51 protein-coding genes (2 of these 51 only partly in view) are annotated in these 57,056 nt (G+C 62.6%); 20 read left to right on the top strand and 31 right to left on the bottom strand.

Annotation, left to right across the window (positions count from 1 at the left end):
- Window positions 1–911, top strand: partial view of an L-idonate 5-dehydrogenase gene (locus BQ8794_RS34130; protein ID WP_077384114.1) — the 3' portion only. It extends 139 nt beyond the left edge of the window; only the last 911 of its 1,050 coding nucleotides appear in the window; its start codon lies off the left edge, out of view; it ends in the stop codon at window positions 909–911.
- A 47-nt stretch (window positions 912–958) separates the two neighbouring features.
- On the opposite strand, the gene BQ8794_RS34125 is transcribed toward BQ8794_RS34130, so the two are convergent.
- Window positions 959–3,562 (bottom strand): TRAP transporter permease, encoded by a 2,604-nt coding sequence (locus tag BQ8794_RS34125; RefSeq protein WP_077384113.1) that lies wholly within the window; start codon window positions 3,560–3,562, stop codon window positions 959–961.
- A 70-nt stretch (window positions 3,563–3,632) separates the two neighbouring features.
- Window positions 3,633–4,616 (bottom strand): TAXI family TRAP transporter solute-binding subunit, encoded by a 984-nt coding sequence (locus BQ8794_RS34120; RefSeq protein WP_077384112.1) that lies wholly within the window; start codon window positions 4,614–4,616, stop codon window positions 3,633–3,635.
- A gap of 117 nt (window positions 4,617–4,733) precedes the next feature.
- Here BQ8794_RS34120 and BQ8794_RS34115 point away from each other — a divergent pair, with 117 nt between their 5' ends.
- Complete coding sequence (locus BQ8794_RS34115) at window positions 4,734–5,606, top strand: MurR/RpiR family transcriptional regulator (protein ID WP_167378943.1); 873 nt, start codon at window positions 4,734–4,736, stop codon at window positions 5,604–5,606.
- A gap of 10 nt (window positions 5,607–5,616) precedes the next feature.
- On the opposite strand, the gene BQ8794_RS34110 is transcribed toward BQ8794_RS34115, so the two are convergent.
- A complete protein-coding gene (locus BQ8794_RS34110; protein ID WP_077384110.1) occupies window positions 5,617–6,939 on the bottom strand; it encodes an aspartate aminotransferase family protein in 1,323 nt (440 codons plus the stop codon).
- 95 nt (window positions 6,940–7,034) lie between these two features.
- Here BQ8794_RS34110 and BQ8794_RS34105 point away from each other — a divergent pair, with 95 nt between their 5' ends.
- Together BQ8794_RS34105 and BQ8794_RS35380 are read left to right on the top strand one after the other, a co-directional pair.
- Complete coding sequence (locus tag BQ8794_RS34105; RefSeq protein ID WP_077384109.1) at window positions 7,035–7,892, top strand: beta-keto acid cleavage family enzyme; 858 nt, start codon at window positions 7,035–7,037, stop codon at window positions 7,890–7,892.
- A gap of 259 nt (window positions 7,893–8,151) precedes the next feature.
- The gene (locus BQ8794_RS35380) at window positions 8,152–8,427 is read left to right on the top strand and encodes a hypothetical protein (protein ID WP_167378942.1); all 276 of its coding nucleotides are present in this window, start codon (window positions 8,152–8,154) and stop codon (window positions 8,425–8,427) included.
- A 77-nt stretch (window positions 8,428–8,504) separates the two neighbouring features.
- On the opposite strand, the gene BQ8794_RS34095 is transcribed toward BQ8794_RS35380, so the two are convergent.
- Window positions 8,505–9,191 (bottom strand): N5-glutamine methyltransferase family protein, encoded by a 687-nt coding sequence (locus tag BQ8794_RS34095; protein WP_077384168.1) that lies wholly within the window; start codon window positions 9,189–9,191, stop codon window positions 8,505–8,507.
- Window positions 9,192–9,561: 370 nt separating this feature from the next.
- Here BQ8794_RS34095 and BQ8794_RS34090 point away from each other — a divergent pair, with 370 nt between their 5' ends.
- Window positions 9,562–10,236 (top strand): LuxR C-terminal-related transcriptional regulator, encoded by a 675-nt coding sequence (locus tag BQ8794_RS34090; RefSeq protein WP_077384107.1) that lies wholly within the window; start codon window positions 9,562–9,564, stop codon window positions 10,234–10,236.
- 59 nt (window positions 10,237–10,295) lie between these two features.
- Here the strand turns inward: BQ8794_RS34090 and BQ8794_RS34085 are convergent, their stop codons facing one another.
- A complete protein-coding gene (locus BQ8794_RS34085) occupies window positions 10,296–12,044 on the bottom strand; it encodes a PAS domain S-box protein (RefSeq protein WP_244555191.1) in 1,749 nt (582 codons plus the stop codon).
- 246 nt (window positions 12,045–12,290) lie between these two features.
- Here BQ8794_RS34085 and BQ8794_RS34080 point away from each other — a divergent pair, with 246 nt between their 5' ends.
- Window positions 12,291–12,998, top strand: a complete 708-nt coding sequence (locus BQ8794_RS34080; RefSeq protein WP_077384106.1) for a helix-turn-helix transcriptional regulator — start codon at window positions 12,291–12,293, stop codon at window positions 12,996–12,998.
- A 123-nt stretch (window positions 12,999–13,121) separates the two neighbouring features.
- On the opposite strand, the gene BQ8794_RS34075 is transcribed toward BQ8794_RS34080, so the two are convergent.
- On the bottom strand, window positions 13,122–13,424 hold the full coding sequence (locus BQ8794_RS34075; RefSeq protein WP_077384105.1) for a DUF982 domain-containing protein: 303 nt from the start codon (window positions 13,422–13,424) through the stop codon (window positions 13,122–13,124).
- A 215-nt stretch (window positions 13,425–13,639) separates the two neighbouring features.
- On the opposite strand from BQ8794_RS34075, the gene BQ8794_RS34070 reads away from it, so the two are divergent.
- The 4 genes from BQ8794_RS34070 (at window position 13,640) to otsB (ending at window position 19,579) form a co-directional block, all read left to right on the top strand.
- Complete coding sequence (locus tag BQ8794_RS34070) at window positions 13,640–14,701, top strand: glycosyltransferase family 4 protein (protein ID WP_077384166.1); 1,062 nt, start codon at window positions 13,640–13,642, stop codon at window positions 14,699–14,701.
- 44 nt (window positions 14,702–14,745) lie between these two features.
- Window positions 14,746–16,908, top strand: a complete 2,163-nt coding sequence (locus tag BQ8794_RS34065; RefSeq protein WP_077384104.1) for an amylo-alpha-1,6-glucosidase — start codon at window positions 14,746–14,748, stop codon at window positions 16,906–16,908.
- A 152-nt stretch (window positions 16,909–17,060) separates the two neighbouring features.
- Window positions 17,061–18,821, top strand: coding sequence for an alpha,alpha-trehalose-phosphate synthase (UDP-forming) (locus BQ8794_RS34060; RefSeq protein WP_077384165.1), 1,761 nt, complete (start codon window positions 17,061–17,063; stop codon window positions 18,819–18,821).
- Window positions 18,818–19,579 (top strand): trehalose-phosphatase, encoded by a 762-nt coding sequence (gene otsB, locus BQ8794_RS34055; RefSeq protein WP_077384103.1) that lies wholly within the window; start codon window positions 18,818–18,820, stop codon window positions 19,577–19,579. The genes BQ8794_RS34060 and otsB overlap by 4 nt, the downstream gene beginning before the upstream one ends.
- Before the next feature lie 69 nt (window positions 19,580–19,648).
- On the opposite strand, the gene BQ8794_RS34050 is transcribed toward otsB, so the two are convergent.
- Genes BQ8794_RS34050 through BQ8794_RS34040 form a run of 3 tightly spaced genes read right to left on the bottom strand, consistent with a single transcriptional unit; the run spans window position 19,649 to window position 22,571 of the window.
- On the bottom strand, window positions 19,649–20,320 hold the full coding sequence (locus BQ8794_RS34050) for an ABC transporter ATP-binding protein (protein ID WP_077384102.1): 672 nt from the start codon (window positions 20,318–20,320) through the stop codon (window positions 19,649–19,651).
- Entirely contained in the window at window positions 20,317–21,558 is a 1,242-nt protein-coding gene (locus BQ8794_RS34045; protein WP_077384164.1) for an ABC transporter permease, read from the bottom strand. The genes BQ8794_RS34050 and BQ8794_RS34045 overlap by 4 nt, the downstream gene beginning before the upstream one ends.
- Window positions 21,559–21,563: 5 nt before the next feature.
- Entirely contained in the window at window positions 21,564–22,571 is a 1,008-nt protein-coding gene (locus BQ8794_RS34040; protein WP_077384101.1) for an efflux RND transporter periplasmic adaptor subunit, read from the bottom strand.
- A gap of 147 nt (window positions 22,572–22,718) precedes the next feature.
- On the opposite strand from BQ8794_RS34040, the gene BQ8794_RS34035 reads away from it, so the two are divergent.
- Window positions 22,719–23,402 carry a TetR/AcrR family transcriptional regulator gene (locus BQ8794_RS34035; RefSeq protein WP_244555195.1) on the top strand — a complete coding sequence of 228 codons (684 nt, stop codon included), beginning with the start codon at window positions 22,719–22,721 and terminating at the stop codon, window positions 23,400–23,402.
- A gap of 118 nt (window positions 23,403–23,520) precedes the next feature.
- Complete coding sequence (locus tag BQ8794_RS34030) at window positions 23,521–24,021, top strand: winged helix-turn-helix domain-containing protein (RefSeq protein WP_077384100.1); 501 nt, start codon at window positions 23,521–23,523, stop codon at window positions 24,019–24,021.
- Between the two features lie 42 nt (window positions 24,022–24,063).
- On the opposite strand, the gene BQ8794_RS34025 is transcribed toward BQ8794_RS34030, so the two are convergent.
- The 6 genes from BQ8794_RS34025 to tpiA form a co-directional block, all read right to left on the bottom strand.
- A complete protein-coding gene (locus BQ8794_RS34025; RefSeq protein WP_077384162.1) occupies window positions 24,064–24,366 on the bottom strand; it encodes a DUF982 domain-containing protein in 303 nt (100 codons plus the stop codon).
- A gap of 249 nt (window positions 24,367–24,615) precedes the next feature.
- Entirely contained in the window at window positions 24,616–25,155 is a 540-nt protein-coding gene (locus tag BQ8794_RS34020) for a DUF1697 domain-containing protein (RefSeq protein ID WP_077384099.1), read from the bottom strand.
- Window positions 25,156–25,188: 33 nt separating this feature from the next.
- A complete protein-coding gene (locus tag BQ8794_RS34015; RefSeq protein WP_077384098.1) occupies window positions 25,189–26,826 on the bottom strand; it encodes a CTP synthase in 1,638 nt (545 codons plus the stop codon).
- Window positions 26,827–26,963: 137 nt separating this feature from the next.
- Complete coding sequence (locus BQ8794_RS34010; protein ID WP_077384161.1) at window positions 26,964–28,082, bottom strand: L,D-transpeptidase; 1,119 nt, start codon at window positions 28,080–28,082, stop codon at window positions 26,964–26,966.
- Between the two features lie 211 nt (window positions 28,083–28,293).
- Window positions 28,294–28,752, bottom strand: coding sequence for a preprotein translocase subunit SecG (gene secG, locus BQ8794_RS34005; RefSeq protein ID WP_077384097.1), 459 nt, complete (start codon window positions 28,750–28,752; stop codon window positions 28,294–28,296).
- 175 nt (window positions 28,753–28,927) lie between these two features.
- Entirely contained in the window at window positions 28,928–29,695 is a 768-nt protein-coding gene (tpiA, locus tag BQ8794_RS34000; RefSeq protein WP_077384096.1) for a triose-phosphate isomerase, read from the bottom strand.
- A gap of 146 nt (window positions 29,696–29,841) precedes the next feature.
- Between tpiA and BQ8794_RS33995 the strand changes: the two genes are divergently transcribed.
- The 6 genes from BQ8794_RS33995 to lexA all read left to right on the top strand — a co-directional run bounded on the left by BQ8794_RS33995 (window position 29,842) and on the right by lexA (window position 36,199).
- Window positions 29,842–31,725, top strand: coding sequence for a SurA N-terminal domain-containing protein (locus BQ8794_RS33995; RefSeq protein ID WP_077384160.1), 1,884 nt, complete (start codon window positions 29,842–29,844; stop codon window positions 31,723–31,725).
- Window positions 31,722–32,732, top strand: a complete 1,011-nt coding sequence (gene trpD, locus BQ8794_RS33990; protein ID WP_077384095.1) for an anthranilate phosphoribosyltransferase — start codon at window positions 31,722–31,724, stop codon at window positions 32,730–32,732. Before BQ8794_RS33995 ends, trpD begins: the two co-directional genes overlap by 4 nt.
- 4 nt (window positions 32,733–32,736) lie before the next feature.
- Window positions 32,737–33,588, top strand: a complete 852-nt coding sequence (gene trpC / locus BQ8794_RS33985) for an indole-3-glycerol phosphate synthase TrpC (protein WP_077384094.1) — start codon at window positions 32,737–32,739, stop codon at window positions 33,586–33,588.
- Between the two features lie 66 nt (window positions 33,589–33,654).
- Window positions 33,655–34,152 carry a cyclic pyranopterin monophosphate synthase MoaC gene (gene moaC, locus BQ8794_RS33980; RefSeq protein ID WP_077384093.1) on the top strand — a complete coding sequence of 166 codons (498 nt, stop codon included), beginning with the start codon at window positions 33,655–33,657 and terminating at the stop codon, window positions 34,150–34,152.
- Window positions 34,152–35,357 carry a molybdopterin molybdotransferase MoeA gene (locus tag BQ8794_RS33975; protein WP_077384092.1) on the top strand — a complete coding sequence of 402 codons (1,206 nt, stop codon included), beginning with the start codon at window positions 34,152–34,154 and terminating at the stop codon, window positions 35,355–35,357. Before moaC ends, BQ8794_RS33975 begins: the two co-directional genes overlap by 1 nt.
- Window positions 35,358–35,461: 104 nt before the next feature.
- On the top strand, window positions 35,462–36,199 hold the full coding sequence (gene lexA, locus BQ8794_RS33970; RefSeq protein WP_077384091.1) for a transcriptional repressor LexA: 738 nt from the start codon (window positions 35,462–35,464) through the stop codon (window positions 36,197–36,199).
- Here lexA and BQ8794_RS33965 read toward each other — a convergent pair.
- A complete protein-coding gene (locus BQ8794_RS33965) occupies window positions 36,193–38,649 on the bottom strand; it encodes a ComEC/Rec2 family competence protein (protein WP_077384090.1) in 2,457 nt (818 codons plus the stop codon). The genes lexA and BQ8794_RS33965 overlap by 7 nt on opposite strands.
- 101 nt (window positions 38,650–38,750) lie before the next feature.
- Here BQ8794_RS33965 and gltX point away from each other — a divergent pair, with 101 nt between their 5' ends.
- Together gltX and gltA are read left to right on the top strand one after the other, a co-directional pair.
- The gene (gltX, locus tag BQ8794_RS33960) at window positions 38,751–40,175 is read left to right on the top strand and encodes a glutamate--tRNA ligase (RefSeq protein WP_077384089.1); all 1,425 of its coding nucleotides are present in this window, start codon (window positions 38,751–38,753) and stop codon (window positions 40,173–40,175) included.
- A 180-nt stretch (window positions 40,176–40,355) separates the two neighbouring features.
- The gene (gene gltA / locus BQ8794_RS33955; RefSeq protein ID WP_077384159.1) at window positions 40,356–41,684 is read left to right on the top strand and encodes a citrate synthase; all 1,329 of its coding nucleotides are present in this window, start codon (window positions 40,356–40,358) and stop codon (window positions 41,682–41,684) included.
- 62 nt (window positions 41,685–41,746) lie between these two features.
- Here gltA and lpxB read toward each other — a convergent pair whose 3' ends face one another.
- The 15 genes from lpxB to BQ8794_RS33880 form a co-directional block, all read right to left on the bottom strand.
- Window positions 41,747–42,931 carry a lipid-A-disaccharide synthase gene (gene lpxB, locus BQ8794_RS33950; protein WP_077384088.1) on the bottom strand — a complete coding sequence of 395 codons (1,185 nt, stop codon included), beginning with the start codon at window positions 42,929–42,931 and terminating at the stop codon, window positions 41,747–41,749.
- Complete coding sequence (locus BQ8794_RS33945; protein WP_167378940.1) at window positions 42,921–43,823, bottom strand: LpxI family protein; 903 nt, start codon at window positions 43,821–43,823, stop codon at window positions 42,921–42,923. Before BQ8794_RS33945 ends, lpxB begins: the two co-directional genes overlap by 11 nt.
- Window positions 43,810–44,643: an acyl-ACP--UDP-N-acetylglucosamine O-acyltransferase gene (gene lpxA / locus BQ8794_RS33940; RefSeq protein WP_077384158.1), complete on the bottom strand. Its 834-nt coding sequence runs from the start codon at window positions 44,641–44,643 to the stop codon at window positions 43,810–43,812. Before lpxA ends, BQ8794_RS33945 begins: the two co-directional genes overlap by 14 nt.
- Before the next feature lie 13 nt (window positions 44,644–44,656).
- Complete coding sequence (gene fabZ, locus BQ8794_RS33935) at window positions 44,657–45,133, bottom strand: 3-hydroxyacyl-ACP dehydratase FabZ (RefSeq protein ID WP_077384086.1); 477 nt, start codon at window positions 45,131–45,133, stop codon at window positions 44,657–44,659.
- 1 nt (window position 45,134) lies between these two features.
- Window positions 45,135–46,193 carry a UDP-3-O-(3-hydroxymyristoyl)glucosamine N-acyltransferase gene (lpxD, locus tag BQ8794_RS33930; protein WP_077384085.1) on the bottom strand — a complete coding sequence of 353 codons (1,059 nt, stop codon included), beginning with the start codon at window positions 46,191–46,193 and terminating at the stop codon, window positions 45,135–45,137.
- Between the two features lie 180 nt (window positions 46,194–46,373).
- Complete coding sequence (gene bamA / locus BQ8794_RS33925) at window positions 46,374–48,722, bottom strand: outer membrane protein assembly factor BamA (protein WP_077384084.1); 2,349 nt, start codon at window positions 48,720–48,722, stop codon at window positions 46,374–46,376.
- A gap of 217 nt (window positions 48,723–48,939) precedes the next feature.
- Window positions 48,940–50,082, bottom strand: coding sequence for an RIP metalloprotease RseP (rseP, locus tag BQ8794_RS33920; protein WP_077384083.1), 1,143 nt, complete (start codon window positions 50,080–50,082; stop codon window positions 48,940–48,942).
- 117 nt (window positions 50,083–50,199) lie between these two features.
- The gene (locus BQ8794_RS33915) at window positions 50,200–51,060 is read right to left on the bottom strand and encodes a phosphatidate cytidylyltransferase (RefSeq protein WP_077384082.1); all 861 of its coding nucleotides are present in this window, start codon (window positions 51,058–51,060) and stop codon (window positions 50,200–50,202) included.
- Entirely contained in the window at window positions 51,057–51,788 is a 732-nt protein-coding gene (locus BQ8794_RS33910; RefSeq protein ID WP_077384081.1) for an isoprenyl transferase, read from the bottom strand. The genes BQ8794_RS33915 and BQ8794_RS33910 overlap by 4 nt, the downstream gene beginning before the upstream one ends.
- Before the next feature lie 32 nt (window positions 51,789–51,820).
- Window positions 51,821–52,375: a ribosome recycling factor gene (gene frr / locus BQ8794_RS33905; RefSeq protein ID WP_077384157.1), complete on the bottom strand. Its 555-nt coding sequence runs from the start codon at window positions 52,373–52,375 to the stop codon at window positions 51,821–51,823.
- A 122-nt stretch (window positions 52,376–52,497) separates the two neighbouring features.
- Complete coding sequence (pyrH, locus tag BQ8794_RS33900; protein WP_023801221.1) at window positions 52,498–53,220, bottom strand: UMP kinase; 723 nt, start codon at window positions 53,218–53,220, stop codon at window positions 52,498–52,500.
- A 323-nt stretch (window positions 53,221–53,543) separates the two neighbouring features.
- A complete protein-coding gene (gene tsf, locus BQ8794_RS33895) occupies window positions 53,544–54,467 on the bottom strand; it encodes a translation elongation factor Ts (RefSeq protein WP_077384080.1) in 924 nt (307 codons plus the stop codon).
- A gap of 117 nt (window positions 54,468–54,584) precedes the next feature.
- On the bottom strand, window positions 54,585–55,382 hold the full coding sequence (gene rpsB, locus BQ8794_RS33890; RefSeq protein WP_077384079.1) for a 30S ribosomal protein S2: 798 nt from the start codon (window positions 55,380–55,382) through the stop codon (window positions 54,585–54,587).
- Between the two features lie 224 nt (window positions 55,383–55,606).
- Entirely contained in the window at window positions 55,607–55,885 is a 279-nt protein-coding gene (locus tag BQ8794_RS33885; RefSeq protein ID WP_077384078.1) for a DUF4031 domain-containing protein, read from the bottom strand.
- A gap of 86 nt (window positions 55,886–55,971) precedes the next feature.
- Window positions 55,972–57,056, bottom strand: the 3' portion of a protein-coding gene (locus tag BQ8794_RS33880) for a lysophospholipid acyltransferase family protein (protein WP_077384077.1). 214 nt of this gene lie beyond the right edge of the window; the window shows 1,085 of its 1,299 coding nt (coding positions 215–1,299); the start codon falls outside the window, past its right edge — the gene reads right to left on this strand; its stop codon occupies window positions 55,972–55,974.

Genomic DNA, 57,056 nt, shown 5'->3' with positions numbered 1-57,056 from the left:
ATTTCCGCCATGCGCGGACCGGCGATTTTGTCGTCACATCGCCGCTCGTGCTCGGCCACGAGGTCGCCGGAGAGATCGTAAAAATCAACGCGGACGCGCCAGGACTTGCCGTCGGTGATCGCGTGGCGGTCAACCCGTCGCGCTGGTGCGGACAATGCGCGCGATGCGCCGAGGGCCGCGCCAACCTCTGCGAGAACATCTATTTCATGGGCTCGGCGTCGAAAACGCCGCACATGCAAGGCGGTTTTGCCAGCCTGTTCGATGCCACGCCCGCGCAATGCGTCAAGGTTCCGCATGCTGTCGCCTACCAGGCGGCGGCACTCGCCGAACCGCTCGCCGTCAGCCTGCATGCCGTGGCACGGGCCGGCGACATCGCCGGCCGCAACGTCATCTTGTTCGGCGCCGGCCCTATCGGGCTCCTGACCATGCTCGCCGCCAGGCTCAAGGGATGTGGCGAGCTCACCGTCGCCGACATAGCCGAGGCGCCGCTCGCCTTCGCCAGCAAACTTGGAGCAAACAGGACGATCGACCTGTCCGGCGGCGACGACGAGCTCAAGGCGCTCGCGGCCGACAAGGCGATCGATGTCGCGTTCGAGATTTCAGGCACCGCCGCCGGTCTCGCAGCGGCGATCGCCAGCGTCCGGCGCGGCGGCACGGTCGTTCAGGTCGGCAATCTTCCGGGTGGTCAGATCCCCGTGGCCGCCAATGCGGTGATGGCCAAGGAAATCGACCTGAACGGCACGTTTCGCTTCGGCGCAGAATTCAACCAGGCGGTCGACCTCATCGTCAGCGGGGATATAGATGTCCTGAAGCTGGTGACCGCCGAACGCCCGCTCCCCTCGGCCTGCGAGGCGTTTGCCCTGGCCGCCGACCGCTCGCGGAGCGTCAAGGTGGTGCTGACCGCCGACTGAGGAGTTTTTCCCGGGCCTGTCAGCAGCTGTTATCAACCGTTCCGTTCTCAGCGCGCCGGCCCGGTTTCCTTCCTGTCGGCCTGCTTGCGCGCCCGCGCAAACTGCAGCCCGGCGACGCCGGCGGTCGCAGCGAGCGCCAGGCCGATCGGAATGAGGCTCGAGGGCTGGTCGGCCTTTCTGAGCACCGCCACCACGTCATATCCGACATCCAGCCCAATGCGCTTGGCGTAGGATCCGAAATCGACATTGCTGATCATCAGCGCGTCGCCCGCTTGCGTGATGGTAAGTCCAATGCCGCGCAGCCGCTCCAGCGGCTCGCCCGGCTCCCCGAGCGGCACGTTGACCGTTTTGCGTACATCTTCGCCCATGAGGTCGACACCCTCGACGACAAAATTGATGCGGCCATCCGCCGGCGTCTGCGCGACCGCCGACAGGAATTCGCTGGCCGGCAATTCCTCGTAAGGCGGCGACACCTGGTTGAGCCACCAGTCCGGCCGAAACAGCGTGAAGCAGATGAGCAGCAGGGCCGCACTTTCCCAAAGTCGGCTTTTCGTTACGAACCAATTCATTGTCGCGGCCGAAAACAGCAGGATGGCGATCAACGAGACCGTTGCCACCCAGATTGTCTGGGGCCAACTGTCGACTCCGATCAGCAGGATCGCCGGATTGAAGATGAAGACGAACGGCAGGATCGCGGTACGCAACGAGTAGAGCGCGCCCTGGAAACCGGTGGCGATCGGATCTTCCTTGGAAATCGCCGCCGCCGCGAAGGCCGCCAGCCCGACGGGCGGGGTGATATCGGCCATGATGCCGAAGTAAAAGACGAAGAGGTGGACAGCGATCAGCGGGATTGGCAATCCGGCCTGCGCGCCGAGATCGACCACGACCGGCGCCATCAGCGTGGCGACCAGGATATAATTTGCGGTGGTCGGAATACCCATGCCGAGCACAAGACTGATCGCGGCGATGAGGATCAGCATCAGGATGACGTTGCCGCCGGAGATGAGCTCGACGAGTTCCGTCATCATCAGACCGAGACCGGTCAGCGTGATCGTGCCGACGACGATACCGGCGGTGGCGGTGGCGATGCCTATGCCGATCATGTTGCGGGCGCCAAGCGCCAGTCCATCGATCAGATCGTCCCAAGAGGCACGCACCGAGGGTGCGAGGTCTTCGTGGCGGAATACCGCCATCAGCGGCTTGCGCGTCACGACGATGCCGAGGATCGAGACCGTTGCCCAGAACGCCGAGAGGCCAGGCGACATCTGCTCGACCATCAGGCACCACAGAAGCACCGCGATCGGGATGAGGAAATCGAGCCCGGTCCGCGTGACGTCCCAGGCGCGCGGCAGTTCGAGGATTGGCGCGTTCGGATCGTCGAGTGCGAGGTCCGGATAGCGGGAGGAATACCAGACGGAGGCGACGTAGAGAGCGACGCCGGCGAGCGCGAGCAGCGGCGGCGCGGCCCCTCCGAAGACAGCCTGGATAGCAACAATGCCGTAATAGACGATACAGACGGCGAGAATGCTGCCCGACAGTCCCAGCCCCATCCGCAGCATCCGTTCTCTTGCCGGCGTCGGACGCTGCGGGATCGTCTTCAGGTCCATCTTTATCGCTTCGAGATGAACCATGTAGAGCAGTGCTATGTAGGAAAAAACCGCCGGCAACAGCGCGTGCTTGACGATCTCCGAATAGGGAATGCCGACATATTCGACCATCAGGAAGGCGGCCGCACCCATGACCGGCGGCATGATCTGGCCGTTGATCGAGGCCGCGGCCTCGATGGCGCCCGCCTTGACGCCGGAAAGGCCGGTGCGCTTCATCAGCGGGATGGTGAAGATGCCGCCTGAAACCACATTGGAGACGGACGAGCCGGACACGACGCCGTTGAGGGCCGATGAGACCACCGCGACTTTCGCCGGGCCGCCGCGCAGATGGCCGAGCAGCGCGATGGAGATCTGCATCATCCAGTTGCCGGCGCCTGCCTTTTCCAGAAGCGTACCGAACAGGACGAAGAGAAAGACGAAACTCGTCGACACGCCAAGTGCAATCCCGAAGACGCCTTCGGTGGTCAGCCATTGATGGTTGAGAAACTTGTTGAGCGATGCGCCGCGATGCTGAATCACGTCCGGCATATACTGGCCGGCAAAGGTGTAGAAGATGAAGACGCATGCCACGACCACCATCGGCAGGCCGAGCGCGCGGCGCGTCGCCTCGAGAAGCAACAGGATGCCGACGGTTCCGGTCACCAGATCGAGCGTGGTCGGCTGCCCCGGCCGTCCGGAAAGCTGGACGTAAAACAGAAAGAGGTAGGCGCCGGCAAACCCGCCGACCACGGCCAGCACCCAGTCAAGCAGCGGCACACGATCGCGGGGCGAGGATCTCAGCGCCGGATAGGCGAGGAAGGTCAAAAACAGCGCGAAGCCGAGATGGATGGCGCGCGCTTCCGTATCATTGAGGATGCCGAAGCCGAAGACAAACGGCAAAGGCGAAGCGTACCAGAGCTGGAAAAGCGACCAGGCAACTGCAACCCAGAGCAGGATTCGAGCGACTGTTCCGCTCGGATGCCGGCCACCCGTGTCGGCCTCCGCGACAAGTTGTTCGAGCTCTTCGAGATCGACGCCGGCCGGTTGTGCCTTCACTTCGCTCATGACGCCTCCTGTTGCGGATGCCCCCGGCGGGTCCGCTGGACCCCGCCGGACTGCCGTCAGGTCACGAAGCCTATTTCAGCCAGCCCTTCTCCTTGAAGTATTTTTCAGCGCCCGGATGCAGCGGCGCGGAATTCCCTTCCGACACCATCTTGGTCGGATCGAGATTGGCAAAGGCCGGATGCAGCGACTTGAACTCGTCGAAATTCTCGAACACCGCCCTGGTCAATTGATAGACGCTCTCGTCGGGAACTTTAGCCGAAGTGACCAGCGTGGCGAGCACGCCGAAAGTCTCGGTATCGTCGGGATTGTTGGCGTAGAGCCCGCCCGGGATCACCGCCTTGGCGTAGTAGGGATTTTCTGCGACCAGCTTGTCCACGACTTCCCCGGTCAACGGCACCAGCTTGGCAGCGCAGGTAGTGGTCGGATCCTGAATGTTTGCCGAGGGATGGCCGACGCCGTAGAAGAACCCGTCGATCTTGCCGTCGCAGAGCGCCGGGCCGTGCTCGTCAGCCTTCAACTCCGATGCGAGCGAAAAGTCGGCCAACGTCCAGCCCATCGCACTGAGCAGACGTTCCATGGAAGTGCGTGTTCCGGAACCGGGATTGCCGATGTTGAAACGCTTGCCCTTGAAGTCCTCGAATTTCGTCACGCCGGCATTCGGATGCGCCAGCACCGTGAACGGCTCCGGATGGATCGAGAAAACCGCGCGCAGGTCGGTATGGGCGCCACCGTCCTTGAATGATTCCAGCCCCTTGTAGGCGTTGTACTGGACGTCGGACTGGGCCATGCCGAAGTCGAGTTCGCCTTCCTTGATAGTGTTCACGTTGAATGCCGATCCGCCGGTCGATTCGACCGAGCAGCGGATGCCGTGGGTCTTACGATCCTTGTTGAGCAGGCGGCAGATAGCACCGCCGGCGGCATAATAGACGCCGGTGACGCCACCGGTGCCGATGGTAACGAAATTCTGCTGTGCCATTGCGCTGGCCGAAAACAGCAGCGCCGCCGACAAGGCGGCGATCTGCGCTCCGAGGCGTGCAGTCCGGGCATGTTTCATCTGGTTCTCCCTTGGTACTTTGCGTGCCGTCGCGGCCGTCCGGTGTTTTGGTGTCAAGGCACGTCGATGCATGCTACGATTGTTGCGCTTTATCAATCAAGGGAAATGCTTGTTACAATGGACAGTCGGGAGATGGGTTTCGACGCGCTTTTGGCGCGCATACTGAGCGAACTCCCCGAGTTGAGCTCGGAACTGCGCAAGGCGGCGCGTTTCCTGGTCGATCATCCCGACGAGGTGGCGCTGGTTTCCATGCGGATGCTGGCCTCGCGATCAGAGGTGACACCGACGACCTTCGTGCGACTGGCGCGGCGACTGGGTTTTGGCGATTGGGCGGCGCTGCGCAGGCCGTTCGAGGACCGGCTGCGCTCCGGCAAGGCGCCTTTCGCGGCAAGGGCCGATGCGCTTGTCAGGCGCAGGTCGGAGGCGATCTTCGCCGAATCGCTGAGGACGACGGTGGCCAATCTGGCGGCGGCCGAAGCCGTCAACGGCAGCGAAGAAATCGCAAGGGCCTGCGCGATACTGGAGAAGGCTCAGCGCATACGTGTCGCCGGGTTCCGAAGCTGCCGCGCGCCCGCCCACGCGCTCGTCTATCTCTGCCGGATGTTTCGGCGCGAGATCACGCTGCTCGGCGGCGACGGCGGTGCGATCGAGGCGGAACTTGCAGCGCTTGGAAAGAAGGAAGCGGTGGTCGCGATCGGCTTTTCGCCCTATTCGCGTGAACTCGGGCCGGTGGTGGAGGCTGCGCAACGACACAGCGTTCCGATTGTCGCGATCGTCGACAGCATGGCCGCTCCGATCGCGCGGCATGCGAAGGTTGTCTTGCGATTCTCAACCGACAGCCCGTCCTTCTTCCCATCGGTGGCCGCAGCTATGGCTATCGTGGAAGCGCTGGCCGCAACGATGCTGGCGCGCAGCGGGCCGGCCGCGGCGGCTCGCGTCAGGGAGACGGAATTGGAGTTACAGGCGTTCGGCGCCTATCTGCCCGAATGAAGGCCGCTGGCTATGCCACCGCAGCGTCTATCGCGTCGCCGAGCCGTTCGATAACCGCGTCGATTGCCGCGGCGTCTATGATGAAGGGCGGCGCCAGCAGCACATGATCGCCGCGCACGCCGTCGATCGTGCCCCCCGCCGGATAGACCAGCAGGCCGCGCGCCATCGCCTCGCGCTTGACCTTCGCATTGAGCTTCCGCTTTGGTTCGAAGGGCGCCTTGGTAGAGCGATCCTCGACCAGCTCTACACCCATGAAAAGGCCACGCCCGCGAATGTCGCCGATATGGGCATGGTTGCCGAACCGTTCGCCCAGTCGCCGCGAAAGATGCTCTCCCATCGCCCGGACATTGGCGAGCAGATCGTCGCGAGCAATCACCTCCTGGACGGCGAGCGCCGCCGCGCAGGCCATGGGATGGCACATATAGGTGTGGCCGTGCTGGAAGAAGCCGGAGCCTTCGGCGAAAGCGTCGAAGATGCGGCGCGAAAGCAGCACCGCACCGATGGGTTGGTAGCCGCCACCGAGGCCTTTGGCGATCGTCATCAGGTCGGGCGCGACGCCGTCCTGCTCGCAGGCGTGCAGCGTGCCGGTGCGGCCCATGCCGCACATCACCTCGTCGAGGATGAGGAGCACACCGTAGCGGTCGCAGATTTCACGGACACGCCTGAAGTAGCCGGGAACCGCGGGCACCGCTCCTGCTGTCGCGCCGACCACAGGTTCTGCAACGAAGGCCATGACAGTGTCCGGACCCAGTTCTAGAATTTTATCCTCGAGCGCCTGGGCGGCGCGCAGTCCGTAGGTCGCCTCGCTCTCACCGGCTTCCTGGTAGCGGTAGGCATAGCATGGGTCGATGTGATGCGTGTCGATCAGCAAAGGGCGGAATTGGGCACGTCGCCACTCATTGCCCCCGGCAGCGAGAGCGCCGAGCGTGTTGCCGTGATAGCTCTGGCGGCGGGCGATGACGTTTCGCCGCTCTGGCCTGCCGGTCTCGACGAAAAACTGCCGGGCCATCTTGAGCGCTGCCTCCACCGCTTCGGATCCGCCGGACACGAAATAGGCGTGGCTAATACCTTGTGGCGCGCCAGCGACGAGCTTGTCGGCCAATGTCTCGGCCGGCTCATTGGTGAAGAAGCTGGTGTGGGCATAGGCGAGCTTGTCGGCCTGCGCGTGGAGCGCGGCCGTCACCTCGGGATGGCCGTGGCCGAGGCAGGAAACCGCCGCGCCGCCTGACGCGTCGATATAGGCGTGGCCATCGCGGTCGAAGAGTTCGATGCCCTTGCCGCCAGCCGCGACGGGCAGGCTCGCATGGATCTGGCGATGCAGGATGTGTGTCATGCCTTCCCCCGATTGACGATGGCGCGATTTGCAGCGAATCTATCATGCAACAGATGTTACATACTGCGCAATACTGAAACAATTGGACTGAGCCTATGACCGCTGACAGTATCGCGACCGGCCCCGGACTTATCGCACCGACGGTAATCGCCGTTGCGCCGAATGGTGGACGGCGTGGCAAGCAAGACCACCCTGCCCTGCCGATCGGCCCCCAGGAATTGGCCCGGACTGCCGCCGCCTGCCTCGAGGCGGGCGCCGCGATGATCCATACGCATGTCCGCGACCGCGACGGCGGCCATTTGCTCGACGCGCACGCCTATCGCGAGACGACGAAAGCGATACGTGATGCGGTGGGCGAGCGGCTGATCGTCCAGATCACCAGCGAAGCGGTCGGCCGCTACCAGCCGGCCGAGCAGATGGCGGTGGTGCGGGCTGCCCGCCCTGAGGCGGTTTCGCTGGCGCTGCGCGAACTGGTGCCGGACGCTGCCCATGAGACCGCTTTCGCGCAGTTCCTGTCGTGGTTGAAGAGCGAGCGGATCGCCCCTCAGATCATCCTTTACGCGCCCGAAGAGGCGTCGGCCCTAGCCGCCATGCAGCAGCGCGGGCTGGTGCCTTTCGATCACATCCCCGTGCTCTATGTGCTCGGCCGCTACACCCCGGGACAGGTTTCGCGACCGGCCGATCTGCCTCCCTTCCTTGCGCAGGACCGGCCGCGCTTCGCGCACTGGATGGTCTGTGCCTTTGGTCGGCAAGAAACCGCTTGCGTTACGGCCGGCGCGCTGCTGGGCGGTCATGCCCGCGTCGGGTTCGAGAACAATTTTACTCTGGCCGACGGCACAACTGCCAAGGACAATGCCGCGCTCGTAGCAGCGACCAAAGGCGTTCTGATTGCTTGCGGCGTCAGGATCGCCCAAGCCAACGACCTGCGTGCCGCTTGGTCGATCCAGGGCTAACCCTCGCCCGCACGCCTTGATGCTTCCTTTCTCATCCAACGCGATCCGAGACGTAAGCGACCTGTACGCGGCTTGGGCTACTCGCCCGGGGCGAGGTTTCATATGCAGAACCCCGTATTTTACTGAGCCGTAGCCCATTCTCGGACCGGCCGGGCAGAGGCCTCGTCGCTTCGTCACATTTGTCGAAAATCTCTTTGCTATGCTGCAACCGAACACTTTGGCTGACGTTAAGGTTGCAATGGGCGCTGGGGAGGCCTTTATGCAGACATACCTCGTCGAACAAATGGAGGGCGATGACGTGATAACGGTGCGTGTCATCAACGCGCCGAGCCCCTTCAAAGCCGCCGCCATGTCGACAGATCGACATGTTACGCTGCGAAGGTGGGAAAAGGATTGGATCCGAGTAACCGACGAGAACCGGGGACACATCTTTGCATACAGCGTTGTCTCCGACGCAAACCCAGACAACAGCGGGCTTGGAATAGCACCGACTAAATCAAGAAAAGCCCAAAAAGCTGATCAGGGACGCGAGTGAGCGCCACCTTTTTTGCTGGAGCGCGCCAGAACCGTGAACACCACGAGTTGAGCCAGCAGTTGCGGCATGGCTGACGCTCACGGCGTGGTATGTCCCACCACCACCCTTCCCTCGCCGGCTTCGTTCGCGACCGCCCGGATCCCCTCGAAGGACTTGGAGCGCTCCAGCAAACGTATGACCTGCCGGTCCTGGCCGAGACCGACCTCGAAGAGCAGGATGCCTCCGCGCCGCAAGTAGCGGGGCGCGTCCTTGATCACCCGCATATGGATGCTCAGGCCGTAGGGACCGGCTGCAAACGCTTCACGCGGCTCGAACTCGGTCAGATGCGCGCGGTCGCCCTCGAGCCGCTTTTCCGAAATGTAAGGCGGGTTGCAGGCGATCACGTCGATCGTGTTATCAAGCTCCAAGCCCGAGAAAGCACTGAACAAGTCACCCTGAAGCACCGACACGCGATCTGCCATGTCGTGATGGGCGACGTTGCGGCGCGCGACCTCGACGCATCCATCGGTGAGATCGCTCGCCCAGACCTGCGCGGCAGGGGCGTAATGCGCGATGGCGCAGGCCAGATTGCCGGCCCCGCAGCACATGTCGACAACGCGCGGCGCCGACAGGTTCATTCGCCGCAGGACATCAAGTGCTGTCGTGCCGAGCAACTCCGTCTCCGGCCGGGGAACGAGCGCACCGGGCGCGATGAGCACCTCCAGCCCCATGAAGATGGTGCGGCGTCTGCGGTAGGCTTCCGCGACACTGATCTCTTCGCTCACAACAGCCCCTTCCGCCTTGCCGGTCGCGGTGTCTGACAATTGCGTGGAAGTTAAATCACTAAGTTCCCGATCGGCAATCGAAAAACACGCCTCGCCATGGGCATTGGCGATCGCGAGCTATCGGCATCGTCTCAAGGCGTTGGCACATGGTCCTGGAGGATAGGAACGGATGATTCGACGTGTTCGGCGGCTCCCGTTGACAGGGTTCAAAAAAAGAGGAGCCTTACCTGCCTTTTAGGATTATATTAGCAAACTGGGCTTGCGGTGTTGGGGCACCGCTGGCGTTGACTGGATGAATTGACGAGTGATTGGCCACGACTCCAAAGGCCCGTGACCGTTCAATCTATTCAGGTTTCGTTGGGGTAGATCAATGTATCGAATCGTCATCGCCGACGATCACGGCCTGTATCGTCGTGGCCTGCGCTTGGCTCTGACCGCGGGCATTCCAGGTGTGGAAATATTTGAGGCGTCGTGTTTCGACGCCGCGCTCAGTCTGCTTGCCGAGCAGGCGTCCGTTGATCTTGCGATCCTGGACCTGAACATGCCGGGATTGTTCAATCAGGAAGTGCTCGGCGGCATTCTGTCGGCTTATCCGGATACGCGATTTGCCATTGTTTCCGGGAACGATTCACGCTCGGAGATACTCACGGCTCTGTCGATCGGACTTCATGGCTATATCGTAAAGTCGCAAAGAGACGAGGAGGTCGTTATGGCCGTCAACGAAATCCTCTCGGGCCGCATCTACGTCCCTGCACTTCTGTCGCGCCCCGGTGCTGCGCAGACAACTCACGCACCTGCTCCCTCCGAGCATGTCCCGCACCGACGTACCACCACCGGCAATCTTGGCAGGCTGACCTCGAGGCAGAAGGAGGTCCTCAAGCTGATGGCGGAAGGCTATTCGAACAAGGAAATCGCGCGCGATCTGGAGATCGCCGAAGCGACGACGAAAATCCATGCCGCTGCGGTTTTGCGTGAGCTTGGGGTGCGGAATCGGACGGAGGCTGCCGTTATGCTGAAGACGTGGTTAACGAGGGATATCAATTAATTAGAGCACCACGTTCTTTTGATACGCAAGGGGCGCTGTCCGATCTTGGCCCGCTGGCGTCAAGGGCCGATTTCCTTGCGCGACAGCCGCAGCGAATATCGCAGCCCGTGATCCGTCATTTCCAGCTTGGGAGAGTGACCGACAAGCGGCGCCCCATCCACTCCGATTATCATTGAACCGAAACCATGGCGGACAACTTTTGAAGGCCGCCGCCGCCCTGATTCCACCCAATCGAACGCGATGTCACCGACCGCATCTTCCGATGCGAACGTCCAATTTACCTCGACCCGGCCTTTTGAATCGCCAAGCGCTCCATGTTTCAAGGAATTGGTCGCAAGCTCGTGAACAATCATCGCAAAGCTCTCGGCGGCGCCTCCCGACATCGTAACCGAGGGACCGCTGACAGATATTTCGCGTGTCCCCATATACGGTTGCAACTCCTGGACAACGAGATCGTGAAGCATCCCCGACCCGCTGCTGTTGCCCGAAAGGAGCAGATGCGTTGCCTCGAGCGAACGTATCCTGTCGATGAGCGTCTCCTTGTACCTGGCGACATTGTTCTCGGGAACATTGACCATGTTCACCAGTGCCGTGATCACCGGGAACAGGTTGATGAACCTGTGGCGTTGCTCGAGCATAATGCGCTCCCGCTTCTTTGCCGCAGCACGCAGCAGCGTGGTTTGCCGTCGCTCGGTCAGGTCGGCGGCCACGCCGAGCCGCTGTAGACGATCATCGTATTTCTCTTCCCTTCCGCGCAGAGCAACCCAGCGGATATGTCCGTCCGGTCGTCGGACGCGAATCTCGACGTCGTAGTTCGTGACCGATGCGAGCTTTCTCGATACAGCCAGCTTTGGCCAGTCCGCCGGATGAACGACGGCCGACAGTTCCTCCAACCGGCGGCTGCCGGCCGGGGGCAGTCCGAGAATGTCCCAGAACGCGCCCGAACCGGTGACGATGCCGTCTTTAAGGTCGATCCGCCACGTGGCCAGGCGTCCAGCAGACAAAGCGAGATCCAGCCACTCCTTCTGAGCCCGAAGCGCTTCGTGCACGGCTCGTCGTCCCGAGATATCGTCGACCACCACGAAAATGGTCTCTGAGAGAACCCCGTCGGGCACGGACAAAGACAGCGTTAGCCGCGCCCAGAATGCCGAACCGTTCCTTCTTAACAGACGCACCTCCGAAGCGAACGAAGCAGAGTCTTTGCCAAGGCCAGCCAGCAATTGCGCCAAGGCATCACGGTCGTCCGGATGAACGAGTGTCTCCAGCTGCAATTGGGCAAGCTCGTCCTCCTCGTAGCCTGTCATCTCGCTGAGGCGTCTGTTGGATTGCAGCAGCTCACCTTTCTCGTTGATGTTTGCGAACCCCATGGCGGCGCGTTCGAAAGCCCAACGATAGCGGCTTTCGGTTGCTTCGACCGCAGCGAGCCTGGCTTCTGCTACCTCCAGCAGCTCACGCACGTCCTGCCGCAGCCGATGGAATGTCATGGCAATCACGCCACCGGAAATCAGAAGCAGAATGGCGCGCGCCCAATCTTCGCCGGAGATCTGACCATGCAGGGTGCTTCGCGTCCACAAGCCGGCAGCCACCATCAGGACCGTCGCCGCAAGCGCAGGACCACGGTCTTCAAGGTAGGAAATGATAATAATAGCTGGAATAAATTCCAGGAAACTCGACCCTTCTCCGATGTATGCTGACGCTTTTGTCTCAAATATCAGCGTAGCAGCCAGTACCGATGCGGAGGCAAGGTGAGTTAGCAGTCTGCCTGTTGGGTTCAAATCCGACCTGCGCGACTGCCAGTTCATCGACATAGACTACTACCTTTTGACTAGGCCGTCGAGACTAGAGCAAAAAACGTACAACCTAGTCCGACTGCGGGATTGCCATACCACCATCACAGCGCGCATTTTATCAAGCGGGGACGAGTAAAACTCATCAGAATATAACGAGTTTCAAGATAGTAGGGAGCGCCTTTTTTGCGAGCCCTACGCAAGATTACTGTTCGTATATCCCGGACAAGTTATTACGGGCTGATGAACCTTTGGGGAGGTTGAAAAATGACTATGATCGATAGATACAGTGATGCCGTTGCGGGCAACCGGCACATCACGACAGGAGCCAAGTATACCCCTGACGCGCAGGTGACGCGGCCCTTATATGCTTATCCTCGGCCGGAGACAGGGGGCGACGAACCAAAGAGACGCAGCCTGGAATCCGTCACCGGCATGCTTGATCGCCTCGGCTGTGGTTATCTCGTACTAAACCGCGACAGAAAAGTGATCGAATGGAACGCGGCCGCTCTAACCACGCTGGAGCGCCCCACGCCGGAGCACAAAGGCGAAGCGGCTGATACAGCCAGTGAGCTTTCGGCAGCCCTAAGACGGCTGGTCGCAAATGTTCCGGCGCCTTTCCTGCCGGGCTCCCTTTCTTGGGTGGTGATCCGCAGTACAGGCGACAGGCCGGTGGTACTGAAAGAGAACGGTCTTATCGCCCCCGACGGAACGAGCATCGTGGCATTGCTTGGCCGTGTGAACAGGTCGGGGCCAAACCCTCAGACACTGCAAAGGATGTTTGGCTTGACGAGCGCGGAAACGCACCTGGCTCTGCGTTTGGCTCAGGGCGATGCGCCTTTGGAGATCGCCCGCAGCTGGCGGCTCAGCCGCACCACGATCCGCTCACAACTTGCCTCGCTGTTCGCCAAGACCGAAACCAGACGTCAGGCGGAACTGGTGGCCCTTCTGGGGCGCATTTCGGTCTTGCCATAATTTTGGATCGGCCTGGATCCAGGTGCCCGGGCATCCTGCGCACCGACGCAGATCGCCGGTGTCGCGGTTATGCTGCTCGCCAACTGGGCTGGTCGGTAAACTGGCACCTGGGAGCGCTGGCGTCTATCGCCTCGGCGTGTATGCGCTGTCCATCTTTTCGCCGCGTATCGGCAGCGCTATGTCGTCGTCCAGGAGCCGGGTGATCCGGGCAAAGCCCGTAAAAGCCTTTCTTGCTTCCTCGGCAGACATCTGACCTGCCAGTGCCGCAGCGCAGCAGTTCAGCGCGCATTGATACACCGGGCCGCGCCTACCTTTCGGCCAGTGGCGCAAAAACGTCATCGCTTCGCTGACATTGTCGATTTCTTCCACAGGTTCTCCGTGCCCGCGCGCAATTCGCACCGGCGTAAAGAATTCCAGGCGATTCATCTTTTCCTCCCGTCGATCGCGATGCGTTCGATCGAACCTTATTAAATTCACGGCCAGCCAATTGGTTCCCGGCAAAAACGCCCACGGCCTTGATAAACGCCAGCGGGCCGGCTGGGTGAATCGCCAGTCATCGCCCGACTTCTTGCCGTTGCGGAACGTTCGGGGGAGTGGTGCATTTCGACATCAGCGATGATCTTTCAGGGAAATGCCAGCCTATGAAAATAGCCCATGTGGCGCCGCTCCACGAATCCGTGCCGCCTCGGCTCTATGGAGGCACGGAGCGCATTGTCTCCTATCTGACCGAAGGCTTGGTCGAGCTAGGCCATGACGTAACTTTGTTCGCCAGTGGCGATACAAGGACCTCGGCAAAATTAGTGCCGTGTCGCGAGCGTGCGCTGCGTCTTGACCCAAGCCCGCTGAAATCCGAGACAGCCGCGCACCTTTCGATGCTTTCTGAGGTGAGGACACGATCTCAAGAATTTGATATCATTCACTTTCACCTCAGCCATTTCCTGCATTTTTCCTTCTTTGAGCACATGCATGAGCGGACGGTGACGACGCCGCATGGCAGGCTCGACTACGTCGATCTGGCACCGGCCTATGAGCGTTTTCCGCGCTTTCCGATGATCTCCGTGTCCGGCAGCCAAAGGACGGGGCTGGCCGACGCCAACTGGCTGGCGACGATTCACCACGGGCTGCCGACCGAACTCTACAAGCCGGTTTTCGAGCCGAGCCCAAGGGAGCCCTACCTCGCCTTCCTTGGGCGGATGTCGCGCGACAAGCGTCCGGATCGTGCCATCGAGATCGCGCTGCGCTCGGGGCTGAAACTGAAGCTTGCTGCAAAGATCGGCGACGACGACCGGGCTTATTTCCGCAAAATGGTCGAGCCGCTGGTCGATGGTGATCGTGTCGACTATGTCGGCGAGATCGAGGAAGACAAGAAGGCGGAATTCCTCGGCAAGGCGGCCGGCCTCGTATTCCCGATCGATTGGCCGGAGCCGTTCGGTCTTGCCGTCATAGAAGCGATGGCCTGCGGCACGCCGGTGATCGGCTGGAAATCCGGCGCCTTGCCGGAAATCGTCGAGCAAGGCGTGACCGGTTTTATCGTGGATTCCATGCAAGGCGCGGTTGCCTCGGTGCCCGACTTGCTGCGGCTCGACAGGCGGAGGGTGCGAGCGGTCTTCGAAAGGCGGTTTTCTGCCAAAAGAATGACCCGCGACTACGTTTCCGCCTATGCGCGCCTGATCGGCGCCTCGGCCGAAGCAAGAGCGTCGTGAGCGGCATTACCTCAGGGGGGCGAAACGAGAGGGATATGTAGAGAATGGCCCAACTCGACGAGCGCCAGCTTGATCCCGCGGTAGCACTTGCGTCCCTGGACGCCACCGCACATCGAGAGCCGCATCGGCTGTTCGCCCTCAAGCAAGGCGATTGTTTTGCCGTGTCCGACGCCTACGGCGATATCCGCGGCGCCGGCGACGGTTTCTTCCGTGACGACACGCGAGTGCTTTCCGAATTCCGGCTGACCGTCGGCGACCGGCAGACATCGCTGCTCGGTGCGTCGCTCAGCCAGGACAATGTGCTCTTCACCTCCAACCTTACCAATCTGCCGATGCAGAGCGTCCGCGGCCGGGACATTCCGCAGGGCGCGGTCCATATCGAACGCGTCAGGCTGCTTTGGCAGGACCGGCTGTTTGAACGCGTCACCCTTTCCAACTACAGCCAGGAACACTCCATCATCCGCGTTTCGCTGCATTTTGCCGCAGATTTCCGCGACATGTTCGAAGTGCGCGGCTCGACGAGACTGAAGCGCGGCATGGCCCATGCTGCCAAGACGGATGCGACCTGCGTGCTGCTTCGCTACGACGGGTTGGACGGGCTGGCGCGGATGTCGGCGATATCGTTCTCGCAGGCGCCAGACCAGCTGACGGGCGACCGAGCCGACTTCCTGATTGCCGTGACGAGGCGCAGCAGCAAGGTGCTGTATGTCGAAGTCGGTCCCGAAGTGGCGGAAACGCCGAACCGCGATCGCTTCCGCGCCGCCGCGGCCCGGGCTCGCTTCGGCATGCGGGCCAAGCGCCGCCATGGTGCTACGGTGCACAGTTCCGGGCGCGTCTTCAACGATTGGGTCGAGCGCGCCCGCGCGGATGTGGCGCTGCTGACCACCGAGCTTACGACCGGACCCTACCCCTATGCGGGCATCCCTTGGTTTTCGACGGCGTTCGGCCGCGACGGCGTGATCTCCGCCTTGCAGATGCTGTGGCTCAACCCGGGCTTGGCGCGAGGCGTGCTGGCCTTCCTTGCCCAGCACCAGGCGACGGAGACATCGCCGTTCAGCGATTCGCAGCCGGGCAAGATCATGCATGAGACCCGCAAAGGCGAAATGGCGGCGCTGCGGGAACTCCCCTTCGGCCGCTACTATGGCGGTGTCGACACGACGCCACTCTACATCCATCTCGCCTGCGCCTATGCGGACCGTACCGGTGACATGGCGTTCGTCGACAGCCTGTGGCCGTCGCTCTGCGCTGCGGCTGAATGGATCGAGGAGGCAAGCCGGCCGACCGGCTTCGTCACCTACCAGCGTGCCGCCGAGTCCGGCCTCGCCAACCAGGGATGGAAGGACAGCAGCGATTCCGTCTTCCATGCCGACGGCCGAGCCCCCAAGGGACCGATCGCCCTGGTGGAGGTGCAAGGCTATGCCTTTGCCGCGTTCCAGGGGTTGGCGGCGCTCGCCCGTCGCCGCGGCGAGATCGACAGGGCCGATCATTGGGAGAGCAGCGCCGAGGCCATGCGCGCCGCTGTGGAACGCCATTTCTGGCTGGACGATCTCGGCTTCTATGCCTTGGCGATCGACGGCGCCGGCGAGCCCTGCAAGGTGCGGACGTCTAATGTCGGGCACCTTCTCTATGTCGGCCTCCCCGCGCCGGCACGAGCGCAGATGGTCGCCGACCAGCTGCTTTCGGCGTCCTTCCATTCGGGCTGGGGGCTGAGGACGCTCGCTGACGATGCTGTGTTCTTCAACCCGATGTCATACCACAACGGCTCGATCTGGCCGCATGACACCGCCATGTGCGGCGCCGGTCTGGCACGCTTTGGCGAGCGTGAAAGCGTGATCCGGCTGATGAGCAGCACCTTCGAATCGGCTGTCCATTTCAACATGCGGTTGCCTGAACTGTTCTGCGGCTTTACCCGCGCGCCGGGCGAAGCGCCGATCGCCTATCCCGTCGCCTGCCTGCCGCAGGCGTGGTCGGCTGGGTCTGCCTTCATGCTGATGCAGGCCTGCCTCGGCCTCGAGATCGACGGCTGGGACGGCGAAATCCACGTCACCCGTCCCAGGCTGCCGATTGGTATCGACACGCTCACACTGAGGCACCTTGGCGTTGGCACCAGGAAGGTGGATCTGACATTCCAGCGTGTCGGCGATAGGGTCGTCGCCTTTCTCGCCGACCGGCATGAGGGGTTGGTGCCGCTCGTCGTGCGGACCTAGTTTGGCTTTTCGCATGGAACCAACCGCGGGGCTGCAATTAGCGGAACCGATGGCCCGTCTGAACGTTCCGACGCACGGCAGCTGATTGGCGCCTGCGAATTCGAATAACAAACGAAATGGCCACCGACCGGCCGGAGAAGATCGTTGTTCCAATGTCAGACTTTGGCATAGAGGTACTCTGGGTTCTAATCATTGCAAGCCTTGGCCTTTCCGCTGTTGCCCTGGTGTTGTCGATATCCCACCGGCGCCACATACCTGCGGCCGCATCCTCCGCAGGCGATGACCTGGCTTCGGAAGCGGCTCGCACGGTGCTGCGGGAGTTTGAAAAGAATGGCCACTCGGCCGATGCAGCGCTGATCACATGGTCGCCCGACACGTTGCGCAAGATCCTGGCCGACGATCTGCCGGCGACGCAGGTGATCGTCGTATCCAACCGCGAGCCCTACATCCACAACACTAGGGATGATGGCATCGAGCTCTTGGTGCCGGCCAGCGGGCTGGTTTCGGCACTTGAGCCGATCACCCGCGCCTGTGCCGGCACCTGGATTGCGTATGGCGGCGGAACAGCGGACCGTTTCACCGTCGACGAGAACGATCGGCTTGAGGTGCCGCCTGGCAATCCGTCCTACACGCTGCGCAGGGTCTGGCTGACCGAGGAAGAATACCAGGCCTATTATCTAGGCTTCGCCAATGAAGGCCTGTGGCCGCTTTGTCATATCGCCTTCACCCGCCCGATTTTTCGCGCGTCGGATTGGCAGGTCTATGAGGCCGTCAACCGGAAGTTCGCCGATACGGTGGTTGCCGAAGCGCGCAACGAGCGGCCGATTGTGCTGGTTCAGGACTACCACTTCGCGCTCTTGCCGCGCATGATCCGTGAGCGCCTGCCCGAGGCGATCATCATTACTTTCTGGCATATCCCATGGCCCAATTCGGAAGTGTACAGCATCTGTCCATGGCGTGAACGGATCCTGGAAGGTTTGCTCGGCAGCTCCATCATCGGCTTCCATACGCAGTTTCATGCCAATAATTTCACCGAGAGCGTCGATCGCATCCTGGAAAGCCGGATAGAACGGGCGGACGCGGCGATCTCTTATGGCGGGCAAACGACGCTGGTCCACGCTTACCCCATTTCCATAGAATGGCCGGCCGAACTGCTGGCAAGATTGCCGGCTGTCGAGGAATGCCGTGCCCGTGTCCGCGAAAGATTCAGGCTGCCGGCGAACGTCAAACTGTGCGTCGGCGTCGAGCGCCTCGACTACACCAAAGGCATTCCCGATCGCTTTCATGCCTTGGACGAATTGTTCACGCGATATCCCGAATGGGAAGGCAAAGTGGTTTTCCTGCAGGTCGCGGCGCCCAGCCGGAGCACATTGCCGGCCTACCAGCAACTTCATGACGAATGCCTTCGCTATGCCGAAGAGCTCAACCAGCGCTACGGCGGCGAGAACTACAGTCCCGTCCTGATGCTCGCCGAACATCATTCGCAGGAGCAGGTCTACGAGATCTATCGCGCCGCCGACATATGCATGGTCACCAGCCTGCATGACGGCATGAACCTGGTGGCCAAGGAATTCGTCGCGGCGCGCGACGACGAACAGGGCGTGCTGCTGCTCAGCACCTTTGCCGGCGCTTCGCGCGAACTCCTGGAGGCACTGATCGTCAACCCCTATGATGCGACCATGATGAGCGAGGCGCTGCTGCAGGCGCTGACCATGGCGCCGGACGAGCAGCGCGAGCGCATGCGGCCCATGCGCGAGATGGTCCGCGACAATAACGTCTATCGCTGGGCCGGCAGCATGCTGCTGGACGCTGCGCGCCTTCGCAAACGCGGGGTGACTGGCAACGGCGAGCGGCCATCCAACAGCAACAACGTCGTTTCCATCTTCGAGCGGGCACGAAAGGCGGCGTCGTGACGGACCTTCGACTGCCGCTGGCCCCCGACCTGCCGGAAGAGCAATGGGCGCTTTTTCTCGATATCGACGGCACCTTGCTGGAACATGCCGCTCATCCCGACGCTGTCTTCGTCGGTGACGAACTGCGTCAGCTTCTCGGAAATATCGAGCGAAGGCTGGACGGCGCCCTCGCCTTCATCACCGGACGTTCGGTCTCTGCCGTGGACAGATTGTTTCATCCCCTGAAGCTGCGCGTTGCAGGGCTGTACGGGCTCGAGCATCGGTTGACGGCGGACGGTCAAGTCGACACTGCCGACGCTCCGGCGGATATCGCGGCTCTTGCCGACGAGATTGAGGCCGAACTGGGTGGACGCAAGGTCTATGTCGAGCGCAAGGGGCCGGTCTTGGCCATCCATACCCGAGCTGCGCCGCAACTGCTTGCCCGGGCAACGCAGCTTGTCGAACAGGCGTTGACGCAGCTTCCGCCCGGGTACCGCGTGATTGCGGGAAACGCTGGCGTTGAACTCATGCCGCTGGAAGCCGTCAAAGGAGCTGCCATCCGGCGTTTCATGGAAATCCAGCCCTTTGCCGCCCGGTGGCCCGTATTCCTCGGAGATGACACCTCGGACGAAAACGGTTTCGAGGCAATAAACGAGGCCAACGGCATCTCTATCCGCGTGAAGCCGCGCGGGCCGACGGTTGCAAACTATGCTCTCGACGACGTGACCGAGGCAATAGCCTGGCTCGAGGCCAATTTCGGCGCGGCGCGGGTGTCCTGATCGCGATCCCGGTGATCATTGGACAGGCTCGCGCCATTCCTGATCCCATGAACGCCGATTGGTTTCGGTTCAGCCGATCTTCCCGTCCACGATGTGAATGCGGCGGTCCATACGCGCCGCCATGTCGAGATCATGCGTAACTGCCACGACGGTCTTGCCGCGCTCGCGCACCAGATTCTCCAGGATTGCGAAGACCTGCTCGGAACTCTTGCTGTCGAGGCTCCCCGTCGGCTCATCGGCGAGTATAAGCGGCGGGTCGTTGGCGAGCGAGCGTGCCACCGCGACGCGCTGACGCTGGCCGCCCGAGAGTTGGTCGGGCCGCTTGTCGAGATGTTCGCCGAGCCCGAGGGACGACAGCAGCTCCCCGGCCCGTTCGCGCATCCGAGGCCGCGCCAGCCGGCCAAGCTTGCGCATTGGGATTTCGACATTTTCGCGCGCCGTGAACTCCGGCAGCAGAAAATGAAACTGGAACACGAAGCCCAGCATCGAAAGCCTGGTTCGCGCGCGCTCCCTTTCATTCATCGGCTCGGCGTCGCGGCCGCCTATTGTCAACGTCCCGGCGGTCGGCCGGTCGAGCAGCCCGAGCAGATAGAGCAATGACGATTTTCCGGAGCCGGAGGGACCGGTGACGGCGACGAATTCTCTTTCGTCGATCGCGAGCGTGATGTCCTTGACCAGCGTGACGGGAACCGTCTCTGGCAACACGCGGGTCAGTTTCTTGGTCTCGATGAGTGCGCTCATGACGCGCCTCTGATGATCTCGACGGGGTTCAGGCGCGCCGCACGACGCGCCGGCAGGTAGCCGGCCACTGCCGCCGAGCCCAGCGCGAAAGCCGACGCGATGACGTAGTGCATCAAGCTCCAGGCGATCGGCAGCCGGGTCATCTCCTGGCCGGTCGCGGCGATCTCGAAACGCACCAGCGACAGCGCATAGGTCATGGAGACGCCGAACAGCCCGCCGAGCACGGAGCCGGCTGCGCCGATCGCGACGCCTTCCAGCAGAAAGAGCCGGCGCATGTCGGACTCCGGGAAGCCAAGCGACTTCATGATGGCGATGTCGCGCGCCTTTTCGTGCGTGATGGTGGAGATGATGTTGTAGATGCCGAAGCCAGCGACCAGCATGATCGCGCCGACAACGGTGTACATGATGACGTTGCGTACGACGAGCGCTTCGAGGATCGATTCATTGGCCTCCTGCCACGCCACCGCCTTGTAGCCCAGTTCGGCCTCGGCACGCTGCGCCACCGCGGGAGCGCGGTCAGGATCGTCGAGCTTGATGCGGATTTCGTTGATGGCGTTCGGACGCGCAGAGAGGATCTGCGCGCTTTTCAGAAGCACATAGGCCTCGCCTTCGTCGCGCGCGGTGGTGCCGGTGTGGAATAGGCCAGCGATCTTGAAGTTGCGCGTCAGTCCCTCGGCGGAAACCGCCGTTATCGTGTCGCCGAACCCGGCGCCGAGCCGGCTCGCCATCGTGTCGCCGATGAGCACGTTGTTGCCGCCCGCGGCAAGCGCCGAAAAGCTGCCTTCGACGAAGTTTCCGACAATCGGCGACACGCCGGGCTCGCGCTCCGGTTCGATGCCAATGATCGCCGCGCCGACTTCGCGGCTGGAAAAACGGATCACACCCTGCGTTTTGAGGCTTGCCGCGAACCGGCCGGGAATCCAGCTCTCCAGCCAGGAGGTCGCGGCGGTCTGGTTGATGATGCCGCGGCGATCGTCGCGCGGCCTGAGCCCGGAAATCGCCACTGTCGCGAAGGCATCCCCGGCCGGTTGACGGCGGGCTGTGCGCTGCTCGTCGGTGATGTCGACATGCGGCATCGTGTCGACGAGCTGCCTGACGAAATCGTCCTGCCCACCCTGCATCAGCGCCGCCATGGCAATGGAGAATCCGACACCGACCGCAACGCCGATTACGGCAACCAGCGTCTGGCGACCGCGGCCGGCAATGTGCGTGAGGGCGATGTCGAAGATGAGCGGCATCGTCATCACTCCTGGGCGCCGATGATGCTCACACGCGCGCCGTCGGCGAGGTCGGCGGGATAGGTCGAGACGACGTGAGCCTTCTCATCGAGCCCCGACAGAACCTCGATGCCATTGGTGCCGCGAATGCCGGTTCGGATTTCACGTCGCCAGGCCTTTTCGCCTTCGACGACGAACACCTTATTCCCGTCCACAGCAACGGACGGGATCAACAGCGCATTTTTCGAAACGCGGATGACGATGTTCACATCGGTCGACATGCCGATACGAAGCGGCGTATCGTCCGGCAGGCGGAAACGGACGCGATAGGTCTTCGTCACCGGATCGCCCTTGGGTGTGATGCTGTCGACCACCGCTTCCAGGTTCTGCTGGCGGAACGCGTCGGATTTAAGCAGCGCGCGCTGGCCGACCTCGACCCGGGGTATGTCCTCCTCGTTGACTTCGGCGACCACCAGGAGCGGCTTCGGCTCACCGACCCAGAATAACACCGTGCCGAGCTCGGCGACCTCACCCACCTCGCCGTCCTGCCTGAGCACGACGCCGGCGCTCGGCGCGCGTAACACGTAGGTGTCGAGTCGCGCCTTCTGTCCGGCGACCAGCGCTTCGATCTGGCCGAGCTCGCTCTGTGCACGATCGAGAGCCTGCTGGCTCGCCGCACGCCTTTCGGCAAGCACCGTCAGCCGCCGCAGCTCTTCCTGGGCAAGCGCTTGACGCGCTTCGAGTTCGCCAAGCACGGCCCGGGCCTCGCTGTCGTCGAGCCTGGCGAGCACGTCGCCATGTGCAACCCTCGACCCCTCGCAATTGCATTGCTCGACGATCCTTTCGCGAACCACCGGAGTTACCTTGGCCCAGGTTCGCGGCTCGACGGAGCCACTCGCGTAAACGATTTCCGCCGCATCGCCGCGTTGTGGCGTCACCACCGAAACCTTGGCCGGTTGCCAAAGATACCAGGCGCCGAAAGCAGCCGCGGTCGCGACAACAACAATGCCGATAGTCCAGCGTATCCGTCGCAAGGGACTTTTCCCTCCATGATCGAATCCGAATGTCGGGCGGTGACAGATAATAGCACCAGACCGACCGTCGGTCTATAAAAGTTGCATAAAGTTCCGGTTCGTGCTCCTCTTGCCCACCTGCACTTTGTGAGGTTCGATTTGCCCCGAGTGATCAAGTCGCCGGAGATAAGATCCGCCGAGCTCCTCGACTGCGCCCAGCGGCTTTTCTTCGAGCGTGGCTATGACAACACCACGGTGAACGACATCATCCGCGAGGCCGGCCTGTCGAAGGGCGCGTTCTACCACTATTTCGCATCGAAAGAGGCCCTGCTGGAGGCGCTCGCCACACGTCTCGCCCGCGACAGCTTCACCGAATTGCAGCCCGTGCTCAACGATCCCTCACTCGATGGGCTTGGCCGGCTCAATGCCCTGTTTGCCGGCTCGCGGCGGCTGAACGTCGAGCTTGCCCCGCAAATGCGCAAGACATTTTTCGTCCTGTTCCGGCCCGAGAACCTTGCCCTCTTCCATCGGGTCGACCAGTCGGCCAGGGAATTGGCCATGCCGATAATCACCGATCTGCTCAGGAAAGGCAGCGACGAAGGCATCTTCGACGTGCCCGACCCGGAAGCCTTCGCCGAGATGTTCTTGCAGCTGCGGCTGATCTTTCGGGATGTAATGCACCGCGCCTTGCTAAAGGCCGAGCAGGGCAACATCGACGAAGCGGCGCGGCTGCTCGATGATCGGCTGCGGCTCTACGGCATCGCAATCGACCGGCTTTTGAAGCTGCCCGATGGAACGATAGAAGCAGCGCAACCCGGGTTTGCCCGGGCTTTCCTCGAAGCAGGCCCGTGAGCCGCCGAGCCAGGGCCACGGCGCAGCTATTCACCGCGCCCTGATAGATCGCCGCAGCGACTCCGCCTAGCGCCGTGGAGATGGCTTTGCCGGCTCTGTACAAAACGGCGGGGCGTCAGTGAAAAACCTACCCTCGCATTCTCTTCCGGCGTCGCGTTCCAGTAGCCATATCGTCGGCCTGGAACTCGGGGCTGACGACTACATCACCAAGCCCTTCAGCCTCAGGGAACTGCTTGCGCGCGTTCGCGCCGTGCTGCGGCGATCGGGATCAACGCGCCAGCAGTCGCCTGGCAAGAAGCCCAAACGCTACCGCTTTGCTGGCTGGGAACTCGACATGCGGATGCGGCGCCTAAGCTCGCCCGCCGGCGAAGCGACGCCGCTGACCGCCGGCGAGTTCAACCTGCTGGCAGCCTTCCTGCAATCGCCGCAGCAGATCCTGAGCCGCGAGCAGCTTCTCGCTGCCAGCAGGATTCACGACGAAGAGGTGTTTGACCGCAGTATCGATGTGCAGATATTGCGACTGCGCCGCAAGCTCGAGGTCAACCCGAGCGAGCCGAAACTCATTGTCACCGAGCGTGGCGCTGGCTACGTGTTCGCTGCCTCGGTCGAGGTGCTGTGACTTTGCCGATGCCCCGTTCCTGGCAGGATCAAATATGAACGTTCATCGCCTCAGCGCATGCACGTTATCAACATTGCCGCCGCCCATCGGCAGAGCCATGTCTTCGGCGAGCAAGCGCGTGATGCGGGCGAAGCCGGTAAAAGCCTTCCTTGCTTCCTCTGCCGACATCCGGCCCGCCAGAGCTGCGGAGCAGCAATTCACCGCGCATTGGTAGACTGGCCCACGCCGGCCGATTGGCCATTTACGCAAGAACTCCTTCGCGTCGGCTACGCTGTAAATTTCTTCGGCAAGGCCTTCCTGCCCGCGCGAAATCCGCACAGGCGTAAAGAATTGCAGGCGATCCATTGTTTCCTCCCGGTCGATCGCTATGTGCCTGATCGAACCTTTTGAACTGCTGACCATGTGGTTTCCGGCAGTCAGAACCCGATGGTGAAAAAAAGTCGGGCCAAAAACGAAGTCTTTCATATCGTTCGACCGAAATCGAATCACCAAACGTGACAAGCGAAGCGATCGACCGTTACGATGCAACGACGCGCAGTTCTGATTGAATGTCCTTTAAGGCCAACGCCGGCAAATCAATCGGTTGCCGGAACTCTATTTGCCGACCATCTCGGCCAGCTTGCGCACTGTGTTCCAGTTGCGCGAGGTGCCGACGCCGAGCCGTTTATGGCTTATCGCCGCCAGAAGACGCGAGCTTGGCGTCTCGCGCGAAAAGAAGATCCAGATGTCACCGCCGACGGCCTGCATCCGCTCATCCTTGCCGACATAGGCCTCCAGCGCCGCAACGGCCTCAGCGGGAACAGGCTTGCGCATCACGCGCACCGCTACCTGATCCGCGGCGGCAGCCGATTCGGCGGGAAACGGATTGCCGGCCGCAAGCTTCAACCAGTCATCCGCGCGGCGCACGATGATGTCGACATGGCGGCCGAAGGTCTTTTGGAACGCCGTCTCCAATCGGCGCTCGAGCGCGGCAATTTCTGTTTCTTTCGTCTCGAAAACCAGATTGCCGGTCGCCACCAACGTGCGCGGGTTGTTCAGCCCCAGGCCTTCTGTCATGGCCCTGAGATCGGACATGACGACACGCCGCCCCTCGCCCAGGACGATGCTGTAAAGCAGAGCGACGTAGGTTTGCATGCTAGCCCGGATATCTCGCGATAGCCTGTCGATTTAGACCAGGCGGCTCTGCTCCACCGCCGCCTCGATGAAGCTGGCAAACAGCGGGTGCGGGTCAAGCGGCCGGCTTTTCAGCTCGGGATGATATTGCACGCCGATGAACCAGGGATGGTCGGGATATTCGACCGTTTCCGGCAGCACGCCGTCCGGCGACATGCCGGCAAAAACCAGGCCGCAATCCTCCAGCCGCTCCTTGTAGTCGACATTGACCTCGTAGCGGTGGCGGTGGCGCTCGGAAATCTGCGTGTCGCCATAGATCTCGGCGATCTTCGAGCCCTTGGCGAGGTCCGCCTGATAGGCACCGAGCCGCATGGTGCCGCCGAGATCGCCGGTTTCCCTACGCTTCTCCAGCATGTTGCCTTTCAGCCATTCCGTCATCAGGCCGACGACCGGTTCCTCGGTCGGACCGAATTCGGTCGACGAGGCATGCTTGACGCCGGCCAGCGAACGCGCTGCCTCGATGCAGGCCATCTGCATGCCGAAGCAGATGCCGAAATACGGCACTTTTCGCTCGCGGGCGAACTTCGCCGCAAGGATCTTGCCTTCCGCGCCGCGCTCGCCAAAACCGCCGGGGACCAGAATGCCGTGGACCTTTTCCAGCCACGGCGCCGGGTCTTCTTTCTCGAATATCTCGCTCTCGATCCAGTCGAGCTTGACCTTGACGTGGTTGGCGAGACCGCCATGCGACAGCGCCTCGATCAGCGATTTGTAGGCGTCCTTGAGGCCGGTATATTTGCCGACGACGGCGATGGTCACCTCGCCTTCCGGGTTGTGGATGCGTTTGGACACCGCTTGCCAGGGCTCCATCCGCGGCTTCGGTGCCGGATCGATGCCGAAAGCGGCCAGCACTTCCGAATCCAGCCCTTCATTGTGATAGGCCATCGGCACGTCGTAGATGTGCGGCACGTCGAGCGCCTGGATGACCGCGCTCTCGCGCACATTGCAAAACAGCGACAGTTTGCGGCGCTCTTCCCTGGGGATGGGGCGGTCGGCGCGGACCAGCAGAATGTCGGGCGCGATGCCGATGCCGCGCAATTCCTTGACCGAATGCTGGGTCGGCTTGGTCTTCAATTCGCCCGCCGTTGGGATGTAGGGCATCAGCGTCAGGTGCACGTAGACGGCGTTGTTGCGCGGCAGGTCGTTGCCAAGTTGGCGGATCGCCTCCAGAAACGGCATCGCCTCGATGTCGCCGACGGTGCCGCCGATCTCACACAGGACGAAGTCATAGTCGTCATTGCCGTTGAGAATGAAATTCTTGATCTCGTCGGTGACGTGCGGAATGACCTGCACGGTGGCGCCAAGATAGTCGCCGCGTCGCTCCCGCTCGATGATGTTCTTGTAGATGCGGCCCGTGGTGATGTTGTCCTGCTGGTTGGCCGAGCGGCCGGTGAAGCGCTCATAATGGCCAAGATCGAGATCGGTCTCGGCGCCGTCATCCGTCACGAAGACTTCGCCATGCTGGTATGGCGACATCGTGCCGGGATCGACATTGAGATAGGGATCAAGCTTCTTTATGCGCGCGCGATAGCCTCGCGCCTGCAAGAGAGCCCCAAGGGCCGCTGCAGCGATGCCTTTTCCGAGTGAGGAAACCACGCCGCCTGTGATGAATACATATCGCGCCATGGGAGTCATCGCTTAACGCGGCCGAATTGATTCCGCCAGAGAAAAAACCGCCGCGAAGGCTTTTTCCCAAGAAGGCGCCCCGGTGATGCTCGAACCAAAGCAAAAGGGCCGGCGAGGCCGGCCCTTTTGTTTGACCCGTCAAGGCGTCAGATGATGACGACCTTGGTGCCCACTTTCACCCTGCGATAAAGGTCCATGACGTGCTCGTTGATCATGCGGAAACAGCCGTTGGAGGAGCTCGTCCCGATCGACTGCGGCGCAATGGTGCCGTGAATGCGCAGATGGGTGTCCTTCTTGCCGTCGTAGAGATAGATGGCGCGCGCGCCGAGCGGGTTATCGCCGCCGCCGGGCATGCCGTCCTTGTACCGGCCGTAATTCTTCGGCTCACGCTTCTGCATCTCGAGCGTCGGGATCCAGCGGGGCCATTCCTGCTTGTCGCCGACGGCGACCGTGCCCTTGAACTGCAGGCCGTCACGACCGACCGCAATCGCATAACGGCGGGCGGTCCAGGAGGATTCGACGAGATAGAGGCGGCGCGCACTCGTATCGATGACGATGGTGCCGGGGCTATAGCCGGTGAACTCGACCTCTTGCGGCACGAACTCCGGCTTCACCTTGAACTGCTTCCTTGCTTCCTTACTGGCGAGCGCGGCATCGAGGGCGCGGGTCTCGGGGAGCAGCGACATCGACGAGGACGTGCCGCCGAACAGGCCGGCGAACAGCCCGACGCGCTGCGGCTTCTGTCCGACCGGCTCGCTGCGCAATTCCCCGTTGTTGCCGGTCAGCGCGACGTTCATAGCCTCGGCGGGAATTGCCTCGGCCGACTGGATTGCGGCGATGGGTTGAATCGGTTCGATGATCTTGACCGGCCTGGCATCGGCCAGCCTGGCCTGGCCAGCGGACTTATCCTTCTTGGCGAGGCCCTTCCTGGCAAGAAACGCCTGCCGTTCCGCGTCGGACTTGGCTTTGGCCGCCTCGCGCATCGCCAGCTTCCTTGCCTCGATCGCCTTGATTCGTGCAGCCTGCTTGTCAGCCGCGATCTTGGCTTCGATCTTCCTGATCCGGGCAAGATCGGCCGGGCTTGGGTCTTTTTTCTTCTTGAGGAGCCTTAGTTGCGCCGCATCGCTTTTGGCGGCGACGTTGACGACGTCAGTTGTGACTGCGGATTTAGGGGCCGAATTGCCCGCCGGCATGGCCGCGTAAGCGGGCGCACCAAGGCTGAGCACGGCCCAAAGGCCGGCTAAAATGAAGCTGCGAAGCTGCATGGCGAAGATCCGATCGTTCAATGCTTGTTGCCACGGCGTCGCCCGGCGTCCCCCAAGGACCCCGAATGTGCCGCGCGCAATCTATAATCGATTAATCGGAGACGCCTCAAGCGCCCTGGCGTGCCGCGCCCGGTCGAATCCTCGCGATCGTGCGGCATTTGCCGCGACTGTGTTCAAACAACAACAGATTGCGGCGCCGGACGTCTGCTGATTACTGGTTTGGAACCTGCGGTGTTACTGGCAGGGTGGCGCCGTTTGTGGCCGGCGGCGTGGTCGAATCCGCCGCTGGCGGTGCAGCGGGAGCCGGGGCTGCGGCATCATTGCCGGAAGGCGGCGTTGGCGCCGTACTGCCGGACGGCGGTGTCGGCGTCGTGGTGCCAGGCAACTGGTTGAGCACGCCGCCCCCGCCGTTCGTCACAGGCACGCGATCAAGAATATCGATCGGCTTCTCGCCGTAACGGGCGACGATCGACAAGGTCAGCGAGGTGGCGAAGAACGCCGCCGCCAGGATCGCCGTCGCCCGCGTCAGCGCGTTGGCGGCGCCGCGCGCGGTCATGAAGCCCGATCCGCCGCCGATGCCGAGGCCGCCGCCTTCGGAGCGCTGCAGCAGCACCACGCCGACAAGAGCGAGCACGACCATGAGGTGGACGACGATCAGTACGGTTTCCATAATTTATCCTGGCAAAGCCTTGCGCGGCCGCGGATACGACCGGTGATTTGGAGGCGGCTCATACAATGCTTTGACGGCATTTCCAAGCCCGTGGCCGGAATATGGGAAGCAATGCGCCCGTTGCAACGTTTTCCGCTGCAGCACAGTACCCGAAGTGCCCGACAGCCTTTCGATGCTAGGAGATATTTCGATAGGCTTCGGCAATGCCGAGAAAATCCGCCGCCTTCAGGCTGGCGCCGCCGACCAGCGCGCCGTCGACATTTTTCACGCCGAGCAGTTCGACCGCGTTCGACGGCTTGACCGAGCCGCCATAGAGGATGCGCATCTTGGCCGCCGCGCTGCCAAGCTTTTCCGACAGTTTTTCGCGAATATGCGCATGCGCCTCAGCAACGTCGGCGGCGGTCGGCGTCAGTCCCGTGCCGATCGCCCATACGGGCTCATAGGCGATGACGGTATTCGATGCCGTGGCGTTGGGCGGCACCGAGCCGGCGACCTGCCGCGACAGCACGTCGAGCGTAGCGCCCGCCTCGCGCTCGGCTCTCGTCTCGCCGATGCAGATGATGGCAACCAGCCCGGCGCGCCACGCGGCGGACGCCTTGGCCTGGACGATGGCGTCGTCCTCATTGTGATCGGCGCGGCGTTCGGAATGGCCGACGATGACGTGACTGGCGCCCGCATCTTTCAGCATCTCGGCCGAAATACAGCCGGTATGGGCGCCGCTCTCCTCGGTGTGGCAGTCCTCTCCCCCGGCCCGGACCGGCGTGCGCGACAAGATCTCCGCGGCATGCGCAAGCAGCGTCGCCGGAACGCAGACCAGCGCTTCGGTCTCCGCATCGAGCCCGCTCATGAAACCGTTGCCGATCATCCTGAGTTCGTTGAGCGAGGCGCTGGTGCCGTTCATTTTCCAGTTGCCGGCGACCAGCGGGCGGATTCCAGGCGTCATGGGATTTGCTTCTCCGGGCAATATTCGGCTGCGTCCTCACTACCAAACTCAGCCCACAAAGCAATCGACAGTGGGCCGGAAGGACGCTATTGCGCTTGTTTCAGACTCGGCGCATGCGAAAATGCGCGAAAAAATCGGAAGTGACCATGCTTAGTATCTTGAGAAGCGCGGCGGGGACCTGGATCGCGAAAGCGCTGCTGATATTGTTGGTGTTGAGCTTCGCCGTCTGGGGCATTTCCGGACAGATGGTCGGTGGTTTTGCAGGCCACGATGCCGTTGTCACGGCCGGAGGCACCAAAGTGTCGATCAACGAGTATCGGCTGGCCTATGACCGGCAGATCAGCGTGATGTCGCAGCAATTCGGCCAGCGCATCAGCCGCGAGCAGGCGACGGCGCTCGGCCTCGACAACCAGGTGCTGGCGCAACTCGTGTCGGGGGCAGTCCTCGATGAGCAGGCCCGCAAGCTCGGGCTTGGGCTGTCCAAGGACCGGCTGGCCCAACTCACGCATGAAGATCCGGCCTTCAAGGGTCCCGGCGGCACCTTCGACAGAAGGACTTTCGAATACATACTGCAACAGGTCGGCATGCGGCCGGAAGACTATCTCAGGAATCGCGCCCAGGTGGCTGTGCGCCAGCAGATCGTCGAGGCGGTTTCGGACGGCCTCAAGGCCCCGAATACGTTCTTGAAGGCGGTCGCGCTTTATCGTGGCGAAGACCGCACCATCGACTACGTGACCTTGCCGAAATCGCTGGTCGAGCCGATCGAAGCGCCATCCGATACTACGCTTTCGGCCTATTTTGAGGAAAACAAGAAGACCTATGCGGCGCCCGAATACCGCAAATTCTCCTATGTCAGGCTCGAGCCGGAAGACATCATGGATGTGAGTGCCGTGACCGACCAGCAGGTCAGCGACGACTACAACAAGAACAAGGGGCGCTACACCACGCCGGAAACGCGCACCATCGAACAGCTCGTGTTCAAAACGCCCGATGCCGCGGAGGATTCACTCAAGACCGGCGCGACCTTTGACAAACTCGTCGCCGCCGAAGGCAAGACGCAGGCCGACACGCTGCTTGGCACGCTGTCCAAGGACAAGATCGCCGACAAAGCGGTGGCGGATGCGGCGTTTGCGCTCAACGTCAACGAAGTCAGCCCGGTCGTTCAGGGCGCCTTCGGTCCGGTGCTGCTGCGCGTCACCGAGATCAAGCCCGAAGTGGTGAAGCCGTTGGCCGAAGTGGCCGCCGACATCCGCAAGGACCTGGCGCTGGGCGAGGCAAGCCGCATTCTGCTCGACGTGCATGACAGTTACGAAGATAGCCGCGCTTCGGGCAGCACGCTCAAGCAAGCGGCCGAAAAACTGAAGCTGAAGGTCGTCACCGTCGACGCGATCGATCGCACCGGCCTGAGGCCGGACGGCACCATCGTCAAGGATCTGCCGGAATCGCCGGAGCTCATCAAGGCGGTGTTTGATGCCGAACCCGGCACCGAGAATCCCGACCTCACCACCGCCAACAACGGCTTCGTGTTCTACGAGGTGGATTCGATCACGCCGGCCCGCGACCGCACGCTGGATGAAGTCCGCCAGAAGGTGGTGGCCGACTGGACGGCGGCGGAAACGACCAAGCGGCTCACCGCAAAAGCGCAGGAGCTCGAGAAGCGTCTCAAGGCCGGCGCCACGCTCGACGTGATCGCGAGCGAGCTCAAGCTTGAGAAGCAGACCAAGCGCGGCGTCAAGCGCGGGGCGGACGACGCCGATTTCGGCAAGGAAGGGGCGGCTGCGATGTTCGGCGAAGGCGAAGGCGGGACCGGATTGATCCCCTCGCCCACCGGCGACGGACAGATCCTGTTCAGGATCGCCGAAGTGTTCGAGCCTGCCGGAGCCGACGCCAGCTCGGTGCCGGACGACGCGCAGAAATCGTTCACCGCCGGCATGTCCGACGACCTGCTCGACCAGCTGGTGGCGCAGCTGCAGACGCAATATGACGTTCGCATCGACCAGACCGCCGTTGCCCAAGCCCTGACCAGATGAGCGCGCTCAAGACCCATATCGCCAAGGTCGCCGCCGGCAGCTCCCTTTCCTTCGAGGAAGCGCGCGATGCCTTCGACATCATCATGTCGGGCGACGCTACGCCCGGCCAGATCGGCGGCTTCCTGATGGCGCTGCGCGTGCGCGGCGAGACGGTGAGCGAGATTTCCGGCGCCGTCGCCACCATGCGCGCCAAGATGCTGCGCGTCGACGCACCGGCTGGCGCCATCGACATCGTCGGCACCGGCGGCGACAATTCACACAGCGTCAACATCTCGACTGCATCCGCCTTCGTCATCGCCGCCTGCGGCGTGCCGGTGGCCAAGCACGGCAATCGCGGACTGTCCTCGCAGACCGGCGCCGCCGACGTGCTGACCGCGCTCGGCGTCAAGCTCGACATCCCGCCGGAAACGATCGGCCGCTGCATCCACGACGCAGGCGTCGGCTTCATGTTCGCGCCGGCGCATCATCCGGCGATGAAGCATGTCGGCCCGATCCGCGTCGAGCTCGGCACCCGCACCATCTTCAACCTGCTTGGCCCGCTCTCCAATCCGGCTGGTGTCGTCAGGCAGATGGTTGGCGTCTTCTTGCCGGAATGGATCATGCCGGTGGCCGAGACGTTGAAGGCACTGGGCGCCGACCACGCCTGGGTCGCCCATGGCGACGGCTATGACGAGATCACCACCACCGGCGAAACCCAAGTCGCCGAACTGGTCGGCGGCGAGATCCGCAGCTTTACGCTGACCCCGGAAGCGGTCGGGCTGAAGCGGCATACCAAGGACGAGTTGCGCGGCGGCGATGCCGCCTACAACGCCCAGGCGCTGCGCGACATGCTGGGCGGCGCTGCCGGCGCCTTTCGCGATACGGTGCTGATGAACGCCGGCGCCGGACTGGTGGTGGCGGGAAAGGCGACGACGCTTGCCGATGGCATGGCAACGGCGGCTCAAGCCATCGACAGCGGCCGGGCGCTGAAAGTGCTTGACCGGCTGGTCGAGATTTCGAACGGATAGCGCCGTGTCTGATATCCTGCGCAAGATCGAAGCCTACAAGCGCGACGAGATCGCGGCGGCGAAGGCGCGGGTGCCGCTTGCCGAAATCAAGGCACGGGCAAAGGATACCGACGCGCCGCGCGGCTTTCTCTCGGCCCTTGAAGCCAAACGCAAAACCGGCAGTTTCGCGCTGATCGCCGAGATCAAGAAGGCGAGCCCGTCCAAGGGCCTGATCCGCGCCGATTTCGATCCGCCGGCGCTGGCCAGGGCCTATGCCAAAGGTGGGGCTGCCTGCCTCTCGGTGCTGACCGATGCGCCGTCTTTCCAGGGGGCGCCTGAATTCCTCACCGATGCGCGCAGCGCCGTGACATTGCCCGCTTTGCGCAAGGATTTTCTGTTCGAGCCTTATCAGGTGTTCGAGGCCCGTGCGTGGGGCGCGGACGCCATCCTGATCATCATGGCGAGCGTCGATGACGCCGTGGCCAGGGAACTCGAAACGACGGCTTTCGAGCTCGGCATGGACGCGCTGGTCGAGGTGCATGACGAGGCCGAGACGGAACGCGCGCTGAAACTGTCGTCGCGGCTGATCGGCATCAACAACCGCAATCTCCGCACGTTCGAAACCAGCATCGAGACATCGGAGCGGCTCGCGGCGATGGTGCCGACCGACCGGCTGCTGGTCAGCGAGAGCGGTATTTTCTCGCACCAAGACTGCCGCAGGCTGGAACGGAGCGACATTGGCACTTTCCTCGTCGGCGAGAGCCTGATGCGGCAACAGGACGTGGCCACTGCGACGCACCTGCTTTTGATGGGCAAGACGCCCGCCAATGCATCTGCCCGAAAATCGGAATCGATTTTCGGAGAGCATGATGCATAGATACAAAGCGTTAGAGCGTACTTTGTGCGTCCAAACGGACCCGCGTCGCTCCAAGGTGACCTGACGATGTCGGCCGCCCTCACCCATCTTGGCGCGAAAGGCGAAGCCAATATGGTCGATGTCGGCGACAAGGCGGAGACGACCCGCACGGCAATCGCCGAAGGTCTTGTCTCGATGCGGCCCGAAACGCTGAAAATGATTCTCGACGGCGATGCCAAGAAAGGCGACGTGCTGGGCACGGCGCGCATCGCCGGCATCATGGCGGCCAAGAGGACGCATGAGCTGATCCCGCTCTGCCATCCGCTGCTGTTGACCAAGATATCGCTAGACATCGAACCGGACGCGACGCTGCCCGGCCTGAAGGTCACGGCGCTGGCCCGCGTCACCGGCAAGACCGGCGTCGAGATGGAAGCGCTGACCGCCGTCTCGGTCGCCTGCCTGACCATCTACGATATGGCCAAGGCGGTCGACCGCGCCATGGCGATCTCCGGCATCAGGCTGGTGGAAAAGACCGGCGGCAAATCCGGCGACTACAAGGCGGATGCCCAGGGGGCAGGCCAATAATGGCGCTGCTTGCGGTCGCCGAGGCGCTCGAGCGCCTGCTTGAGGATGCTGCGCCCTTGCAGGCTGAAAGCGTCGCCCTGGTGGACGCCGCCGACCGCGTGCTGGCGGGGCCGCTCATGGCGCTCCGCACCCAGCCGCCATTCAACGCGTCAGCCATGGACGGCTATGCCGTGCGAGCCGACGATGTCGCGTCCGTGCCCGCGAGACTTTCGGTGATCGGCATGGCGCCGGCCGGACGAGGCTTTGCCGGAACAGTCGGCCCGGCGCAGGCCGTGCGCATCTTCACCGGCGCGCCGCTTCCCGCGGGCGCCGACACCATCGTCATCCAGGAAAATGTCCGCGACCTCGGCGGCGGCATGGTCGAAGTGACCGCGCCGGCGGTTGAAGGCCGCAACATCCGCCGCCTCGGGCTCGATTTCTCGCAGGGCGACGTGCTGCTGGAGAAAGGCCGCCTGCTTGATCCGGCGGCATTGTCGCTGGCGGCGTCGGCCAACCACCCGCAGGTCAGCGTGGTGAAACGGCCGCTGGTCGCCATCATCGCCACCGGCGACGAATTGCTGCCGCCGGGCAGCGACCTTGGCCCCGATCAGATCATCTCCTCCAATGCCTATGGCGTCGCCGCCGCGGCCCGCTCGGTCGGCGCCAGCGCACTCGATCTCGGCATCGCCCCCGACCGCAAGGAGGCGATCGCCGCGCTGGTGAAAAAAGCGGTCGACGCAGGCGCCGAAATCATCGTCGCGCTGGGCGGCGCCTCGGTCGGCGACCACGACCTCGTCCATGACGTGCTGATCGGTGAAGGCATGGCGCTCGATTTCTGGAAAATCGCCATGCGGCCCGGCAAGCCACTGATGTTCGGGCGGCTGGGCGACATCCGCTGCATCGGCCTGCCCGGCAATCCGGTGGCCAGCCTGGTCTGCACGCAGCTCTTTCTGAAGCCGCTGCTGGCGCGGCTCGGCGGTCGCGCCTTCCGCCAGGACATGCGTCTGGCGCGGCTCGGCGCCGCCATGCCGGCCAACGATCTCAGGCAGGACTATGTACGCGCGGTGGTGAAGGAAGAAGCTGGCACGCTTGAGGCAACGCCGTTCAGTATCCAGGATTCCTCGATGCTCAGAATGCTGGCCGACGCCAACGGACTGGTCGTGCGTGAGCCATTCGCTCCCGCCGCCGCAGCGGGCGCCGCCTGCAGCGTGCTGATGCTACGCTGAACAAAACGTCAACACATTCATTAAACTTTAAATGGTTGCGGAACACAACTGGAACAGATAGTGTTTGTTCTGGGTTTGTTTTTCTGATTCTGTTGGGGGTCGCGATGCTGACACGCAAACAACATGAACTGCTGATGTTCATCCACGAGCGGCTGAAGGAAAGCGGCATTCCGCCCTCGTTCGACGAGATGAAGGAAGCGCTCGACCTCGCCTCCAAATCAGGGATCCATCGGCTGATCACGGCGCTGGAGGAACGCGGTTTCATTCGCCGCCTGCCCAACCGAGCCCGCGCGCTGGAGGTGCTGCGCCTGCCCGATTCGATCGCGCCGGGCCTCAATGCGGCGCGCAAATTCTCGCCGAGCGTCATTCAAGGCAGCCTTGGGCAGGGCGGCCTCGGACGGCAGATCAAGCCGGCGCCTTCGCGCATGCGTGCGGCCGGCAATGACGACGACCTCGTTGCCACCGTCTCCATACCGGTGATGGGCCGCATCGCTGCCGGTGTGCCGATCGACGCCATCCAGCACCAGACGCATTCGATCTCGGTGCCACCGGACATGATCACCGGCGGCACGCACTACGCGCTGGAGGTCAAGGGTGATTCGATGATCGAGGCCGGCATCTTCGACGGCGACACGGTCATCATCCGCAACGCCGACACCGCCCAGCCTGGCGAGATCATTGTCGCTCTGGTCGACGAGGAGGAAGCGACGCTGAAGCGATTTCGCCGCAAAGGTGCCTCGATCGCACTGGAAGCCGCCAATCCGGCCTACGAGACGCGCATCTTCGGGCCGGACCGGGTCAAGGTGCAGGGCAAGCTGGTCGGACTGATCCGGCGTTACTGAACGGCAGGCTTCTTGGGTTTCTCGGCCCTGCGGTATGGCGGCAGGCCCCTCGCCTCGCGCGAAAATCGCCGCTGCTCATGCCAAGGCCTATATGGCTGTCTGACGGCAAAACGGATTTCTGCGCGCCTCGTCGCCGATAGCGGATCGAAGAAGACGGCGGCACTGCCCATGCGAGCGAGCTGCCGTTTGGTGACGACGAGAACCAGCGGATTGCGGCAGGGTTTGTAATAGGCTGTGGCATCGTCGATGACGATCAAATCCGCAAAGGCACAGGCCGGCCGCGCGGTTTTGCGGTTGTCGGCGAGCGCGATGAGCGCGCCGGACGGATGCCGGGCCAGGCACAGGCCGGCAGTGCAAGTGAAAGGCGCTCCCGGCGGCAGGTCGGCCGGATCGGCGATGTCGAACCGCACATCTCCTTTTTCGAATGTCTCCGGCTCGACGATTGTCGTTGAAACCAGCGCATGTTTCCAGTTGTCGGTGGTGAACTCGTTCGAACGCACCCGGTTGACGGCAAGTTCGCCGCCGCCGATCGGCAGCGCCACCAGATGCGCATCCTCCGAGATCAGCACGTCGGGGGTGCGCGTGTCGGAAATCGTCAGCAGGCCGGCGAGCGCAAAGGGAAGGGCCGCAAGCCGCAGCCATGTCGTCGCCATCGTGGCGATGACCAGGGCGACCGTCACCAGCAGAACCGATTGCAACGAAATCAGTCCGACTGCATCGACCGGCGAACGCTCCGAGATCCATCCCGAAATTGCGATCATCGCCGTCAGGCCCTTGCCCATCATGTAGAGGAAAGGGCCGTCGAGGCCGAAAGGCATTGCCAAGGCGCTGAGGACGGCCAGGAACATGACGATCGTGACGATCGGCATGACGGCCAGATTGGCGAACAGGCTGAGCGGCGAGACGCGCTGGAAGTGCCAGATGGCGAAGAGCGCGGTGGCGCTGCCGGCAATGATGGAGGTCATTGCGATGGTACCTGCCCCAGCGACGAGTTTTTGCGTGACGAAAGCGACCGGCGACCGTCGCTGTCGCGGCGCCGTGGCCTTGTCGGCGCGATAGTCGGACCAACCGGCATAGGCGCCCACGAGAGCCGCAGTCGCAGCGAAGGACATCTGGAAGCTTGCGCCGACCACCTCGTGCGGCGACACGACGATGACGGCGATGGCCGAAATCGCCAGGTTGCGCATGGTGAGTGCCGCCCGGTCGAACAGGATGGCGACAAGCATTACCGCCAGCATGATGAAGCTGCGTTCGGCCGCCACCACGATACCGGAAAAAATCAGATAGGCAGCGATGGAGACGAGTGCGGCAGCAGCCGCATATTTTTTGACCGGCCGGCGCGACGAAAAGTCGGGAAACAGCGCAAAGGCGCCGCGCAGCAATCCCATGACGGTGCCGGCGACAAGCGCCATGTGCAGGCCGGAAATGGAGATGATGTGGTAGATGCCGGTGCGCCGCATCGATTCGTTTATCTCTTCTGGGATGCCGGCACGCACGCCGACGATCAGCGCAGCGGCAATCTCCCCCTCGGCACCACCGATGCTGTCCCTGATATGGTCGGCGATGGTTTCGCGCGCCTTCTCGATCGACGAAGAAAGGCGTGCGGTTAACGGTGCATCTTCGGAGACGACGATCTTTGGACTGCCGAGGAAAAAGCCACTGGCACCAATACCGGCGAAATAGCTGTCAAAGGAGAAGTCAAAGCTGTCCGGTCTGACCGGGCCAGTCGGAGGCAGAAGCCTCACATAGCCGGTTGCCACCGAGCCTGCGGTCATCTCAGCGGGAATCTTGCGTGCCGATACCCTGACGCGTTCGGGTGCATAACGCAGTGTCGGCCGGGCGGTCGACATCACGTCGATGGTCAGCCTGATCCGGCCGTTCGCCATCTGGTCGAGCCTTACGACACGGCCGGTCAGCTGGGTCTGGATTTCCGAACCGAGCATCTTCGTTCCGGCGCGCCAGGTTTCAACCTTGGCGGCGAGCACACCAAGCGCGCACAGCAACGCTGCCATGAAGCACAGATGCGTTTTGCGCCGTGAGCGCGTGACGGCCGCACACAATGCCGTGAGGACCACGACGGCGATGGGCTGGGCAAAGTCCGGTTCGACGGCAAGCGAAAAATAGACGATCACCCCGCATGCCAGAAAAACCGGCACCAGCAGGAAGGCGACGCCGCGGTCGAATTCCAGGCCGGCTGCCGAGGCCACGCTGTTGCGGACACCGGATGGTGAAAGATGGCTGAGCTGTCGGCGAAAACGAATGAGAGGGCCGGGTGCTGGAGCCGGTATCGGCGCCGAGCGATCCGGCGAAAGAGGCTGGATGCCCGGCGGCGACGCAGGCAGCGAAACGGGTAGCGGCTCAGCGTGGGGAACGTCGGCAAACAGCGATTGTTCGCTGACGCTTGTGATCGCGCCCTCGCTCTCGTCCACGCCGCGGCCTGGTCCAGCCATAGGGTTCGCCCCTTGCGCCCTTGACCTCCTATGCTACATGAACGCGCGACGCGCGAAAGTCCGCGCAACCACATCCGTTTTTGCGCTTGCCTGGGAGTTCCATGTCCGACAACGTCGTCACCCGTTTTGCCCCTTCGCCCACCGGATTCCTGCATATTGGCGGGGCGCGCACGGCGCTGTTCAACTGGCTGTATGCGAAACACACCGGCGGCAAGATGCTGCTGCGCATCGAGGACACCGATCGCGAGCGTTCCACCGATGCGGCAACCGCTGCCATCCTCGATGGGCTCTCCTGGCTCGGCCTCACCTGGGACGGCGAGCCGGTATCGCAGTTCGAGCGCGCGCCGCGCCACCGCGCCGTCGCCGAGGAGCTGGTGCGCCTCGGCAAAGCCTATTACTGCTATGCGACGCCGGCTGAGCTGGAGGCGATGCGCGAGAGCGCGCGGGCCAAGGGCTTGCCTCCCCGCTATGACGGCCGCTGGCGCGACCGCGACCCGTCAGAGGCGCCGGTTGGCGCCAAGGGCGCGATCCGCATAAAAGCGCCGGCCGACGGCGAGACGGTGGTGAATGACCGCGTGCAGGGCGAAGTCCGCTTCCCCAACAAGGATCTCGACGATTTCATCATCCTGCGCTCGGACGGCAACCCGACCTATATGCATGCCGTCGTCGTCGACGACCACGACATGGGCATCACCCACATCATCCGCGGTGACGACCATCTGACCAATGCCGCCCGCCAGATGGTGATCTATCGAGCCATGGGCTGGGACGTGCCGTCGATGTCGCATATCCCGCTGATCCATGGCGCCGATGGCGCCAAGCTGTCGAAGCGGCACGGCGCCCTCGGCGTTGAAGCCTATCGCGCCATGGGCTATCTGCCCGAGGCACTGCTCAACTACCTGGCGCGGCTCGGCTGGAGCCACGGCGACGACGAGGTCATGTCGCTCGCCGACATGATTGCGTGGTTTGACATCGGCGATGTCAACAAAGGGGCCGCCCGCTTCGACTTCGCCAAGCTCGAGGCGCTGAACGGCGTGCATATGCGCCGCATGAACGACGCCGAATTGCTCGAAATCTTCATCAACACCTTGCCCTATCTCGAAGGCGGCCCGGCGATCGCAGCGCGCCTCGACGACACCGGCAAGGCGCAGTTGCTGGCCGCCCTGCCCGGCTTGAAGGAGCGCGCCAAGACGCTGGTCGAGTTGGTTGACGGTGCCGCCTTCCTGTTTGCCGAGCGGCCGCTGCCGATCGACGAGAAGGCGGCGGCGCTGCTCGGCGGTGAGGCGCGCGAAATCCTGCGGGGCGCCCATGCGGCGCTGAAGGCGATTCCAGGGGATTGGACGGCCGCAGCGGCGGAAGCGGCGATCCGCGAATTTGCGCTTGCCGGTGGTCATAAGCTTGGCGCTGTGGCCCAACCTTTGCGCGCCGCGCTCACCGGCAAAAGCACTTCGCCCGGCGTGTTCGACGTGCTTGCCGTGCTTGGCCGCGAGGAAAGCCTGGCGCGCGTCGCGGATCAAATCGATTAGCAAAACTGGCCCAAGAAGATTGGCATTGAAAGGTGGGTTTCGCAGTGCAACATTAGGTCTTGGCCCAATTTGGCACGCAAATCCAATTGCGGGCGCAAACGTGCGAACTCCGATACTTTCGACGTGTTGCGTTGCAGATATTTTGCCTTTGCCGACATGAGAAAACAAAAGGAGTTTGCAATGTCCGAAGCTGCGACAAAAATGGAATTTGGCGGTAAAACCCACGCGTCGACGGCGAAACTTGAATTCGGCGGCAAAACTCACGAACTCAAGGTGCGAAGCGGCTCGGTCGGACCTGACGTCATCGATATCGGCTCGCTTTACAGCACCACCGGGGCCTTCACCTATGATCCCGGCTTCACTTCGACGGCAAGCTGCGAGTCGGAAATCACCTTCATCGATGGCGACGCCGGCATCCTTTTGCATCGCGGCTATCCGATCGACCAGTTGGCCGAACACGGCGACTTCCTCGAAGTCTGTTATCTCTTGCTCTACGGCGAACTGCCGACCAAGGCGCAGAAGGACGATTTCGACTACCGGGTGACGCGCCACACCATGGTGCACGAGCAGATGTCGCGCTTCTTCACCGGCTTTCGCCGCGATGCCCACCCGATGGCGGTGATGTGCGGCGTGGTCGGCGCGCTGTCAGCCTTCTATCACGATTCCACCGACATCTCGGACCCATACCAGCGCATGGTCGCGTCGATGCGGCTGATCGCCAAGATGCCTACGATCGCGGCAATGGCTTATAAATACCACATCGGCCAGCCATTCATTTACCCGAAGAACGAGCTGAATTTCGCGGCCAACTTCCTGCATATGTGTTTTGCCGTGCCGTGCGAGGAATACAAGATCAACCCGGTGCTGGCGCGTGCGATGGAGCGCATCTTCATCCTGCACGCCGATCACGAGCAGAACGCCTCGACCTCGACCGTTCGCCTCGCCGGCTCGTCGGGCGCCAATCCGTTCGCCTGCATCGCCGCCGGCATCGCCTGCCTGTGGGGACCGGCCCATGGCGGCGCCAACGAGGCAGCCTTGAACATGCTGGGCGAGATCGGCCATGTCGACCACATCCCGGAATTCATCGCCCGCGCCAAGGATAAGAACGATCCGTTTCGACTGATGGGCTTTGGCCACCGCGTCTACAAGAACTACGATCCGCGCGCCAAGATCATGCAGAAGACCGCACATGAGGTCTTGGGCGAACTCGGCATCAAGGACGATCCGCTGCTCGACATCGCCATGGAACTGGAAAGGATCGCTCTGACCGATTCCTATTTCATCGAGAAGAAGCTATATCCGAACGTCGATTTCTATTCCGGCATCACGCTGAAGGCGCTGGGCTTCCCCACCACCATGTTCACAGTGCTGTTCGCGGTCGCCCGCACCGTCGGCTGGATCGCGCAGTGGAAAGAGATGATCGAGGATCCGCACCAGAAGATCGGCCGCCCGCGCCAGCTCTATACAGGTGCGCCGGAACGCGACTACGTGCCGATTGCAAAGCGATAAGATCGAGCGAATAGGGAATAGCGAGTAGGGATAGAGTTGCCTCCGCGGCGATCCACTCCTCGCTATTCGCTACTCCCTATTCGCTCCTTGATATATCTCATCACGACCCCCGCAGCGATGTCGCCGGACGGTCTGTCGACGGCCATGCGTCTGGCCACCTCGGCAAAACCGTCCTTCTGCCATGCGCGATAGGGGGTGTCGGAAAACAGCGCCTCCAACTGCCGCACCAGATAGTGCGGTCGCACATATTCGTTGTAGCTTTCCGGCACGATCGGGCGGTCGGCGATGAGATTGGGCAAGGAGGCGCTCCATACGGTGATCAGGCGTTGGGCCATCCGCATGACCGGATCGAGCCGGTAGCAGGAGATCATCGGCACACCCGACAGCGCCAGTTCCAGCGACACCGTTCCCGATGCGATCAGTGCTGCATCGGCCTTGCCGAAGGCCTGCCATTTGCGCTCGGGATCAAGGATGATCTCCGGCTTCTCGTCCCAGCTTGCCACCGAAGCCCTGACCAGGTCGGCGACATGTGGCACCGTCGGCAACAGCAGGCGCAAGCGGTGTCCGCGCGCACGCAGGATCGAGATCGTCTTGCCGAACGGGCTGGCTAGCCGTCGCACCTCGCCGCGACGCGAGCCGGGCAGCACAAGCAGTGTCTTCACACGATCATCGGACAGGTCGCGCGGCAGGCTTTGCGCCTTGGCGGCGCCGAGCACGCCCGGATCGTGGGTAAGGCGATGGCCGACATAGGTGCCTAGCGGACCGCCGAGGCGGGCGAGCTCCCTCACTTCGAAAGGCAGTATGCAGAGGATGTGGTCGACATACGGTTTCATCGCCCCCGCCCTGCCCGGCCGCCATGCCCAGACGCTCGGACAGACATAGTGGACGATCGGGATTGCCGGATCGGCGGCACGCACCTTTTTCGCCACGCGCAGCGAAAAATCCGGGCTGTCGATGGTGATGAGGCAGTCGGGCTTTTCATTGGCGACCGCATCGGCCGTCTGGCTGATCCGTCGTATCAGGCGCGGCAGATCACGCAGGATGGCGCTCAATCCCATCAGCGCGATCTCGCCGCCGTCGAACAACGGCGTGAGGCCGAGCGCCTGCAAATGCCGGCCGCCGATGCCGACGAGCCGGACCTCGCGGCGGGTCACGCGCTTGAGCGCCTCTACGATGTCGGCGCCAAGCAGATCGCCGGATTCCTCGCCGGCGACGATGGCGATCTTCAGCGGTCTCTCAGTCGCCATGCACCGGCTCCGCAGCGGGCAGGCCGATCACGAACAGGCCGAGCGCGTTGGCGCGAGCGACGACTGTCGGGCCTTCCAGAACCAGCGAGCGGCCGGCTTCGACGGCAATGCCGGCAAGTCCGGCGGCGTGCGCCGCCTCGATCGTCTGCAGGCCGATGGAAGGCAGATCGGCGCGCAACTCCTGGCCCGGCTTGGCGCATTTGACCAGGACGCCGCGCGTTCTGCCGGCCAGCCTGCCATGGCCGCGCAACTGCCGTGTTCGATCGAGCAATCCGTCTGTACCCTCGATGCCTTCCAGCGCGATGACGCGGCCGCCGATCGCAACAGCCGCCTGGCCGATATCCAGCGCGCCGATGGCCATTGCCGCTGCGTGGGCCGCTTTGATGTCGCGCCAGTCGGATTTCCGCGGCGCTGCCTTGGTCAGCGCGCCTTCGGCGGCGACCAGTTCCGGCACGATCTCATGGGCACCGACCACCTTGACGCCACGCGCCTCCAGGGCCCGCGTCAAAACCTTCAGCAGGCCGTCGTCGCCGCGGGCAAGCGCCATGACCACCGAAGGCACCACGGCAAGCAAGCCAAGGCTCGGGCGCATGTCGATCAGTCGAGGCCGGCGCCTGATCTCGCCGGCAAGAACCAGATGGCTGATCCGTCGACGCTTCAGCAACGAAGCGAGCGAACCGATGTCTTCCAGAGCGAGAGTCTCATGCTCGTAGCCGCCGAGCTCGGACTTGCGGTCGGCTTCGCCCTCGATCAGGATAATGACGGGCGGATAGCCTTGTCCGGCCAGGCTGATCGCAACTTCGACCGGCAAGCTGCCGCCGCCGGCGATGATGCCGACCTTGGCGTCTGGCGCGAGATCAAGGCCCGTCCGGCTGGCCTCAATCTTCGTCATCTGCATCGTCGCCGCCGCCAGCCTTGAGCGACGGGACGGCATAGTGCCGCTTACCGCGACTGGCGATGAAATCGATGATCTTCATGGCGGTCGGTGACGAGGCGAATTCCGCCCTGGCGAACTCGACGTTCTCGCCGACGGTTCGGGAGCGATCGAAGATCGTCCTGTAGGCCCTGCGCAGCGTATGGATCTCGGAACGCGGCAGGCCCGCGCGCTTCAGGCCGATGATGTTGAGGCCGCGAAGGCTGGCGCGATTGCCGACGGCGATGGCGTAGGGAATGACATCGCCGACGAATGCCGAGCAACCGCCGAGAAAGGCGTTGTCGCCGACGCGGACAAACTGATGGACGGCGCTGAGACCACCGATATAGACGTTGTCGCCGATCTCGCAATGGCCGCCCAGCGTCGCCTGATTGGCGAAGGTAGCGTTCTTGCCGACGATGCAATCATGCGCGATGTGGGCGTAGGCAAGGAAGTTGCCGTTGTCGCCGATGGTCGTCTCGCCGCGGCTGGAATCGGTGCCGAGGTGCATGGTCACGCCTTCGCGGATCGTGCAGTTCTCGCCGATGACCAGCGTGGTGCGGCCGCCCTTGTGCTTGGTGTTTTGCGGCGGCGCGCCCAGTGTCGCCATCGGATAGACTTTGGTCGACGCACCGATGGTGGTCGCGCCGATCACCGAGATGTGGCTGACCAGTTCGACGCGGTCGCCGATCACTGCGTCGGCGCTGATGTGGCAGAACGGCCCGATGCGGACGCCTTCGCCGATTTTGGCGCCGGTCTCGATGACCGAAGATGGATGGATGACTGTCTGGATTTTCATAAGCATTCGATCGTCAGTCGCTCGTGACCATCATCGCCGAGATCTCGGCTTCCGCGGCCTTGACGCCGTCGACCAGGGCCTCGCAGGCGAATTTGAGGAGGTTGCCGCGTTTCTTGATTTTCTTCACATGGATCTTCAACTGGTCGCCGGGAACCACCGGTTTACGGAATTTGGCATTGTCGATAGTCAGGAAATAGACCAGCGACGGTTTTTCGGCGCCAGGATTTCTTTCGATACCGAGGCTGCGGATGCAGATGGCGCCGGCCGTCTGCGCCATCGCCTCGACGATCAGCACGCCGGGCATGACCGGCTGATCCGGGAAATGACCTTGGAAATGCGGCTCGTTTATTGTCACGTTCTTGATGCCGGTGGCGGACTCGTCGCCATCGATATCGATGATGCGGTCGATCATCAGGAACGGATAGCGATGCGGCAGGAGCTTCATCAGCCCCAATATGTCGACCGCCTCGAGCGTCGTCGCCGCAACCATCTCAGCTCTTCCCTCCGTCGCCCGATTTGCGCGCCCTGGCCAGTCTTCGCAGAGCCGCGATCTCCCGCATGGCTTCCGCCATCGGCTGCGCCGGGTACCCTCCCCAAATCTCGCCCGCGGGGACGTTGCTCATGAACCCGCTTCTTGCAGCAAGCTTGGCCCCTGTCCCTACCGTCAGGTGATCCGCAAGACCGACACCGCCACCCATGGTGACGTTGTCGCCCACCGTTACGGAACCGGAAATGCCCGAAAGGCCGGCGATTATGCAATTGCGGCCGATGCGGACGTTATGAGCGATCTGGACCAGATTGTCGATCTTGGTGCCTTGACCGATAATCGTGTCGGACATGGCGCCACGATCGACCGTGGTATTGGAGCCGATCTCGACGTCGTCCTGGATAACGACCCTGCCGATTTGCGGCACGCGCTCCGGGCCCTTGGCGCCGGCGACGAAGCCAAAACCGTCCTGGCCGATGCGGGCGCCGCCATGAATGATGACGCGGTTGCCGATCAGCGCGTACTGGATGCTGGCGCCTGGACCGACATAGCCGTCGCGGCCGAACTGGCAGGACGGACCGATAACGGCATGAGGAGCAATGACGGTTCCGCTGCCGATAGAAGCGCGAGGGCCGATGATCGCGCCGGCCTCGACGATCGTGCCGGCCTCGACACGCGCCGATGGATCGATATGGGCATGCGGCGAGATACCGGTTTCGCCGGTCATCGGCGCCGGTGTCGCAGCCGCCGGGAAAAGCAGGCGACCAACCATCGCGAAAGCCTGTTGCGGGCGCGGATGGATCAGAACCGCGATACCCGCCGGCGCTTTGCCGGCAAATTCGGCAGGGCAGAGAACCGCCGCTGCTCGCAGCGATTGCATCAGCGTGAAGTTGCGTCTGCCATCGACAAAGACAAGAGCGCGCTCGCCGCCTTCGCTTGCCGGCGCCAGGGCTTCGATCGATTTATCGGAGAGGTCGGAATCGACAAGCACCGAGCCGGTCAGATTCGCGACTTCGCCAGCCGTATACCGGCGTGATGGCGCGAAGAACACCGGATCGGTCATTCCAGAAGCTATATCCAGCTAGCGCATGACCCCGAAAATCGGAATCGATTTTCGGAAAAAATCATGCGCAAAATCAAAGTCCTACAGCGTGCTTTGCGCGTCCAAGAGGAGGCGCCGCGCTGTAGTGTCGAATTATTCTCTTCCGGACCCCTACGGCCCGGAAGTATCGTTGCCCGCCGATCAGAAGCGGGACGATATGCCGAAGTTGAATTCCTGCACGTCGTCGGTGTCCTCCTTGAGGACCGGGATCGCATAGTCGATGCGGATCGGGCCAAAGGGCGACGCCCACATCATGCCGAGACCGACCGAGGCGCGCCACTCCATCCCGGTTGTCGATGGATCGACACCCGCCACATCGTTGCCATAAAGTGTCGCCGCATCGGCAAAGACCGCGCCGCGCAGGCCGAAGCTCTCCGGAATCACCGGCATCGGAAACTGGGCTTCCGCCGAGGCGTTGAAATAGGTGGTGCCACCGAGATGGTCGTCAAAGCCCTGGTCGTCGACAGGACCGATGCCGCCATAGGCGAAGCCGCGGATCATACGGTCGCTGCTCTGGAAATGGTCGAAGATGCGCAGGTCGTCGTCGCTGCCGTAGCCCTGGATATGGCCCGCTCCACCCGCAATCAAACCAACCAGATCAAGCTGCTCAGACAATGTCTGGTAAACGGTGCCACGCGCTGTCACCTTGACGAATTTGGCGTCGCCGCCGAGGCCGGCGAATTCCGTGGTGACATTGGCGAAGATGCCTTCATGCGGGCTCTTCATGTCGTCGATGGTGTTGTAGACCAGGGCGAGACTGACCGACGACTTGAGCCACGGGCTTTCCTCAATGCCGTTTAGGATAGCCGTAGAGACCTCGCACCCGGCGTTGGGATCGCAGCCATCGTCGAGCTCATACTTCTCCTGCGAGATATTATACGCCAACTGCGTCGAGATGTCGTCGGTGATCGGCAGGCCGAAGCGCACTGTCGCGCCCGTCGTCTCGCTCTGGTAGTCGTCGTATTCCCTGGTCCGGTGGAAGACATCGAAACCGGCAGCGATACGCCGCCCGAGGAAATAGGGCTCGGTGAAGGAGAAGCTGTAGTCACGTGAATTCTTGCCGCCGCCCGCCGATAGCTTGATGAACTGGCCGCGTCCGAGGAAGTTGCGCTCGGTGATCGATCCTTCGATGGATGGGCCGTCGGTGTCGCCGCCTGTCGAATAGCCGGCGCCGACGGAGAACTCGCCGGTCGATTTCTCGACCACGTCGACCACCAGCACCACCTGATCCGGCTCAGAGCCTGGCACGGTCGAAACCTCGACTTTCTCAAAAAAATCGAGCGCTTCCAGCCGTTTCTTCGCGCGCTGGATGAGAACCTGGTTGAAGGCATCGCCCTCACTCACGTCGAATTCGCGGCGAATGACAAAGTCGCGTGTCCGGTCGTTGCCGCGAATCTCGATGCGCTCGACATAGGCCTTGGTGCCCTGGTCGATCGTATAGACCACTGAAATGGTGTGGTTCTCGAAATTGCGGTCGCCGCGCGGCGTCACCTGGGCGAAGGGGTAGCCGGAACCGGCGACCCTCTCGGTTAATGCGATGATGGTGTCTTCGACGTTCTCGGCGTTGTAGACATCGCCCTTGTGGGTTTCGACCACCGACTGCAGCGATGCGGGGTCGACCTCGGGAATCGTGCTCTCGACGCTGACGTCGCCGAAGGTGTAGCGGTCGCCCTCCTGCACGGTGATGGTCACCGTGTATTTATTGGTGGTTTCGTCGAGTTCGCCGACCGCGGAAATCACCTGGAAGTCGGCATAGCCGTGATTGTAATAGAAACGGCGCAGCAACTCCTGGTCGGCGCGCAGCTTGTCTTCGTCATAGACGTCATCGCGCAGCACGAACGACAGGATGGTCGAGCGCTTGGTCGAGATGACGTCGGACAGGCGGCGGCTCGAATAGGCGCTGTTGCCGACGAAATTGATCGCGGCGATCTGCGTGCGGCCGCCTTCATTGATGTTGAAGATCACGTTCACGCGGTTGTCGCCGAGATCCATGATCTGGGTGGTCACGGCGGCGTCGTCGCGGCCGATACGCCTGTAGGCGGCCTTGACCGCTTCGACATCGGCATCGAGCGCCTGCTGCGAGAACGTTCCACGCGGCTTCAACTGGACCGCGGCCGCGAGGGCGTTATCCTTGAGCTTCTTGTTGCCCTGGAACAGCACCTGGTTCACGACCTGATATTCGGAAACCTTGATGACCAGCGTCGAACCGACCTGGTTGATCTGGACGTCCGAGAACAGCCCGGTGCCGAACAGCGCCTTGACCGCCTCGTCGATATCGGCGCTGGAAAAGGCCTTGCCGGGCTTGATCGTGACGTAGTTGCGGATCGTGTCGGCGTCGACGCGCTGATTGCCGCTGACTTCAACTCTTGAAACAACAGCGGCCTCGGCCGCCGATGTGGCAACGAACTGCACTGCGACCGCACCTGGTACGACCAGGGCGGCGGACAGGGCCACCGCGGACGCGGCGCTCAGAAACTTGGATGCCTTCATCGGGCTTTTGTACCTTTTCTCGAAGTCCCCACGGCGAGAAAACCGGACGTGCGGTAATTTCCCCTACCGTATTAACCGGATTTTCCCTACACGCAAGGCTCCTGGTTAATTTGTATTTACTTAACCGAATTGCGTGGCTTTCGCGTCACGCATATCCCCACGCATGGTAAACGGCGTCTCAACATTGGCTGTGCTGAAGCCAAATTTCTTCATGATTTCAGCATCCAAACAGATCGTTCCAGAAAACGAACCCCATGAAGGCCAAGACGAGAAGCAGGCCAGCCCTGTAGCCCATCTCCATCATCCGTTCCGACACCGGCCGCCGAATGACGGCCTCAACGCCGTAGAACAGGAGATGGCCGCCGTCGAGCGGGGGAATCGGCAAGAGGTTGAGAATACCGATCCCGACCGACAGCAGGGCAACAAGTTGCACAAGCCAGTTGAAACCGAGTTTTGCCGCCTGCCCCGACATTTTTGCGATCTTGATCGGGCCGCCCAGCTGGCACTTGTCTTCGCGACCGACGACGAAACGCTGCAGGAACTGGCCGGTAGCCTGGATGATGTGGCCGGTTTCCTCGACCGCCGCCCCAACCGCTCCGACCGGGCTGTAGGTGATCAGGCGGGGTTGGCCGAATTCCTGGTTGTTGACGACGCCGATCACGGCCACGTTGACCTTGTTGCCCAGCGCGTCTTCCTGTTCCATCAACCGTGGCGTCGCCGTGACGGTGATCTCCTTGCCGTCGCGCAGCATGACGAAGGTGATGGGGTCGCCGCCGCGGCCCGAGACCCGGCGCTGGACATCGGCGAAGGTCTGGACCTTGCGGCCGTCGACGCTGACGAATCGGTCGCCGGGCAGGATGCCGGCCCCGGCCGCCGGACTGTCGGCGGTGACCTCGGCCACCATCGGCTCCAGCACCGGGCGGCCATAGGCGGAAAACAGCACCGCGAAGACGACGATCGTCAGCAGGAAATTGAACAGCGGACCGGCCACCACGGTCGCCGCGCGCTTCCAGACCGGCTGCGTGTGAAACGCAATCTTGCGTTCGGCAGCCGTCAGCGTTTCGATCTCCTCCGAGCTCGGCTGGCTCGAGGTGGCGTTCATGTCGCCGACGAATTTGACGTAGCCGCCGAGTGGTATGGCGCAGAGTTTCCAGCGCGTGCCATGGCTGTCATTAAAGCCGAAGAGTTCCGGGCCGAAGCCGATCGAAAAGACCTTCACGCCGATGCCGCACCAGCGGCCGACGAGATAATGGCCCATCTCGTGAACGAACACGACGACGGTCAGCACGAACAGGAAAGGCACCAGCGTGCCGAGGACAAAGCCCTCCGTGCTGAAAACCGCGTGAAGAATCTCGTTCAACTCATGTCCTCAAAATTCGTCCGCAGCACGGTGGTACCGCGACTGTGGCATCAATCCAGGCGAATCCATGGCGCATCCTGCGCAGGGTCAAGAAACCAGGCCCGCAATCAATGCCGATCAAGCTGGAAACAGCCCCTGTGCCGGATGGTCGGCGGTCGCCGAAATCCAGCCGATGACGTACAGGGCGAAAGCCGCCGCGACAAGCCCGTCGACCCGGTCCATGACGCCGCCATGGCCCGGTATCAGCGTGCCCGAATCCTTGCGGTTGTGGCGCCGCTTCACCCATGATTCAAAAAGGTCGCCAGCCTGGGAGACGAGCGAAAGCACCAGCGCGACGACGCCGAGCACTGCCAGATTGCCGGCTCCGGCCGCAGCGGCCAGAAGCAGCCCGGCAACCACGCCGCCGACAGCGCCGCCGAGTGCGCCGCTCTGCGTCTTGCCAGGTGAGATCGACGGCGCCAGCTTCGGCCCGCCGACAGCGCGGCCGACGAAATAAGCTGCTATGTCGGTCGCCCAAACCACCGCGAACAGGAAGAGAATGGCGACGAGGCCGGGATGGTCGCCGTCGCGCAAAAGAGCAAGTGACAGTCCGGCAATGGCGGCATAGGCAAGGCCGGACGCGTCCCACTGTCCCGTTTGATGCATCGAAGGCTGGTGCACCGAAGGCTGGCCCGTCGAAGGCTGGCGCATCGAAGCCACGGCCACGGTGGCAACGACCATCACCGCCACAAGAAGCAGCAGCCAGGACGCCGGCAGGCCGGCGACCAAGGCGCCGACGAAAACCAGAAGCAGCGCTTCCGGCAGAAGACCAAGACCCGTGGCGGCGACCGGGCGGCACATTCGCGTCCATTCGTAGAAGATCAGGATCGTCATGGCGGCGCAAAGCAGCCGGAAGGGCAGTCCGCCGAGCCAGGTCAGGCCGAGCGTGACGACCGCAAGCACGACGGCAGAAATAACGCGAAGCTGAAGGTTGCTCATCCCTTGGCTGTCACGGGGACGTCTTCAGCGCCAAGCCCGCCGAAACGGCGCTCGCGACCGGCAAAGTCGCGCAATGCGTCAGCCAAATGCTCGCGGCTGAAATCGGGCCAGAAGCAAGGCAGGAAGACAAGTTCGCTGTAAGCCGCTTGCCACAGAAGGAAATTCGACAGCCTGAGCTCACCGCTGGTGCGGATGACCAGTTCCGGATCCGGAATACCCTGGGTGTCGAGCGAGCCGGCAAAGGATTCGGCCGTGATCGCCTCGCTGTCGAGCTCGCCGCGCGCCACCGCCGCGGCAAGCTTGCGCGCGGTGCGCACGATCTCGTCGCGCCCGCCATAGTTGAAAGCGATGACCAGGGTCAGCGCGTCGTTGCGGACGGTCAGCGTTTCGGCCTCTTCAAGCAGGCTCCTGATGTCAGGCTGCAGCCCTGCCCTGTCGCCGATGATCCTGACCCGCACGCCATTTTGGTGCAGTTCGGCGAGGTCGCGGCGGATGAAGATTTTCAACAGGCCCATCAGGTCGCTGACTTCGGACTTCGGCCGCGACCAGTTTTCCGACGAGAAGGCGTAGACGGTCAGGAACGAGATGCCAAGGCCAGGAGCAGCGCGCACCGTGTTGCGCAGCGCCTCGACGCCGGCACGATGCCCAGCAAGCCGTGGCAAGCCACGCGCCTTGGCCCAGCGTCCGTTTCCGTCCATGATGATCGCGACATGCGCGGGGCTTGTCATGTTCTCGCTTTCGAGCCAGCAGTGGCCAGACCCTAAACCTGCATGATTTCAGCTTCCTTATCGGAAAGCAGATGGTCGATGGTGCCGATCATCTCGTCGGTGAGCTTTTGGACCTGGTCGGACCGCTTGCGATGATCGTCCTCGCTGATATCGCCGTCCTTTTCCGCCTTTTTGAGAAACTCCATGCCGTCCCGGCGCACGTGGCGCACGGCGATGCGCGCATTCTCGGCATAACCATGCGAGATCTTGACCAATTCCTTGCGGCGCTGTTCGTTGAGCTCGGGCAGTGGAATTCTGAGATTGGTGCCGTCGACGATCGGATTGAAGCCGAGATTGGATTCGCGGATGGCGCGATCGACCGCGCCGACCATCGACTTGTCCCAGACCGAAACCGAAATCATGCGCGGCTCCGGCACCGACACGTTTGCTACCTGGTTGATCGGCATGGTAGTGCCATAGGCCTGCACCTGGATCGCGTCGAGCAGGTTGCTCGAAGCGCGGCCGGTCCGCAGCGAAGCCAGATCGTGCTTGAACGCAGCGATCGCCCCGTCCATGCGCCGTTTGAGATCATCGTATTCGCCACTCATCATCGTCTCCTCGACCCGTTAGCCGGGTTCACTTCAGGGTAACCCGTATTCAAGCCTCGATCCGAAAACCGGTTCCCGTTTTTCGCCTACGGAAAACCTTCGGTTCGGGATCGGGCTCCCGATCAGTCGTCCGTGACGACCGTGCAACGGCCGCCGCCCCTCAGAATATCACCGAAACCACCCTTCTCGTGGATCGAATAGACGATTATCGGAATGTTGTTTTCGCGCGCAAGTGCAATCGCGGCCGTATCCATGATCGAAAGACCGCGTTTTATGACTTCGCCATGGCTGATGCGCTCGAAGCGGGTCGCATGCGGGTCCTTCTTGGGATCGGCGGAATAGACGCCGTCGACCTGGGTGCCCTTGAACAGCGCGTCGGCGCCGATTTCCGCCGCGCGCAGCGCCGCGGCCGAATCGGTGGTGAAGAACGGATTGCCAGTGCCGCCGGCAAAGATGACGACCTTGCCCTGGTTCATATAGGCGGTCGCCTGGCGCTGCGAAAAGCTCTCGCAAAGTTCAGGCATGGCGATTGCAGACAGCACCACCGCATCGACGCCGATCTTGTTCAGCGAGGTGCGCAGCGCTAGCGAGTTGATGACGGTGGCGAGCATGCCCATGTGGTCGCCGGTGACGCGATCTCCGCCCTTGGAGGCAACGGCCACGCCGCGAAAGATGTTGCCGCCGCCGATGACGACCCCGACCTCGATGCCCAGGGTACGGGCCTCGGCGATGTCGGCGGCGATGCGATCGACCACCGACACGTCGATGCCGAAATGCTGCTCACCCATCAGCGCTTCGCCCGACGCTTTCAGCAAGACACGTCGGTAGAGGGGCTTCACCGTCATCTGGTCCTCATCATTATACGTGTGACGCGCCCCGGGGCGGCTTCCCCGCGCAGGCGTTGCCCCGAAACATTGGCGTTCCGATACACGAAGGGCGCTGCGATGTCACGCGGCGCCGGAACCGGTAAACGCTCTTCCAGCCATTGGCTTACACCGGCAAATGCAACTTGCGCGAGTAGATCCTTGCATGAGCAGATCCGGGCATGAGCAGATAGCCAGCTGGCCTGTCGCCGACGCCTGGCCTTCATCGATACCGCGCAAGAAATCGGCCGGGCATCCTCGCGAACACCCGGCCGTAAAGTCTTTTCAGAAAGATAGAGTGCGTTTTACTTCTTGACCGCCGCCGCGACTTCCGCCGCAAAATCGGTCTCGTCCTTCTCGATGCCCTCGCCGAGCGCGAAGCGCAGATAGGCAGTGATCTTGGCCGGTGCGCCGATTTCCTTCTCGGCATCCTGCAGCGCCTTCTCGACGGTGATGTCGGGATTGAGCACGAAAGCCTGCTTGAGCAGCACGACCTCTTCGTAGAACTTGCGCAGGCGGCCCTCGACCATCTTCTCGATTATCGCTTCCGGCTTGCCGGACTGGCGCGCCTGATCGGCGAAGATCGCCTTCTCGCGCTCGACCGCCGCCGGATCGAGTTCTTCCGTCGTCAGCGCCATCGGGTTGGTGGCGGCGACATGCATGGCGACCTGACGCGCAAAGGCGTTGGCGGTCTGCGCGTTGCCTGACGTCTCGATGGCGACCAGCACGCCGAGCTTGCCAAGGCCGTCGGCAACCGCGTTGTGGACGTAGGTTGCGACGGCGCCCTGCTCGACGGTGAGCTTGGCCGAACGGCGGAAGCCAAGATTCTCGCCAATGGTGCCGACAGCGTCCTTGATGGTGTCGGCGACCGACTTGTCGGAACCCGGATACGGGGCGGCTGCGACGGCCTCGGTCTTGCCGCCATAGGCGAGCGCCACCTTGGCGACGTTGGCGACGATCTCCTGGAAGGCAGCGTTGCGGGCAACGAAGTCGGTCTCGGAATTGACCTCGACGACCGCCGCCTCACGCACGCCGGAATCGACGCCGATGAGGCCTTCGGCCGCGGTACGGCCGGCCTTCTTGTCGGCCTTGGAGATGCCCTTCTTGCGCAGCCAGTCGACGGCCTCTTCCATGTTGCCGTTGGTCTCGTTCAACGCCATCTTGCAGTCCATCATGCCCGCGCCGGTCAAGTCGCGGAGTTCTTTGACCTGTGCAGCCGAAATGCTCATTGTCGCCTCTTCGTTTAAAATGCACCGACGCACCACCGGTCCTCGATGATGCGCCTGGCGCCAGCGCTTAGTGCGCCAAAATATGAGAAAGATGAAGGCCGAAACCGGCCTTCGATGTTACGCTTCCGGTGTCTGGGCGGCCGGTGTCTCGGCGGTCGGTGTCGGCTCGAGTGCCGGCTCGATCGGAGCCTCGGCCAAAGCGCCGACGTCGACGCCAAGCGCGCCCTGCTGGCGAGCAATGCCGTCGATTGCAGCCTTGGCGATCAGATCGCAATAGAGCTGGATGGCGCGGGCCGCGTCGTCATTGCCCGGAATCGGGAAATCGATCTTGTCCGGGTCGCAGTTGGAATCGATGATGGCGACGACCGGGATGCCGAGACGCTTGGCCTCGAGGATGGCGATCGCTTCCTTGTTGGTGTCGATCACGAACATCAGGTCGGGCGTCGAGCCCATGTCCTTGATGCCGCCCAGCGCCTTGTCGAGCTTCTCGCGCTCGCGGTCGAGGTTGAGGCGCTCCTTCTTAGTGAGCCCCTGGGCCTCGCCAGCCAGCATCTCGTCAAGCTTGCGCAGGCGCTGGATGGAGTTCGAGATCGTTTTCCAGTTGGTCATCATGCCGCCGAGCCAGCGGGAGTTGACATAGTACTGGGCCGAACGCTGTGCGGCGTCGGCAACGATATCGGACGCCTGGCGTTTGGTGCCGACGAACAGCACGCGGCCACCCTTGGCGACGGTGTCGGAAACCTGCTTCAGCGCCTGGTGCAGCAGCGGCACCGTCTGCGAGAGGTCGATGATGTGGATGTTGTTGCGGGCACCATAGATATAGGGCGCCATCTTCGGGTTCCAGCGGTGGGTCTGGTGGCCGAAGTGAATGCCAGCTTCCAAAAGCTGGCGCATGCTGAAATCAGGCAGAGCCATTCTTATGTCCTTTTCCGGTTAGCCTCCACGGACACAGGCATTTCTGGACTTTGTCCTCGAACGCCACCGGAGGTTTCAGCCGGATTTCTCCCGGGCAGACACCAAAGTCCGTGTGTGGAATGAGCGCGCATATAGAGGGGTTGCGCGGCAAACGCAAGCGCTGCGGTGTCTTGTGTCGTAAGCGGTGTCTTGCGGCTCAGCGTGCGGCGATCAGCGCACCGGGGCTATGGTCGTATCTTCCCCTTCGGCACGCGGACCCGCCGGAAAACAGCAACGATCTCCTCGCGGCTGCATTCGATGGCGCCTAGCCGCACCGCGCGGTCGCGCTCGAAGCCGGTTATGTCATAATGCGGCGCCGATGTCTTCGGCGGCCCCTGATAGGACGAGCGCTTGACGCCGAGCTGTGCTGCAAAACGATGCAACTCGTCGGTATTGTCGGCCAGCAGGTGACACCAGCGGTGGCCGACCCACTTCCAGATCGCCGCGTCGACATAGACCGCCATGAGGCTTGCCGCACTCCTTCATCTTGCGCCGACCAGCGGAGCCGCAGTTCACCCGCAGCCGAGATCCAACGTTAGCGATGCCAATGCTAGCGATGATAGAAGGGATTCGGATAGAAAATGAAGCTGCCGGCGGCTTCGAGTTCGGCCACGGTCGTGGTGACCGCCGCCTGCATGCGGCTGTGCAGTTCGGCAAGCGCATTGCCGATCGAGCCAGGATAGGGGTGCAATCCCAACGGCTCCGGCACCCGGATATGCGCGCAGCGCGGCCCGGCCGGTTGCGGCACGAAGCGATTGACCGTGTCGCGCAGCGTGCCCTTGCAATAATCGTTGCGGATACGCTTCATATGCTCTGCGATCTCCTCTTGCGTGATGCGCGGATTGGCTGAGGCCCACGGTCCGACGCGTTGGAGACGCTGGATCGTGTCCGCCAGCGAGCGGATCTGTTTTTGTCGCTCGGCGTCGCCGGTACCTTCCCGCAGCCAGCGGCGCGACCGGCGCAAAAGCTCGGCGATCTCGCTGGCGCCGGGATCGGCCGAAATACCCTCCCCCAGGCGCCGGCTCAATTCGAGCAGCAATAGCTTCTGACGCGTAGCGTACGAAGCCCGCTCGTCGGGCGCCATGTCGCAGACAATCTCATCGCGCGACAGCAGCGTCGCATAGATATGGTGGACGCGCTCCGGCAGCGTATCGGCGGCACCACGCTCGATCTTCAGGCTTTTCTCGATATAGGCGCATTCCTGCGCCAGCGCCGGCTCGACATTTTTGGTGAAGGCAAGCTTCCAGACAACCGGCGCGATCCAGACTTCGAAATCCTGATCTATGGCGCGACCGCGTTTGAGCGCTTCGAACCCCATCTCGACCGCCCCCGGGAGAAGCGGACCGACGACATTGGCATGCCAGCCGACGCCGCCTTCGGGATGCAAGAGAACACCATGCCCTTTCAGCGCCCAGGCGATCGAGTGTTCCTTGGCAGCACCGCTGTTGCCGGGTATCTGGGCGATCAGATTGTTGGCCAGCCAGAATTTCTGCATGATCCGGCCGAGGCCGTTGACGACACCATGCGTGGCCCAGGATGCCGCGAGCGGACTGACCCGCGAGACGATCTCCTTGTCGATCATCCAGTCGGTGAAGAATTCCGGATGGTTGGGCGTGATGAACGTCGCCTTGCCTG

Source organism: Mesorhizobium prunaredense (assembly GCF_900156895.1).
In the GTDB taxonomy this organism is placed as follows: Bacteria; Pseudomonadota; Alphaproteobacteria; order Rhizobiales; family Rhizobiaceae; genus Mesorhizobium; species Mesorhizobium prunaredense.
This window is presented reverse-complemented; position numbering and strand designations above follow the sequence as displayed.

What these genes read in the sequence shown, in the direction of transcription:
- BQ8794_RS33915 (WP_077384082.1), bottom strand. Translation starts at nt 51,060, where the DNA reads ATGAGCAACCTTCAGCTTCGCGTTATTTCTGCCGTCGTGCTTGCGGTC.
- BQ8794_RS34065 (WP_077384104.1), top strand. Translation starts at nt 14,746, where the DNA reads ATGGCCCAACTCGACGAGCGCCAGCTTGATCCCGCGGTAGCACTTGCG.
- BQ8794_RS33910 (WP_077384081.1), bottom strand. Translation starts at nt 51,788, where the DNA reads ATGACAAGCCCCGCGCATGTCGCGATCATCATGGACGGAAACGGACGC.
- bamA (WP_077384084.1), bottom strand. Translation starts at nt 48,722, where the DNA reads ATGAAGGCATCCAAGTTTCTGAGCGCCGCGTCCGCGGTGGCCCTGTCC.
- BQ8794_RS34085 (WP_244555191.1), bottom strand. Translation starts at nt 12,044, where the DNA reads ATGTCGATGAACTGGCAGTCGCGCAGGTCGGATTTGAACCCAACAGGC.
- BQ8794_RS34020 (WP_077384099.1), bottom strand. Translation starts at nt 25,155, where the DNA reads ATGCAAACCTACGTCGCTCTGCTTTACAGCATCGTCCTGGGCGAGGGG.
- BQ8794_RS33975 (WP_077384092.1), top strand. Translation starts at nt 34,152, where the DNA reads ATGGCGCTGCTTGCGGTCGCCGAGGCGCTCGAGCGCCTGCTTGAGGAT.
- BQ8794_RS35380 (WP_167378942.1), top strand. Translation starts at nt 8,152, where the DNA reads ATGCAGACATACCTCGTCGAACAAATGGAGGGCGATGACGTGATAACG.
- BQ8794_RS34070 (WP_077384166.1), top strand. Translation starts at nt 13,640, where the DNA reads ATGAAAATAGCCCATGTGGCGCCGCTCCACGAATCCGTGCCGCCTCGG.
- BQ8794_RS33885 (WP_077384078.1), bottom strand. Translation starts at nt 55,885, where the DNA reads ATGGCGGTCTATGTCGACGCGGCGATCTGGAAGTGGGTCGGCCACCGC.
- BQ8794_RS33995 (WP_077384160.1), top strand. Translation starts at nt 29,842, where the DNA reads ATGCTTAGTATCTTGAGAAGCGCGGCGGGGACCTGGATCGCGAAAGCG.
- BQ8794_RS34120 (WP_077384112.1), bottom strand. Translation starts at nt 4,616, where the DNA reads ATGAAACATGCCCGGACTGCACGCCTCGGAGCGCAGATCGCCGCCTTG.
- gltX (WP_077384089.1), top strand. Translation starts at nt 38,751, where the DNA reads ATGTCCGACAACGTCGTCACCCGTTTTGCCCCTTCGCCCACCGGATTC.
- BQ8794_RS34090 (WP_077384107.1), top strand. Translation starts at nt 9,562, where the DNA reads ATGTATCGAATCGTCATCGCCGACGATCACGGCCTGTATCGTCGTGGC.
- gltA (WP_077384159.1), top strand. Translation starts at nt 40,356, where the DNA reads ATGTCCGAAGCTGCGACAAAAATGGAATTTGGCGGTAAAACCCACGCG.
- lexA (WP_077384091.1), top strand. Translation starts at nt 35,462, where the DNA reads ATGCTGACACGCAAACAACATGAACTGCTGATGTTCATCCACGAGCGG.
- moaC (WP_077384093.1), top strand. Translation starts at nt 33,655, where the DNA reads ATGTCGGCCGCCCTCACCCATCTTGGCGCGAAAGGCGAAGCCAATATG.
- tsf (WP_077384080.1), bottom strand. Translation starts at nt 54,467, where the DNA reads ATGAGCATTTCGGCTGCACAGGTCAAAGAACTCCGCGACTTGACCGGC.
- rpsB (WP_077384079.1), bottom strand. Translation starts at nt 55,382, where the DNA reads ATGGCTCTGCCTGATTTCAGCATGCGCCAGCTTTTGGAAGCTGGCATT.
- BQ8794_RS34110 (WP_077384110.1), bottom strand. Translation starts at nt 6,939, where the DNA reads ATGACACACATCCTGCATCGCCAGATCCATGCGAGCCTGCCCGTCGCG.
- BQ8794_RS34105 (WP_077384109.1), top strand. Translation starts at nt 7,035, where the DNA reads ATGACCGCTGACAGTATCGCGACCGGCCCCGGACTTATCGCACCGACG.
- BQ8794_RS34125 (WP_077384113.1), bottom strand. Translation starts at nt 3,562, where the DNA reads ATGAGCGAAGTGAAGGCACAACCGGCCGGCGTCGATCTCGAAGAGCTC.
- BQ8794_RS34015 (WP_077384098.1), bottom strand. Translation starts at nt 26,826, where the DNA reads ATGACTCCCATGGCGCGATATGTATTCATCACAGGCGGCGTGGTTTCC.
- tpiA (WP_077384096.1), bottom strand. Translation starts at nt 29,695, where the DNA reads ATGACGCCTGGAATCCGCCCGCTGGTCGCCGGCAACTGGAAAATGAAC.
- BQ8794_RS33945 (WP_167378940.1), bottom strand. Translation starts at nt 43,823, where the DNA reads ATGACGAAGATTGAGGCCAGCCGGACGGGCCTTGATCTCGCGCCAGAC.
- BQ8794_RS34060 (WP_077384165.1), top strand. Translation starts at nt 17,061, where the DNA reads ATGTCAGACTTTGGCATAGAGGTACTCTGGGTTCTAATCATTGCAAGC.
- BQ8794_RS34050 (WP_077384102.1), bottom strand. Translation starts at nt 20,320, where the DNA reads ATGAGCGCACTCATCGAGACCAAGAAACTGACCCGCGTGTTGCCAGAG.
- trpD (WP_077384095.1), top strand. Translation starts at nt 31,722, where the DNA reads ATGAGCGCGCTCAAGACCCATATCGCCAAGGTCGCCGCCGGCAGCTCC.
- BQ8794_RS34080 (WP_077384106.1), top strand. Translation starts at nt 12,291, where the DNA reads ATGACTATGATCGATAGATACAGTGATGCCGTTGCGGGCAACCGGCAC.
- pyrH (WP_023801221.1), bottom strand. Translation starts at nt 53,220, where the DNA reads ATGACGGTGAAGCCCCTCTACCGACGTGTCTTGCTGAAAGCGTCGGGC.
- BQ8794_RS34115 (WP_167378943.1), top strand. Translation starts at nt 4,734, where the DNA reads ATGGACAGTCGGGAGATGGGTTTCGACGCGCTTTTGGCGCGCATACTG.
- BQ8794_RS34025 (WP_077384162.1), bottom strand. Translation starts at nt 24,366, where the DNA reads ATGGATCGCCTGCAATTCTTTACGCCTGTGCGGATTTCGCGCGGGCAG.
- BQ8794_RS34045 (WP_077384164.1), bottom strand. Translation starts at nt 21,558, where the DNA reads ATGCCGCTCATCTTCGACATCGCCCTCACGCACATTGCCGGCCGCGGT.
- lpxB (WP_077384088.1), bottom strand. Translation starts at nt 42,931, where the DNA reads ATGGCGACTGAGAGACCGCTGAAGATCGCCATCGTCGCCGGCGAGGAA.
- BQ8794_RS34010 (WP_077384161.1), bottom strand. Translation starts at nt 28,082, where the DNA reads ATGCAGCTTCGCAGCTTCATTTTAGCCGGCCTTTGGGCCGTGCTCAGC.
- lpxD (WP_077384085.1), bottom strand. Translation starts at nt 46,193, where the DNA reads ATGACCGATCCGGTGTTCTTCGCGCCATCACGCCGGTATACGGCTGGC.
- lpxA (WP_077384158.1), bottom strand. Translation starts at nt 44,643, where the DNA reads ATGAAAATCCAGACAGTCATCCATCCATCTTCGGTCATCGAGACCGGC.
- BQ8794_RS33965 (WP_077384090.1), bottom strand. Translation starts at nt 38,649, where the DNA reads ATGGCTGGACCAGGCCGCGGCGTGGACGAGAGCGAGGGCGCGATCACA.
- frr (WP_077384157.1), bottom strand. Translation starts at nt 52,375, where the DNA reads ATGAGTGGCGAATACGATGATCTCAAACGGCGCATGGACGGGGCGATC.
- fabZ (WP_077384086.1), bottom strand. Translation starts at nt 45,133, where the DNA reads ATGGTTGCGGCGACGACGCTCGAGGCGGTCGACATATTGGGGCTGATG.
- BQ8794_RS34075 (WP_077384105.1), bottom strand. Translation starts at nt 13,424, where the DNA reads ATGAATCGCCTGGAATTCTTTACGCCGGTGCGAATTGCGCGCGGGCAC.
- secG (WP_077384097.1), bottom strand. Translation starts at nt 28,752, where the DNA reads ATGGAAACCGTACTGATCGTCGTCCACCTCATGGTCGTGCTCGCTCTT.